The organism is Corynebacterium sp. NPDC104732 (assembly GCF_055583565.1).
Window position 1 is genome coordinate 1 of the sequence record NZ_JBVJNS010000010.1, and the last position, 55,526, is coordinate 55,526.

Sequence of the window (55,526 nt, forward strand, 5' to 3'; positions counted from 1 at the left end):
CCTTCGAAAACGCCATCAACAATGATCCCACCAAGCCCAACTCGATAACCCCCAAGGCCGCTTAACTAACTGTCCACGATTTGCGGGCAACCCCAAAGGTGTTAAGCTGCACCAACGGTATTGTTTTGATAAGGAAACATTCAGGAGAGAAGAGGCATTGTTAACTGTGACTGTCTAGATGGTCACATGGGCTTAGCTTCCAACTTCCAAAGCGGGGTGTTAAGCTTCCTTTAAGCGATTCATGAGAAGATCAAAGCTAGCTGTGACCTCGCCCCAATGATTGCCTGTTTTCTGAAGGGCAATTGTGAGTGTGCCCTAGAAAACTTCCGGAGTGGCTCCCCAACCAACATGGAACTGGCCCCACCAAACGGGCGTTCCTACTTAGAACTGAAGAAAAGGACTCTTCCAAGTGAACAAGTTCTCTCGTACCGCCCGCTCGGTATCATTCGCCGCCATTGTCGGCCTCTCCCTGGGTATCTCAGCACCAGGTGCATTCGCGCAGGAGGAAGGCGATACTGCTACTGCTATTAATCCTGGCGAAACGAACGAAGGCGCTGGAGCCGGTAACATCGATTTCAGTAAGACTGGTGCAATCACCATCCACAAGCGAATCGGTGCGGAAAAAGACGAAAATAACACCGGCATGGATCTAGGAGAAGCGGCTCCAGGAAAAGCTATTGGTGATAATCGCGTCTCCTTTACTGTAAAAAAGGTTACGAATGCCGACCTGACCACCAATGAAGGTTTCGCTGCAGCTGCGAAGTTGACTCCGAAAGATGCTGAAGCTCAAGGTGAGGGCAAGACAGTTGTTGTAAAGGATGGCGTTGCTGAGTTCAAAGACCTCGAAATTGGTGTTTACCTGGTTGAGGAAAAAGTAACCGAGCAGGTTGAGGCGGGTGGTTCTACCCTGATTCCAGCTAAGCCGTTCTTGGTATTCGTACCGACAACCGGCCCAGAAGGTAACGCATGGAACTACCACGTACATGTGTACCCGAAGAACTCCGAGTCGAAGACCGAAAAGAAGGTCGAAGACGCTGACAAGAACACCCAGGACGCATTCAGCTACACGATCACTGCGGATGCCCCGAACTTCAATAAGGAACGGAAGCAACTAACGAAGTTCGAGTTCAAGGACAAGCTGGATAGTCGCCTTGAGTTCGTTGGGGTGACAGAAGTAAAGGCTGGCGACAAAACCCTTTCCGAAGATGATTACGAAATCACCGAACCTTCTCCAGAAAACGAGAACACCCTCACTGTTTCCCTCAGTGAACAGGGGCGAGACAAGGTGGAATCCGGCGCTAAGATGTCCCTGAAGTTCGAGGTCAAGCGTAAGAATGTTGGCGAGACTGTCGAACTCAAGAACCAGGCAGATGTCATCTTCAATAACCCGAGCACCGGTGATGACGTTGAACAGAAGACCAACGAAGTTATCACTTACCACGGCAAGCTGAAGGTCGTGAAGACGGACAAAGATAAGAACGAGACCCTAAAGGGTGCGGAGTTCGAGCTGTACCGTTGTGATGCTGGGGCGGAATCGGTAAGCGATGAAAACAAAATCACTATCGGTGAAACGAACAAGTGGACCACTGGTGAAGACGGAACCTTAACCATTGATGGTCTTCACGTTACCGATGTTGAGAACCACGATGCTCCGATTGAGAAGCACTACTGCTTGCTTGAGACCAAGGCTCCTGCTGGTTACAAGAAGAACAACAAGCCAATCTCCTTCACTATGACTCGTGAGGACATTCAGAAGGTAGAAGGCGAGGGCGACGACAAGATTACTTTGGTCAAGGAAGTTGTCAACCTTCGTGAGGACACCCCGCAGCTGCCACTGACCGGTGGTGCTGGTGTTGGCATCCTGGCCGCGATCGGTGCAGCAATCGTCGCAGCTGGTGCTTGGTTCGCACGCCGCGGAGCTAAGAACTAAATCCGAGTACGTACTCGGTGAGTCTGGTGGAGAAACCTCCAGGCTGTGAAGCAGGGTGCGCGCAGCGTACCCTGCTTTACTTTCTGTTAAATGAAGCAAATGTGACAACTTTGGGAGCTACCCAGTGGACAATTCTCCGGTGCAGGTGATTGAGGATTCGCCGGCCGATCAGGACAAGAAGAAAAGCCTGGTGTTGCCAGCGCTACTCGTCGTTCTTGGCATGCTCGTCATGCTTTATCCTGTCGTGTCCACTGCGTGGAACAACTATGGCACGTCCAAGGCAGCGGCTGAGTACGCGAAGCTGGAGACTTCCGTTCCGCAAGAGGTGAAGGATACCCAGTGGGATCGGGCGCACGCTTACAACGAGGAGCGCAGCACTGGCCCGATTTTGGACCCGTGGCTGAACCAGATCCGTGGGAACAACCCGGAGTACGCTGCGTATCTGGAACAGCTCAACGCCACTGATGTGATGGCCCGTTTTATTTTCCCAAAGATCAAGGCTGATCTGCCCGTCTACCATGGCACCGATGATGACACCCTGCAGAAAGGCTTGGGCCACCTGTTTGGTTCGGATTTGCCGGTCGGTGGCGAAGGAACTCACGCGATTCTTACTGGTCACACGGGGCTGTCGAACGTGACCATGTTTGATCACTTGAAGGACGCTAAGGAAGGCGACGTCTTCTATGTCCAGGTGTCTGGTCACAAGCTCAAGTATGAGGTGGACCAGATCAGGGTGGTGCTGCCGCATGAAACTGATGGGCTGCGGCCGGAGGCTGGCAAAGACCTCATTACGTTGATCACCTGTACCCCGTACGGCATCAACAGTCACCGCTTGTTGGTGCGTGGGCATCAGGTCCCGTTGGAGCCGTCGGAAAGCGCGGTGTTTGACCAAAGTCACGGTGCTGGTTGGCAGTGGTGGATGTATGCCCTGGTGGCAGCCGTTTTGGCGATCGCATTGGTGTTTGCGTGGTGGCTGTGGCGGCAGCGCCACCCGCAGCCTGTCGGTCGGCACGCACGCAGAGAAAATCAAGAAAATGAAGAACCTCAATGGTGGGAGAACGACAATGACTAACCGGCACACGGTCCGACTGCGCGCAGTAGTCGCCGCAACCATCGCTCTCACCTGCTTCGGTGGCGCGTCGTTAAGCGCAGGGCTTGCCGACGCCGTCCCCGTAGCCGGACTCACCACCGGCGAGCGTGCAGTCGGGACCGACATCCTGCGTATCCAACTCACCCAAGGCAACCCGGCCGACAACGGCAAGCCAGTCAGTGGGCTGATCCAGGGCGTCACTATTCACCTCAACCGGCTGGCAGGGATCGACCCTAACAGCCCCGAAGACATGCTCCGTGTGGAGAAAGCAGCTCTTGACGAAGTCAAAACCTGGCCCACAGACTCACACTTCTCCCTGGTCACCGACGCGAACGGCATTGTGCAATTCGAAGGACTGCCACGGGGTATCTACCTAGTCACGTCAACTTCTCCAAGCGATGAATACCGCGAAATCAACCCGTTTTTGGTGGCCGTGCCATTCCACACCGTCCAGCACAACTCCACGCCAGTCGCAGGAGTTATCGTGGTGAAGTCACACAAACCAGGGAACCCACCAACCTTCCCGCCTGTTGTTCCGCCAGTTGTTCCGCCAGTTGTGCCGCCATCCGAACCACCTGCTACTCCGCCAACCCGTCCCGGCCAACCCCAAGAAGTACCAAGTAAAACAACATCACCCAAAGAGCCACTGGCAATGACAGGAGCTCAAATTACGGGACTAGTTGCTCTTGCATCAGTACTGCTGTCAACCGGGTTTGTACTCATCGCGCTTAGCCGCAAGAAACGCACCACAGGAGCTCAATGACGGTTCACGGGAAAACATCCAAGTTTCACAAAAACCCAATTTAAAACAATTCTGCTGTTAGAAAAGGAATAGATATTAGAATGTGGGATTTTGCCTCGTCTAGAGGGATCCGTGGTTTTTCTATAGCGCTGGCACTTTTCCTAACAATCGCTTTAAGCATCTCCCTCACCGGTGCTATGGCGCAGACAAACACAACGATTACCGTTCAACCAACCTCCGTTAACTATGAGGCTAGGTACAATCGAATCGCTTTTGATTTTAGTGCTGGCCAAAATATGGAGATCACCAAAATTACGGTGGTGAACAGTGGTAGCGCGACGTTCTCTAGTCCCAATCGTTTCAGTGAATTCTCGGTAAATCGGCAAATTACTTCACCTACCCCATTTACCTCTGCTGGCCGTAGCTTAACCAGCAACTTTACGCAGCCACTAAAAGTAACGGCAACAGACACATTGACCTTAAAATGGGCTGTCACCGGAGGTATTCCCAACGCGGGAAACCTAAAGGTGACTATAGAAGGAAAAATTACAGAAAACCTCAAACCGCAGTCCTGGGCAGGCAATGACACAAACGGAGCGTTTTTACTCACGGCAACTCAGGGTAACTCGCCGACTCTCACCTTCACTCGCACCATCGATACTGATGGCACTTTGGCAGGCTATATTGAGGCAACCAGCCAATTCCAAAATGGCTACGACGTAGAAGGTGGAAAGCAATCAGTGCTTAAAATCTACGACCCGCAAGGACATGTCCTGGTCACTGTTCAAAATGTCCCGGGAAGCCAAGAGGTGCAACCAATATCGGGCGTAGATCAGCCATCAAATAACTGGGGTGGTGTACGGTTCAAGCTGCCAAGCGAAATCAAGGTGCCAGCCGGTTCACGTATTGAAGCTACTGTCCCGTACGGTTTCCGCAACAGTACTGTGACGAGCCCAGACATCAAGTCACCTACTGGCCCGGGCAAGTTTACGATCAACTTTCAAAAGGCCAGCAACTTTCAGAAACCAAATCAAAGCGGTTACTTCTGTCTAGCACTCGTTGGCGATGGTCCAGTATCTGGTTTCAAACTTGCACCTAATAGTGATGAACAACGGAAAATTACTGGAATTAAAGGAGTCGTCTTAGTAGCCGACGGAGGAAGTGGTGCTCAAACGAGCGTTCCTGGGCCATTTAAGATCGACTATTCTCCCGAGGACCAAACCGGTTCGGCCTATGTTCGGTTCCCGCAAGCGATGACAGCCGATCAAGACACTGCCATGTGTGTGGTCTTGTCCTTTGATGCCAATGTTGACATGACCCAAAACGTGGGTGATCATTTCACCTTTGCCGCAGAACGGAACCTATTTCCTGGAGAAACCCCACGTGTAATGGATCCTGACCAGGGTTGGGATACCCCGACCGTTGCTAATCCGAAGCCGGTCCCGCGCTGCGGACAAAACATCGCCATTGTCATGGATGCGTCAAACTCTGTGATCGTGAAACAAGGCGTGGACGCAATGTCAGATGCTGCCTCGAACATAGTGAAGGCCCTGACTGGCACGGCAACGTCTATTGGTGTCTACAACTTCGGTTCAAACGGAACCCGGTTTGAAGACGCGAAGCTTCCTAGTACCTCGATCCAGGATGAAGAAGGCGCAAATAAAGTTCTCACTGCCATTGGAAAATACAACTCAAACATGAAGCTTCCGGGGTCCTACACCAGTGTGGGCCAAGGAGCAACAAACTGGGAAGGCGCGTTGAAGAACATTGAGGACTTCAACAAGCAGAATCCCACTTCGAAATACGATGTCGTCTACTTCCTGACAGACGGTTACCCAACTTTCAGTGATTCCACGCCTCGCGGAGGGGCTGAAGACGCCTCCGCAGGTATGGTGCATGTTTCGGATGTGAAATATGCGAAGCAGGCAGCTGATCGTGTTAAGCAGCAAGGTACGCGTATCCAACCAGTGCTGATTAATGTTCGAAAGGATTTCACGGAACCTATCGCGAAGGACTCGACGGCAGTCTTTAAAGAGAAAAGCACATACAAGGCGGCTATCGAGGCTTACCGTCAGGCTTACGGCAGCGTGCCTGCACACCTCTTCCTACCTTGGGCCCAATCCCAAGAGAATACTTTCGTGCGTGATGTGCTTAACAGACAAGATGCGGATATTTACACTGTCGGGGACAGGACACTGTTAGGTCAGGGGTTCGGTGACCCACTCGCTTCAAAACGTGATCCGCAACCTCAACCGGATAACACCCGAGTAGTTCTGAATGAGCGAGACTGGTCCACTTGGGCTGTTGGCGAACGGGGTCCACTTCAGATGGGCGATGTTATTGCAGCTAACGGAGATTCGATTCTGGCAACAACATTTGGAGACCTCAAGCGTGTGTTAGCCGAGGTTGCGCTAGCATCCTGCGCTGGCACGGTTACTCTGATGAAGAGTGTGATTGATGCTGAGGAAAACCCAGTACCTTCGGAAACACTCGCGGGTTGGGAATTTAAGGCCCATACGCCGGGAGGCAACTTCCTGGTTGCCCAAGATGATTCCCGAACCAATGAGACCTCGGATATCACGGACGAATCCGGTTCCGTGACTTTCCACATAGAAACTGATAACCCTAAAGCTAATCCAGAGATCCAAATCACTGAGTCAAAGCGCAACGGTTACAGCTTGTTCCGGCAAACCTCTGCTAGTAAAGCAGCCAATGCCCGATGCTCAATCAACTACCTTGATGGCCAACCTGCGCAAGAGATTGAGGTGAACGACGTCGGCGATGAGGGGAACCAGGACTTCCAGGTTTCGGTAAAACCAGGGGCAGTTGTAATCTGCAAGGTCGTCAACCAGAAGGAACCAGAAAACGGTTTCTTCCGCGTCGATAAGGTGGATATGGATGGAAAACCCCTGGACGATGCGCGATTTGAGGTATGGCAAGCGAGTGGCTCAGGAACCGAACGCCAAGGAACGGGCCCTGTGTGGAAGACAGGAGATGAATCTAAAATTAAATTGGCTCCTGGCAAATACCTGTTGATAGAAACACAGGCTCCACGCGGTTACTCACTACTCCCAGAAGCAATCCAGTTCGAAATTGTCGGAGAGAACGGTCAGCAGATCATCAAACTGCCCAATGCTGGCAACGCGGTTTTCGTGCTTAATTCTGGGCCTGATGAGAGCGTGTCCCAGGGATTTGGCACCTATATGCAGGTGGCGGATGTGCAAATGGGTACCCTTCCCAAGACCGGTGGCGGTGGAATTGCACTGTGGGTAGTGCTGGGGTCGCTCTTGGTGAGGGCGGGATGGCTCTCAGTGGGGCGTCGTGAAGCGAAAGCACTACACTAACAACCTATGTCCGTAACTCAACGTGGGGCGGTGGCCACTGTAATTTTCGCGGCGGTGACCGCCCTTCGCCTTGCCGTCGTCGCCTGGCTTGCCGACGCCAAAAACCAAACCCTTAGCAGCGTCCTCACCCGGTGGGATGCCATCCACTACATCAGCATCGCCCGCGGCGGCTATTTCGAGGACATGGACCCCACCTCCCTCGGCGGCTACCAAGCGCGACTCGCGTTCTTCCCCCTCTTCCCCTACCTGCTGAGGGCAGTGCACGAGGCTACGAGGCTGGACTACCTACCAGCAGCCCTAGTGATCAACTCCCTGGCGGGGGTGGCGATGGTGGCGGCGGTCATGGCGATCGCGAAGCACATGGGGGCCGGGACATGGGGCCAGGTGGCCGGGGGAGTGCTCATCGCCGGCGCCCCGATGGGGCTTACCTACAACATGCCCTACACCGAGGCCCTGTTTTCCGCGCTAGCTTTTTGGGCGCTGTACTTCATGCTGCAACAACGATGGGGCCTGGTCGGAGTCTTGGTGTTCTTCACCTGCCTCACCCGCATCACCGGCATAGACCTTTGGATAGTATTCCTCCTGGTAGTGCTGGTTCACGGGCGGCGAAACTGGCGCGCATGGACCGCCCTGGCACTCTCCCCACTCGGGCTGGTGGCCTACCTCATCTTCGTCGGCAAACACACCGCAGACCTGGGCGGCTACTTCGGGATACAACAAAAAGGCTGGGGCTCCGCCTTCGACTATGGCGCCGCAAGCCTAGAATTCCTCAGCTGGTGCTTCAACCGCAGCAGCGACTCCTGGCTCCTCATAGTTGGGCTCATCATGCTCGGCACCATATTGCTGTTAGCCCTAAGTTTTGGGAAACTCCCCTGGCCCATCTGGCTCTTCGCCCTAGGAATAGCTCTCAACATCCTGCTCTCCGACGGCACCATCACCTCACGGCCACGCCTACTCCTACCAGTAGTGATCTGCCTTCTACCAGCAGCAACGGTCCTCTCGAAACTGCTGGAACAGTGGAAAATGGCCCTGCTGGGGGTTACCTGGGTAGTCCTCGGCTCCATCATCTCAGCCCACCCGCTCATAGCCACGGGGTGGGCTATTTAAGGGGCTGGGGTTTTGGGGGGTGTTTTTGTGAAACCCAAAACTCAACCCCTATCCCACATCCCTCCGGGAGAGCATGACGGTGGAGACGATCATGAACACGAGGGCGAGGAACATCCAGAGCCATTCCAGGTCTGTTGCTTGGAATTTTTCGCCGAGGACGAGGTATCCGAGGGAGAAGGCGACGACGGGTTCGGTGCTTTTCATTGCGGGTAGGGAGTTCCTTAAAGCGCCTGCGTTGAAAGAAGACTGTTGCACGATTGTGCCGATGGTGGAGGCGATGATGAGGGCGTAGAGCTCCCAGTTGGTTAGTAGTCCTAGGAATCCGTGGAGGACGAAGATGTCGGCGACTGCTTTAGAGAAGACCCCGACGTAGCCAAAGATGGCGCCGGTGACGATGCCGAGGATGAGGGCTTTTTCGCGGCGGATTTGCCTGGCGGCGTAGCGGTCCATGGCGAAGAGGATCGCGAAGCCTACTCCGAGGGGGATGAACCAGCGTTCGAGTGGCGGGTGGGTGATTCCGGGGAGGGGGCGTCCCAGGAGGACAAGCACGCTGACTGCGATGGTGAGCACTGAGGCCCAGGTCATTTCCGAGATTGTGATGCGTCGGCCGTCGTAACGCGCGGAGAGCGGGAGAGTGAACATGAGGGACATGACCAGGATGGGCTGGACGATGAGGAGGGGGCCGAATCCTAGGGCGACGACTTGGAGGAGGTAGGCGATGATGGCCGTCGACATTCCTGCCCACCACAGGGGTCGTTTCATTGCGGAGAGGATGGCGGCGTTGCCTCCTGTGGGGGCCGCTTCGGCGATGCGGTGGCGCACAACGGTTCCCCACGCGATGGTGAGGGCCGATGCGAGCGCGAACAGCACCGCCAAAACGTAAGAATGCACGTGTCTAGGGTACCGGAACACCCCCGCCCACCCCGGTGCAATAAAACTTAACATGGGTAAGTATACCTTAATGTTAGGTTGGCGGTAATATGGTTGCAGCGAAAAAGAAAGGTGGCGACGAATGGCACTCATCGTGCAAAAGTATGGTGGCTCTTCGCTGGAGTCCGCGGAACGGATCCGGGCGGTGGCGGAACGGATTGTCGCTACCAAGAAGGCTGGCAATGATGTGGTTGTGGTGTGCTCAGCAATGGGTGATACCACCGATGACCTGCTAGATCTTGCGGCTCAGGTGAATCCAGTTCCTCCGGCGCGCGAGATGGACATGTTGCTGACCGCCGGGGAGCGCATCTCTAACGCGCTCGTGGCGATGGCTATTGAGTCCTTCGGTGCGAAGGCACAGTCCTTCACCGGTTCCCAGGCCGGCGTGATCACGACCGAGCGTCACGGTAATGCGCGCATCGTGGATGTCACCCCCGGTCGTGTTCAGGAGGCTCTAGATGAGGGCAAAATCTGCCTCGTCGCCGGTTTTCAGGGGGTCAACCGCGAGTCTAAGGACGTGACCACCCTGGGGCGTGGCGGTTCCGATACCACTGCGGTGGCGCTGGCTGCTGCGCTGGGGGCCGACGTCTGCGAGATCTACTCCGACGTCGATGGCGTGTACACCGCTGACCCCCGCATCGTTCCTAACGCCCAGAAGCTGAAGCAGCTCAGCTTCGAGGAAATGCTGGAGCTGGCCGCTGTTGGCTCCAAGATTCTTGTTCTGCGCAGTGTTGAGTACGCCCGAGCATTTGGCGTACCGATGCGCGTTCGTTCGTCGTACAGCAATGACCCCGGCACTCTCATCGCCGGATCTATGGAGGATATCCCAGTGGAAGAAGCAATCCTGACCGGCGTCGCCACCGACAACTCTGAGGCGAAGATCACCGTCCTCGGCATCCCTGACTCCCCAGGGGCTGCCGCCACCGTGTTCCGCGCTATCGCGGATGCAGAAATCAACATCGACATGGTGCTGCAAAACGTCTCCTCCCTCGAGGACGGCAAGACCGACATCACCTTCACCTGCCCACGCGCCGACGGACCCCGCGCCATGGAAATCCTCAAGGCCCTGCAGGTGAAAGAAGGCTGGGAGAACGTGCTTTACGACGACCAGGTCGGCAAAATCTCCCTCGTCGGCGCGGGCATGAAGTCCCACCCTGGCGTCACAGCCACGTTCTGTGAGGCCCTCCGCGACAAAGGCATCAACATGGAGCTGATCTCCACCTCCGAGATCCGCATCTCTGTACTCACCCGCGAATCCGAACTCCCAGAAGCCGCCCGCGCCCTCCACGACGCCTTCGAGCTTGGCGGCGAAGAAGAAGCAACCGTCTACGCAGGTACCGGTAGATAACAACGTTGAATTTAGGGCTCCAATTGACCAAAAACTACCCCTGTTCTGGTCAATCGGAACCACAAATTCGACCACCCCTAGAAAGGATCTCTCATGACTACTGTCGCCGTTGTTGGCGCTACCGGCCAGGTTGGTCGCGTGATGCGCACTCTTCTCGAAGAGCGTAATTTCCCAGCCGACGAGGTGCGTTTTTTCGCGTCCGCTCGTTCGGCCGGCTCCACCCTCCCGTTCCGCGGGAAAGACATCACTGTTGAGGATCTCGCGCTGGTGACTGAGGAGTCCCTTAAGGGAATCGATATTGCCCTGTTCTCCGCGGGTGGCTCTACGTCGAAGCAGTACGCGCCGATTTTCGCGGCTGCGGGTGCGACGGTTGTGGACAATTCCTCCGCGTGGCGCAAGGACGACGAGGTTCCGCTCGTCGTGTCCGAGGTGAATCCGGAGGCTGCGCGCGAGTCGAAGAAGGGCATTATCGCGAACCCGAACTGCACCACCATGGCTGCGATGCCGGTGCTCAAGCCGCTGCACGATCGCGCTGGGCTCGTTCGCCTGCACGTCTCCAGCTACCAGGCCGTGTCCGGCTCCGGTGTTGCCGGCGTTTCTGCTTTGGCCGAGCAGGTTTCCTCCCTGGCTGATCCGACTGTGCTGGCTCACGATGGTTCCCAGTTGGCACCGGCCGACTTTGGTCCCTACGTCGCGCCGATTGCGTTCAACGCGCTGCCATTCGCTGGCGCGCTTGTCGACGACGGTTCCCTCGAAACCGATGAAGAGCAGAAGCTGCGCAACGAATCCCGCAAGATCCTGGGAATCCCAGAGCTGAAGGTGGCGGGCACCTGCGTCCGTATCCCGGTATTCACCGGACACACCCTCACCATCCACGCTGAGTTCTCCTCCCCAATCACCGTGGAGGAAGCCAAGGCGCTGCTGGCTGACGCGCCGGGCGTTGAGCTTGTCGACGTCCCAACGCCGCTCCTGGCCGCAGGCAAGGACCCATCTTTTGTTGGTCGCATCCGCCAGGATCAGTCGGTGGATGATAACCGTGGCCTCGTGCTCGTGGTCTCAGGCGACAACCTCCGCAAGGGTGCCGCCCTCAATACCATTCAGATTGCTGAGCTGCTGGTGTAAAGAAATAGCCCCTCAAAAGAGGGGCATTTCTTATGCTTCCTTGGCTTTCGCAGCCGGCTCAGATGCCGCCACCATATCGGCGCGGGCACGCGCCACACGGGAGCGAATAGTGCCAACCCGAACGCCCGCGATCTTCGCAGCCTCTTCATAGGTGTAGCCGAGCACCTGGGTCAAGATGAGGGCTTCCCGACGATCGGGATCTAGGGCGTCGATAAGCATGCGTGCGTCGACCCACTCCGCCCAACTCGACGGCGCCGCTGCGTCCTCAAGCTGCGCCGCCGACTTGCGCGGGCGCGCCATATCATGCCGAATATTGTCCACCCACACGCGACGCGCGAGCGACAATAGCCACGTCTTTGCGCTGCTCCGCGCCGAAAACCGGGGGAGCGCGCCGATCACGCGGAGGTACGTTTCCTGGGTCAGGTCATCCGCAATATCGCGGCCCCCGAGGTGCGCGAGCAGCCGCCACACGTCACCCTGCGTGAGCTGGATAAACTCGGTCAGGGCACGCTTATCCCCACGCCCGGCCTTCAAGGCAAGGCGCGTGACGTAATCGTCATCATGCGGCGGAATGAAGCTCATGAACACCTACATTACCAGGTACACTGGGGCACCCCGACACAGAAAAGGAGCAACAATGTCTGAAGCTTTGTACACCGCAACCGTAACCTCCACCGGCGGAGGCCGCGACGGCCGCGTTAGCGGTGACTTCGAATCCGATATCCGACCACCAGCTGCCCTCGGCGGCAGTGGCGACGCACCAAACCCAGAAACCCTCTTCGCCGCAGCTTGGGCAGCCTGCTTCAACGGCGCCCTGCAAAAGATCATGAAGGACTCCGGAGTCTCCGTTTCCGAGCATGAACCATCCGTCACCGCCTCCGTCACCCTGAACAAAGTCTCCGACGGATTCCGACTCTCCGGCGCCATCAAAGTGTCCTTCGCAGGTGGCTCCTTCGACGGCGACGCCGAACTCGTAGCCAAAGCACACGAATTCTGCCCATACTCCCGCGCAGTACGCGGCGACTTCGACGCAACAGCCGAACTGGTCTAGCTGGGCCTAGCTGGTTTAGCTTGCCTAAACCAGCTTTGGGGTTGGGGTTTGAATTCTGGGGTTTGCCCGGAAACCCGGGTTATGCTTCCCGGGGATCACAGGTTTTAGCAAGGGCCCAAACTGCCTCAGCTATCCCATAAACCCTGGGAAGCCTAGTTAAACCAAGTCCTAAAGATCCTCCACGGCGTCGTGCACGGAGCGACCCATGTAGAAGGAGGACACGGCTGCTACGACCCAGAGCCCGAAGATGGACAGGAGAGCCCTGATTAGGTTGTGCCAGTCAAAGGGGTCGGATAGCAGCTTGGCCAGGATCAATAGTGGCAGTGCGATGCCCACGGTGGGGCCCATCAAGTTAATCCTGGTCAGGGCGTCGGGTGCGCGCCAGAGCGCGATGACGGTGCCGAGGATCAGGATGCAGGCTATAGATACCAGAACGTAGCTCATCGGCGGCCTTTCGACAGGATGCGGGCGACGGACACCGTGGACAGGAGGCCGAGCAATCCGGCTAGCAGGGCGACCTCGTAAACGATTGAGGTGTCGTTAGCCATGGTCCATACGATGTACATGGCGACCATGATGAAGAACACCATGTCGGCTACGACGGCGCGGGTGGCGTCATCATGAGTGAAGAGAATGAGGGCCAGCGCGCCCAGCAGGCACGCGCCCAACACGAACACGAAAATAATCATCAGTTCTCCTCATCCGAGGTGGTGTAGGGGCCGTAGTTGGTGTCGGAATGTCCAGCTACGAAGGTAGAGTGCAGTGGGTTTCCAGCCCCTTGGCCTGGTGCGCCTTTGTCGATGGAAGCGACGGAAGGCACCAGGCGCTCCTCCATATCAGCGAGGCCGGCCAAAACCTCACCCGGGTCGGCGCCATACACAGCGTGGACGAGCAACCTGTCGCCACGGATTCCCAAGGACAGTGTTCCTGGGGTGATGGTGATGCAGCTGGAGAACCAGAAAATATCCCGGTCTGAGGTGATTCGCAGCGGGTAGGACACGATAACCGGCTTGAACCCAGTGGAACCCGAAAACGCGGAACGGACAATGACCAGGCCACCGACAATGATCTGTCCGATCAGCCAAGGGATGAACTTAAACAGATGCATTGACTACTCCAATCGGATCAGTGGTGCCGAACACCGCGGATACGTAGGACGGGACGTCGAGGAGGGCCTGTGCTGCGGTGTCGATGGCGTCGGTAAGCGGGGCGGCGGCGAAGAACATCCCCACCGACACCACCATCAGCGACAGCCCCGGCAGCAACTTCGCCCAGGTCACGCCCAACGACGCGCTATACCGCCCCATCGGTTTACCCCAGAACACCTTGCGCCAGACACGCAGCATCGACAGCAGGGCACCGATCGACGCCACAATCACCACCGAAATGACCAGCCAGGAGCGCATATCGCCAGGCTCCGCAGCTGCGAAAACGATGCCGACCTTACCCCACATGCCGGAAAACGGGGGAAAACCGACAACCGAGAACGCGCCCGCAGCCCACACCGTGGACGCAATTGGGTCGCGGCGCGCCAAGCCGTAGAGCTTCGACAAGGTTCCCGTGCCGTACGTTTCCTCAATCGCGCCGCTGGTAAGGACCAGCGAGCCCACCGTGATCATGTGATGCAGTGCGTACAGTATGCCCGCAGCCAGCGCGGCTTCGGTGCCGAAGGCGAGCATCACCAAGATGAACGGCATGCCGTTGACCATCTGGTAAGCCAGCACCCGGCGGATGGTGCGCTCGCCCAGACCAGCGAAACCGCCGATCAACATGGACACGCACATCACGGCAATGATGAACCAGGACCAGCGCTCGTCAGCGTCGAACACCACCACATACAGCCGGTACAGGACAAACACCGCCACCTTGGTGTGCAAACCGGAGAACAGGCCCATTACCGCAGAGCTAGTAGCCGGGTAGGTGCGCGGCAACCACGTATGCAGCGGGACCACACCGGCCTTCACCGCTAGCGCAATCACCACAACACCCATCGCCACTACCAGTGGCCCGTGGTCCGCAGCGCCCGCGAGCGCCGCATAATTCACCGTGCCGGACACGGCGTACACCAAGCCCGCACCAATCAGCAGCAGGGTAGAAGCGAACAAGTTAGACAGCACAAAGGTCCGGCCGGCAGCCAAACGAGACCGGGTGCCGGTCATCGCCATCAAACCGTAGGACGGCAGCAGCATAACCTCGATGAATACGAAGAGGTTGAACAGGTCAGCGGTCAGCAACGCGCCGTTCACGCCCGCGATCAGCATGAGGGTGAGCGCAGGGTAGAAACGGGCGGTGATCTCGCCAGAGACGAACGCGAACCAGTTAGCCGTCAGCGCCACCACAGAGGTAGTAATCACAAACAAGGCTGTGAACTGATCGGCGGCAAAAGCGATGGACACGCCACCGGGATAGAGGCCCACATTGTGCCCGATCGTGCCTTGCGTAAATAGCCACACACCTGCCGGAATCCCTAAAAAAGGCACCACGAGGAACAGCAGGGATCGGAGCCACCGCCACGGCGCGATGACCGCGAGTGCTGCGGCGGTCAACGGGACGGCAACGAAAAGCGGCAAGATCATGATTCCTCCAGTGCCTTGTTGCGCTCGATACGTGGGCTGTTGGCGGGCAGTGGGCGGACGTTGCGGGCGGCAGTGATAAGCAGCGCCGCTTCCGGCTCATTCGCATGCTTTGACGCGGTGTCGTCGCTGCGGCCCAGGGCAGCCAGGGCCAGCATGAACGTGGTGGTGGCCATGGAAATCACGATCGCCGTCAGGACGAACGCCTGCGGCAGCGGGTCAGCCGCCACGTCAAGAGGGGTGCTGGAGAACGGTTCGCCACGCCACTTGGAAATACCCAGCGCCAGCAGCGTCAGGTTCGCACTATGGCTGATCAAGGACATTCCCAGCACGATTCGGAACATGCCGCGCTGCAACACCAGATACGTGCCACCAGCAGCAAGAACAGCAATGGTCAAGGTGATGATCATCGGACCTCCTCCTTGTAGGACAGTGGCATGTTGTGTGGTGGTAGCGGGGAGTCTTCCGGGCGCTCATACGGTAGCGAATCCGCACCGGGTCGGTCGTAGCCGCCAAGCGCGTTAATACCCAGGGACACCATGCCCAGCACTGCAAGGAACACGCCACCGTCGAAAATCATCGAGCTGGTGACATGCTCGCCGAGGATATGGCCATGAATGGCGTACAGGAACGAACCGTGCGTCAGCCCCAAGTAGCCGGAGAAGAGCGCCATCAGCATGCCGGACCCAGTGAGTAGGAAAGGCACCTGCTTACCGACGACCGGTTCATCTTTACCCTTGGCCAGATAAGAGAGCATGAACGCCGAAGCCGCCACCAGCGCGGCAATGAAGCCACCACCAGGGGTGTTGTGGCCCCTCATGAAGATCAGCACTGCCAGCACGAGCAGGATCGGCGTCACAATCCGGCGCAAGTGCTGCAATGGGAGTGCGTTGCGGGCGGCGTCGTAAAGCGCCGGCAAATGGTCGGTGCGGGAGCGCGGCACCGAGGCAACCACCGCGGCGATGACCACGCCCGCCATACCGAGGACGGACAGCTCGCCCAGCGTATCTAGGGCACGGAACTCGACCAGGATCGTATTGACTACGTTCGCGCCACCGGTGATGCCCGGTGCCTCGCGCAGGTACCACATCGCCAGCTCAGGGCGCTCATGGCGAGCCACCAGCGTCCAGATACCGAAGAACACCGTGACGCCCACCGCGATCGCGATGGCCCCCGACCAGTACTTCCGGCCCGGCTTCACTGGGGCGAACCCACGTGGCTGATGGCGCAGCACCAGCATGATCATCACGATCACCAGTAGCTCCACCATGAACTGCGTGAGCGCCACATCCGGGGCACCCAAGGTAAGGATCTGGAACGTCACGCCCACGCCAACCGCGGACAGCAGCAGCGCCGCGGTGAGACGGGAACGAGTGCGGGCCAACCCAATCACGGACGGCACCACAATCGCCAAGGTCATGAGATCAGTCCAACGATCCGTGCCAGCAACCCGTGGCGCCAGGCCCGCGCCATCCATATTCGACGCCCACGCGGCAAGCGCCAACACAACCACCGTCACTGCCGGCCACGCCAGGTGACGTGCTGGGCTGAAGGAGTTTGCGATCTCAGCAAAAACTCGGCCAACGCGCTTCAAACCGCCGGTCGCGCGATCCAATGCCAGCGCACCCGTGAACGGCAGCAGCTGTGTGCCAGAAATCGGGGCCAGCAGCTTCTTGCGGCCGAGCACACCCAGCACACCCAGCACCAACACGGCCGCAGAAATCAGCAGTGGAACGTTCACCCCGTGCCACAGCGCCAAGTGCGAGTGGTGTTCCATCCCCACCGCGTGGAGGGCTTCGTCTACCGGGCTATCGAGCACACTGATGGCAAAAACCAGCGGTACCGACAACAGCGCCGGAAGCGCAGCCGGCAACCACAACGCCACCGGAGCTTCCTTCACCTCATCCATTGGACGTGGACCATCCACGAAAGCACCGAATACGATGCGGGCGGAATAGGTGAAGGTGAGCAGCGCAGCGATAGCGGCGAAGAACAACATCACCGGATAATCCGCGAACGCGGTGAGCATGCCCTCCTTGGACACGAAACCGAGCAGCGGAGGCACAGACGCCATCGACGCCGCAGCGATCACCACGGAAGCGAACGTAAACGGAAGTTTCTTCACCAGCGGGCCCAACCGGCGAATGTCGCGGGTGCCCGTCTGGTGGTCGATCACACCGATCAGCATGAACAAGGAGGACTTGAACATTGCGTGCGCAAGCGTGTGCACCAGGGCCGCAGCCAGCGCAAACGGTGTGCCCACACCGATCGTGGCCACCAGCCACCCCAAGTGGGACACCGTGGAATAGGCCGTGAGCTGCTTCAGATCCGTCTTCTGGATCGCAAACAGCGCGGCCATGATCGCCGTCGTCATGCCTGTGGCCATCAGCAGGTACTGCCACACCGCCACATCGTGGAAAATCCCCGAGAAGCGAATCAGCAGATACACACCGGCCTTCACCACCGCGGCAGCGTGCAGGAACGCAGACACTGGGGTAGCGGCAGCCATCGCCTCCGGCAGCCAGAAATGGAAGGGTAGCTGCGCGGCCTTCGTAAACGCAGACACGGCGATGAGCATCGCCATGAGCTCCGTCAGGTAATGATCGTCCCACATGTCGCTCGCCAGAATCTCGGTGAGGTTCGTGGTTCCGGACTGCGTCACCATGATCGCGATGGCAGCCAGCAGCGTGAGCCCACCGATGAACGTCAAGATCAACGTGCGCATGGCGCCGGCCTGGCCACCCGAACCCGAACGGGCGATGAGCAGGAACGATGCAATCGAGACCAGCTCCCAGCCCACGAAGAGCAGGATCACGTCGTCGGCAAGCACCAGCAGCAACACCGCCAGCATGAACGACGACATAATCAGGTAGAAGCTCTGGTTGCCTTTACGTTTAGGCAGGTAAGCGGCTGAATATATAAAGACGACCGCGCCGATCAGCAGGGCGAGCATCGCGAAGAAAAAGGACAGGCCATCAGCTTTGATAGCGAAAGAGGCCCCGAGCGCCCACGGCACTCGGAATCCGGATGGATGCTGTGCTAGCACCACCGCCGCCGCAATGAACAACGCAGCCAGGGGCCAACCTGCCTGCCTATCCACTACGCGTACCAGCAGCGGTGATGCCACAACGGCTGCCCCGGCAATCAGCAAAACGAGGAGCAGGGTCACGTGAGAATCACACCTTGCTTGAGGTTGTCGTCGGTCATCGTCTTCGGCCTGGTGAGGCCCAGTGCACTCACTCCATGGGTAATGAAGTAAGCAACATTAGAAAATCTTACCAGGTGGAACAACCCGGCCTTTCGGTGCGCCTACCTGCTGATTGGCCGGTTGTTTTCTACCCTTATCGCATGAGTCTCCTTCGTCGCCTTTTGCTGACCCTACTATTGCTGCTCCCTCTGATCGGAGGGGCAGTGTACGCTGCAGTCGCAAAAATAGAACCAGCAGCAACTTGGTCAGCCGAACCAGCCGCCGCGCCGGGCGCCACCGACCTCGTCCCGGCACGTCGCGCAGCAGGTGAAGCGGCGTCCCAAGCCGGTTTGCTCAAAGGCGCCACGGGTGAACTGACTAAGGGCAGTGGCCAGCTTGCCGACGGCGTGGGCCAACTCCACGAGGGCTCTACCGCAGCCCTCACCGGAGCCAACGAACTTTCCGCGGGACTAGTGAAACTGCAAGCAGGTACCGGCCAACTTGGCGACGGCGCAGTGAAAGTCGCCGACGGCGTAGCCCAAGCGGTCGATCAAGTGCAAAGCTTGGCGCTGCTCCAGACCCAAATCATTGCCGAAATCGACAAAGCCGACGCCGAACTGGCCCCACGCTGGGACCCGCAGTCCAAGGAGCTCCGCAACCGTCTCGGCGAATTCCGCAAACAAGTCGACGGCTTCAAGCTCGATGGCGCCATGGTCGACCAGCTGGCAGCGCTGCGCTCAGGCTCCCGCGAGATTGCGAACCAGCTTGCGGTCCCCGGAAACAGCTACCACGACGGCATTTACACCGCTACGAAAGGCTCCAAAGAACTCGCTGCTGGCCTCGCGGAACTAGATAAAGGCCTGGCTGAAGCTTCCACCGGTGCCGGCGGCCTTCGCGATGGTGCAACCAAAATTGACGGCATGGCCACCAACAACAAAGAAAAAATCGGTTCGGTGCAGCGGGCACTCCCCGCCGACCCAGAACCGACGGCTACAGTCGTTCCATTGCTCGTCCCGCTCCTCGGGTTCCTCATCGCCGCTGTAGTGATGGTCGGAGCATCCTTCTCTAATCGCTGGCGCTGGCTGCTCGCCGTTGTGCTGGGCGCGGTATTAGTGCTGGTCCTGGGAACCTCCCTCACCCCATTGGTCGGCGCCGGACTGGTCGGCATCGTCATCCTGGCAGGTCTTACCGCGGCACTGTTCAGCAACGCGCTCGTCCGACTCTTCGGAACGCGAGGCCGCTACGCCGGATACGGATTCCTCCTCATCCAAGCGGGCATCGTCGGCTGGGTATGGAAACAAGCATCTGGTGCTTCCGTATCCAGCGTGTGGAATGTGCTCGCCCACCTCATGCCAATGCACTACGCAACCGCATCCCTCTCCGCACTAGGAAACAGCGGCTCGCACCTCATCCTCGGTGTCTCCTGCGCAGTGTTGGCCGCTATAGCTGCCCTCTCCGGCCTCGTGCTCAAGGTGGTGCCAGTACGTGAACCATGACCACGGCTACACCGCAGTTAAAGATGCATATCTGGCCAGGCTCCGACGCGTCGAAGGCCAGATCCGCGGCATCCACCGCATGGTCGAAGAAGACGAATACTGCATCGACATCCTCACCCAAATCTCCGCAGCAAATAGCGCCCTAGAAAACGTGGCGTTGGGACTCCTTGGTGATCACATCAAACACTGCGTGGTCGGGGCAGCCCGCGCAGGGGACCCTTCCGAAAAAATCGCCGAAGTAGAAGCCGCGATCAAGCGGATGGTGAAGTAGGGGGTGCTGGCGGCTTCGTTGGCCCCGACATTACCCTCTTGAAGTTCGGGGTCTTCGGGGTGTTTTTGGGGCATTGTCGGGGGCGTAATGTCGGAGACTTTGGTTCCGGCTGCATCACCTTGTCTCAATTGCCTCACCAGCCTCAGTAATCCCGGCTCCGTGTATGAATTGGGCTTGCCACTGTTGGCCCCGACATTACCCTCCCGAAGTTCGGGGTATTCGGGGTGTTTTTGGGGCATTGTCGGGGGCGTAATGTCGGGGACTTTGGTTCCGGCTGGGCATAATGTCGGGGCCGAGGGCTTCCCTACATCCCACAGGCCAAAACCGCCCCTCCACTCCCAGGAATCGCAAGCCCTGCCCAAGCAAAAAACCACCTGTCACCAGGTGGTTTTTAGTGTCGGGATAACAGGATTTGAACCTGCGACCCCGTCGTCCCGAACGACGTGCGCTACCAAACTGCGCTATATCCCGTTGCCCATTTAGGTTACGCCTGATAGACGCAATCCCAAAACTGGGAGCTAATTGGCCTTTCCACGAGGTGAATCAGGGTGGCGGAAGGTCGGCAGAAGATGCGGAATGGCACGTAGGGTGAGGTGCCGAGGCCGTTGGTGACGTGCATCCACATTTTCCCGAAGCGGTGTAGCCCGTTGGCGCGAGTTCGGTCGATGCCGCAGTTGGTCACGATTGCCCGTTCGAAGGGCAGGCACAGCTGTCCACCGTGGGTGTGGCCGGAGAGGGAGAGGTCGTAGCCGTCGGCTTCGAATTGTGTGAGTACGCGTGGTTCGGGGGAGTGGGTGAGTGCGATTGTTAGGTCGGCGTCGGGGTTGGGGGAGCCGGCTACGAGGGAGTAGTTGTCCAGGTTGTGGTGGGGGTCGTCGACACCTGCGGCTGCGATGCGTACCTTACCGACCTTGAATTCGTGGCGTTGGTGGGTGGCATCGCGCCAGCCGTGCTCGAGGAACGCTGCGCGCATCCCTTCCCAGGGAAGGGCCTGGTCGCTGACTTTGCGTTTCTTGCCCAGGAGGTAACCGATGGGGTTGACGGGGCGTGGCCCGAAGTAGTCGTTGGTGCCAAAGACAAACAGCCCGGGCTTGGAGAGCAGTGGGCCCAGAGCGCGGAGTACTGCGGGGACGGCGTCGGCGGAGCTGAGGTTGTCACCGGTGTTGACCACGAGGTCGGGGTTTAAGGCGGATAGCGCTGCGACCCATTGCTGTTTCCTGCTGTGGGCGGGCAGCATGTGGAGGTCGGAGATGTGCAGGATGGTGAACTCTCCGCCGTCGAGAAAACCTGGTTCGAATACCTCGAGTGTTTCGTGCTTGAGCCGGAAGCGTGAGAGCTCCGAATACCCCCAGGCCATGGTCGTGAGGCCGGCACCGAACAAGGAAAGCAAGATTTTCTTCACGCATGCCATGCTACCGGTGCGTATGCTGAAACTCATGAAACAGCAGATTAGAGATGATCTCAAAACAGCGATGAAGGCCAAGGAAAAGCAGCGCACCAATACGCTTCGCATGCTGCTTTCGGCGATTCTGATGGAGGAAGTTAGCGGCTCCAAGCATGAGGCTACTGACGAGGACATCTTGAAGTTGATTGCCCGTGAAATCAAGAAGCGCAAGGAGTCTGCCGAGGTCTACGCCCAGAACGGGCGTCAGGAGCTGGCGGACAGTGAGCTCGCCGAGGCCGCGATCCTAGCCGAGTACCAGCCGAAGCAGCTCACGGACGCGGAGCTGGACGCCCTGGTCAAGGACATGATCGCCGGCCTGGAGAACCCGAACATGGGGTCCGCGATGCAGGCAGCGACGAAGGCGGCAGCGGGGCGCGTCGATGGCAAGCGCTTATCGACGGCTGTCCGCGCAGCCCTATAGCCCGTTTTGTCGCAGGAAGTTATTCACCAAGTCTTCCAATGATGGTGGCTGGGCTGGTCCCTCAGGTCGGCCTGGCCGTTCATCACTGCCTCGACCCCGTTCTGGGGCCGGTGGAACATATTGGGAACCGTCGGAAATCAGCAGTGTCACGGGAGGTTTTGCGTCGCGGGTGTTCCCCAGTTTCACGTTAATGACGCGGTTTTTTCTGTTCGACGGTCCGCTGACCATTTCGATGGTCACTGTGTAGCCCTGAGATTGCAGGAGTTGCTGCGCAGTCGTGGCGTCTTTGCCATTCACCTGATCGAGGATTGCCTGCGTCTTGCCCTTCACCAGGGTTGGATCCACCTGTGGGAGCGTGCCAGCTGCGGCGCCCGGAGTGTTTGTCGCGATAGCCATCCACGTATTCGCAGGTTCCATGCCACCGAAAAGCGTTCCTTCGCCACACTGCCGGACTGGGCCGGTGCACAGTGGCGTGGTTTGCGTGCCGTCGTTATAGATGTACGGCGCGGCAGCGAAGTTCGAGTTGAATCCCATGAAGGCAGCTGACTGGTGCGATTCGGTAGTACCGGTCTTGCCAGCAGTCGGTGCACTCCAGCCCCAATTCCCAGCCGCTGGTGCTGCGGTGCCGTTCTTGATGTCGTCGCTCAACGCGTTGGCGAGGGCGTGTGCAACGGCCGGTTCCACTGCCTGCTCACAAGGCTTTTTCTTCAACTGGACTGGTTGGCCGGTGCGGTCGGTGACAGATTCGATGGGGCTCGGTTCGCACCACATGCCTTCGGACGCGAGGGTTGCGGCCACGTTTGATAGCTGGAGGGGGTTCACGGCCGTGGGGCCAAGCGTGAAGGATCCCAGGTTGTGGTCGGTGAAGTATTGCGCGATGGAGGATTGGCCATCGAAGCTGCCGGCGTCCTGGTAGTCGCGCAGTCCAAGCTTCACCGCCATATTAACGGTGTCCTTAACCCCTACTTGCTCAATGAGCTTGACAAACGTGGTGTTGGGTGACTGTGCCAACGCCTGCTTGAGGGACATTTTTGGTTTGTAGGCACCTGTGTTTTCTACGCAGTACTTCCCCGGTGGGCAATTCTGGGCTCCACCGGAACCCATTCCCGAGATTTCGACGCGCTTAGGGACGTCGAGTTCAGTTTCGATGCCCATGCCTTGCTGAATGGCTGCTGCTGCGGTGAAAATCTTGAACACCGAGCCAGCGCCATTGCCGAGCCGTACTGAGGTCTGTGGCAGCACTGTTTGGCTGGCTTCCGCGTCGAGACCGTACTCGCGGGAGGAGGCCATCGCCAAGATTCGGCGGGTGTCTTGACCCGGCTCCACCACGTTGACCACTTCGGCGACGCCGACGGCTTTGGGATCGGTGTGGTCCGCGACCGCCTTGCGGGCTGCGTCCTGCACCGCTGGATCGAGGGTGGTCTTTACCGTTAGGCCGTCCCGAGCTAGCTGCTCTGGAGACACCCCGTTTCCTTCCAGGTACTTGAGTGCATAGTCGCAGAAGAATCCCCGATCCCCGGCAGCGATACAGCCGTTGGGGAGCTGGTTTGGCGATTCCAAAATGCCAAGTGGCTCAGCCTTGAACTGGCCTGCTTGTTCTGCGGTGATGTCGCCAGAGAGAGCCATGGCGTCCAGAACCTGGTTGCGGCGCTGCGTCATTCCTTCCGGGTTGACGTACGGGTTCAGCGCGGAGGAGGACTGCAAAATTCCGGCGAGCAATGCCGATTCCGGGATGGAAAGCTCTAGGGCTGGCTTGCCAAAGTACGTCTGCGCGGCTGCCTCGATCCCGAAAGCGCCGTTGCCGTAGGGGACGATATTCAGGTAACGGGTGAGGATTTCATCCTTGCCCAGGTGCTTTTCTAGGTCAGAAGCCATGCGCATCTCGCGGAGTTTGCGGGCATAGCTCGTTTCGGTAGCGGCAACCTGTTCGGCTTCGGTTTTGGCGTCGACAAGCAGCAAATAATTCTTCACGTACTGCTGGTTCAGCGTCGATGCGCCCTGTTCTACGGCGCCGGAGGTGAGGTTCGTGAGCATAGCGCGGGCAGTGCCGCGCCAGTCCACGCCATCGTGCTCGTAGAAGCGACGGTCCTCGATGGCGACGATCGCCTTCTTCATGTTGGGCGAAATCTGGTCGGACTTCACATCGAGCCGGTACTGGTCATAGATCCAAGCGATGGGCGTGCCGTTCACGTCAGTGATCGTGGAGACGCCGGGGGCAGTGCCGTCGGTAAGGTCGGCGAGGTTTGATTGCATCGTCGCGTTTGTCTGCGCGATGGCTACGCCGGACAGGCTGGCGACGGGGGCTAGGGCGGCTGCGCCGACCACGCCTCCTGCGATTATCGCCCCGAGAGCTTTGGCTAATGACTTCAAACTGGACACCTCTAATACCCTACGCAAAAACTCTTCGTGTGTAGACCCCCATTTGTGTGACACATTCGACAGTCTGTAAATTGTGTGAATACACTTACATACGTCACACAGACGTGTAGCAAGGAGGCCGAGAACATGACTGCATCGTTGGTAACTGAACAGCAGTTAATCGACCGAGGTGAATGGGTTACGTTGGCGAAATGTCGCGACGGCGACCCAGACGCATTGTTTGTGCGGGGTGCCGCACAACGTCGCGCCGCGGCAATTTGTCGCCACTGCCCAGTCATGTTGCAGTGCCGCGCCGACGCCCTGGATAACCGAGTCGAGTTCGGCGTGTGGGGTGGCCTCACTGAACGCCAGCGCCGTGCGCTGCTGCGCAAGAACCCACACATCACCAGTTGGGCAGAATATCTCGCCTCGGGCGGTGAACTGGTAGGAATATAGGCATGACTACTTGGGAATACGCCACCGTGCCGTTGCTGACGCACGCAACGAAGCAAATCCTTGACACCTGGGGTGAAGATGGCTGGGAGCTCGTCACTGTTTTGCCTGGCCCGAACCCAGAAAGCCATGTCGCCTACCTGAAGCGAGAGAAGCAATGATCTCCAAGAAATTGGCAGAAATGGGCATTGAGCTGCCTAGCGTTGCGACGCCCGTTGCCGCATACGTACCTGCAGTACAAGTAGGCAACCAGGTGTGGACGTCGGGGCAGCTGCCGTTTATCGACGGCTCCCTCCCCGCCACCGGAAAAGTAGGATGGGACGTCACTGCTGAAGCTGCGGAGGACTTGGCGCGGACTGCCACGCTCAACGCCCTCGCGGCAGTGGATGCCCTGGTGGGTATCGACAACGTGACCCGTGTACTGAAAGTGACGGGTTTTGTTGCCTCTGCGGAAGGGTTTAATGGGCAGCCGAGCGTCGTTAATGGCGCGTCAAATCTGCTCGGTGAGATTTTCGGCGATGCCGGTCAACACGCTCGTTCGGCGGTGGGAGTCTACGAACTGCCACTAGGATCACCCGTCGAGATCGAGATTGTGGTTGAAATCGCCAGCTAATCAAACGCCCTTTAGATCTGGAAAAGGATAAGCTAGTGGGTATGGAGCACCCTGCTTACAGTCAACTTCGTCCTGTTACTGAATCTACCGCCGTCGTGCTGTGCCCAAATCCAAGCTACAGCTCGCTCGAAGGTACTAATTCTTGGATTATCCGCGGACCGGAAGACAAAGTCAGCGTCGTGATCGATCCAGGCCCGGAGGATGAAGGCCACCTTAACGTTCTGCATCAAAAGGCCGCTGAGGTCGCCCTCATTCTGATCACCCACCGGCACCATGACCACGCGGACTCGATCGATCGCTTCCGGCAGCTTACTGGCGTGCCGGTTCGCAGTTTCGACGCGTCCTACAGCCGTGGCGCCGATGCGCTCAAGGACGGCGAGATCATCACTCTGCCAGGCCTGACGCCTCAGATTGAGGTCGTGCACACCCCTGGCCACACCAGCGACTCCGTTTGCTTCTTCATCTGGAGCGGGGAACCGGGTAAGTCCACCCTCGAAGGCATCGTCACTGGCGACACCATCGCGGGCCGACACACCACCATGATCTCCGAAACTGACGGTGAACTTGGCGCCTACCTCAAGACCCTCAGCATGCTGGAAGAACGTGGCGAAGGCGTCACCTTGCTTCCCGCCCACGGGCCAGAGCACGCGAACACTGCGGAACTTGCACGCAAGTATCTAGACCGTCGCGAGCAGCGCCTGCGGCAGGTCAAGGAAGCCCGGGCGAAGCTCGGGGAAGACGCAACCGTGGAGCAGTTGGTGGATGAGATCTACACCGACGTTGACCCCGTGCTGCGCAGCGCAGCCGCCCAGTCCACCCGCGTCACCGTGCGGTACCTGGACTCTCTGTAAGACATAAAAAATCTCCATACCGAACCAAACTCGGTATGGAGATTTTTCGCGTTCTAGCGGGCGCGCTTAGCCAGGTGCTCAGCGTCCGTGATCAGCACCGACTTGCCTTCCAAACGAATCCAACTACGTTGCGCGAACGTTGCCAGGGCCTTGTTTACGGTCTCGCGAGAAGCGCCGACCAGCTGGGCGATCTCTTCCTGAGTGAGGTCGTGGTTCACGCGGAGAGCGTTGCCCTCCTGGGTGCCGAAGCGGTTCGCCAGCTGCAGCAGAGTCTTCGCCACGCGGCCTGGGACATCGGTGAAGATCAGGTCTGCGAGGGACGCATTGGTGCGACGCAGACGGCGTGCCAGCACACGCAGCAGCTGCTCGGAGATCTCCGGGTACTGGGCAATCCAGGAGCGAAGCATCTCGGAGTTCATGGTGGCTGCCTGAACCTCGGTGACGCACACCGCGGAGGAGGTGCGTGGGCCTGGGTCGAAGATGGACAGTTCACCGAACATGTCGGATGGGCCCATGACGGTGAGGAGGTTCTCGCGGCCGTCGTTGGCATGGCGGGCCAGCTTCACCTTGCCGGCGGTGATGATGTAGAGGCGATCGCCTGGTTCGCCTTCTTCGAAGATGGTGGTGCCACGTGGGAACCGAACGGATTCAAGGTCGCGGATCAGGCTGTTAACTGCAATTGGATCTACGCCCTGGAAGATTCCAGCTCGTGACAGGATGTCCTGTACGCCTTCCAATTCACTTCTCCTTCTTGTGAAAGTCGTGTGCCTGGAAAAGATATGCGATGCAGCACACGCTGTAGCTCTGCTAAAACTCTACCTGTTCTTTGCCCGATTGTGCAGTTTTTTCTGTGACAAAAGCGACAATCCTGGGGAAATGTGAAAGTTTAGGCAGTTGGGTCGGTGGTTGGGGTGCTCGCTCGTGTCGAAAAAGTCTCAAATTTTTCCATCTGGATGGCAAAGACAGCGATGACGATTGGAGTAAAGACGGCATAGAGGACGCTCATGTCCTCCGACTATACTGCTCTTATGGCTGAATCACCGTTGGCCCGCAAACGTCGTGCCCGAAAAATTAACCGCATGCTGGCGGTTTGTTATCCCGAGGCGCGGGCCGAGCTCGATTTCACCAATCCGCTAGAGCTGCTGGTGGCCACAGTGCTATCCGCCCAAACCACGGACGTGAGAGTCAACCAAGTCACCCCAGCGCTATTCGCCACGTACCCCACCGCGGAGGCGTATGCGTCAGCGAACCTCACGGAACTTGAGGAGCTGATTCGTCCTACAGGTTTCTACCGCAACAAGGCGAAGGCGCTGATCAAGCTCGGGCAGCAGCTTTACGACGACCACGATGGCGAAGTCCCCAACCGACTCGAAGATCTAGTGAAACTGCCCGGGGTAGGGCGCAAAACCGCAAATGTGGTGTTAGGAAACGCCTTCGGCGTCCCTGGGCTTACGGTGGATACTCACTTCGGGCGGTTGGTGCGTCGCCTGGGGCTCACTGAGGAGACCGACCCTGTGGCCGTCGAAAAGCAGCTGCAAGAGCTCATTGAGCGGAAAGAATGGACGATGGTGTCCCACCGGCTCATTTTTCACGGTCGGCGGGTGTGCCATTCCCGGCGGGCTGCGTGTGGCGCCTGTTTTATCGCTAAGCTGTGCCCTAGCTTTGGCAAGGCCGGTACCGCGGATTTTGTGACGGCAGAGCAGCTGGTGAAGGGGCCAGAACGCGAGCACTTGTTAGCGCTAGTGGAGGGAAACGTTGAGTAAAACAGGTGTCTGGACGATCGTTGCGAGCGCCCTCATCCTCATCTCCCTCGTCTTCCTCGTTCCTTCAATGCTGGGATCTCCCACGAAACACGAGGAGGAAGCCACACCCGTCGCTGCCCGCCCAGAATGCCCCGTGGATACTCTCGGCAAGGTCGAACTGCCCTGCCTCGGCGCGGATTCCCACTCCGCCCAGGGCGCCCCGACCGTAGTCAACGTGTGGGCCTGGTGGTGCGGGCCGTGCCGCCAGGAGCTACCGCTGTTCGACGCCCTCGCCGAGAGCCACCCGGAGTGGAACGTCGTTGGCGTCCATGCGGACACTAACGCAGCCAATGGTGCTGCGTTGCTCAACGAACTCGGAGTGCAACTGCCCAGCTTCCAAGACGACCACAACACCTTCGCCGGGACCTACGGCCTCCCTGGAGTGGTACCCATCACCGTGGTAATGGATAAAAACCAGCAGATCGTTCAAACCTTCCCCGCTGTGTTCGCCTCGAAAGCGGAGCTAGAAACCGCGGTGAAAGAAGCACTGAGCCGATGACGGGGTACGATCTCGCCGGGATGAACACCACCCTTCGGCCAGAGGAATCCCCGGCCTGGCTGCAGACACTGGTGAGCCGAGCTACCGAAGGGAACCTGATCTCCGGGTTCGAACAACCGGCGCCAGCGCACCAGCGACGCTCTGCGGTACTGATGTTGTACTCCGGGACGTCGTTAAGCGACGCCAGCGTGCTGCTTACCCACCGCACGCCCACCATGCGCTCCCACTCCGGGCAGGTGGCGTTTCCCGGCGGGCGCGTCGACCCTGAAGACACCAGCCCCGTGGACACCGCGCTGCGTGAGGCGTGGGAAGAAACCGGACTCGATAGGCGCACTGTCACCCCACTCGCGCAGCTAGGGGAACTGGCCATCCGCGCCACCGGAAACCCCGTGGTGCCCGTGCTCGGATACTGGCAGGAACCAAAAGAACTCACCGTAGTGAGCCCGGAAGAAAACGACGACATTTTCCGCGCGCCCATCTCCGAGCTGGTCAACCCCGCAAACCGCTTCATCGTGCGGATGGGAAACTGGCAAGGACCAGCGTTTTGGCACCGCGGCTACGTCGTGTGGGGATTCACCGCAGGGGTGCTGGCCGCCACCATCCGCGCCGCCGGGTGGGAAGAACCCTGGAACCCCATGGGCATTGACCTCGCCACTGCGCTCCGCGGCTCCCGCAATGGTGAGCAGCGGTAACCAGCGTAAGATGAAACCTCGACCAAGCGTAGCCACCTAATCCAGGAGACCCGTGTCTGCATACAGTGACAACCCCGGCATGATCGTCGACATCGTTCTGGGGATTATATTGATTGCCGTCCTCTTTGGCGGGTGGCGTCAAGGTGCCTTCTCATCCGTGCTGTCGACCGCCGGCGTGCTATCCGGCCTATTCGGCGGCGCTTTCCTCGCCCCTTGGGTGATGAGCTACACAGAAAGCACCGCCTTCCGGTTTCTCCTCGCCATCAGTACCGTGCTGCTCCTCATCGGAATCGGCAGCATGCTCGGCAGCTACGTGGGAAGCAACCTCCGACAAAACATCCGAACCAAATTCTCGCAGCGCCTCGACTCCGCCATCGGATCACTGTTCCAGGTGGCAGCTACGCTCCTCGTGCTGTGGCTCATCGCCATCCCACTCACCACCGCTGGCCCGAGCAACCTCGCCAAAGGACTACGGGCATCCCAAGTGTTGCACTACGTCGACCGAGTGATGCCCGCCCCAATGCGATCTCTCCCCAACCAGATCGCAGCCATGCTCAACGAATCCGGCCTGCCACCACTGCTGTCGCCATTCCAAGAACAAAACAGCGTCCAAGTGCTGGCACCACTGATCGAAGTCGAGCACCCGGAAGTTGTAGAAAACCTGCGCCCATCGGTCGTACACGTCACCGGACAAGCCGAAAAATGTCGCCATCTGCTGTCCGGCTCCGGCTTTGTTTTCGACGACGACTACGTCCTCACCAACGCCCACGTCGTCGCCGGAACTGAATCCGTGAAACTCGACACCATGCTGGGAGTTCGAGAAGCCACCGTGGTGCTGTACAACCCCGATGTTGACGTCGCTGTCATCCACGTGCCAGACCTGGGGATTTCCCCTATGGAATGGGCCGACGAGCCAGCCGCGCCGGGCGACGACGCCATTGTGATCGGCTACCCCGGTTCCGGGCCGTTCAAGGCCACCACCGCACGCATCAAGGAAAAAATCACCATCAATGGCCCAGACATCTACGCCACCACACGTCTGGATCGCGAAGCGTACACATTGCGTGGAACCGTGCGACAAGGCAACTCTGGTGGGCCACTGACCGACTCATATGGCGCCCTCCTGGGCATGATCTTTGGCGCAGCCGCAGACAATACAGACACGGGTTACGCCCTCACGAAGGACGAAGTGTTGGAAACCATCGGTGACTACACGCAGCTCACCGCCCCGGTGGATACCCAGGAGTGCGTGCTTAAATAACGCTGCTGCTGATCTGCTCCGCGCATTCAGCCGGGCGTAGCAGCTGCGGGAAGTCATCGAGATAAATTGTTGGCTGGGTCAGCGCCGTCGTCCATCCGGTCGGGAGGTAAGCACCCGCAATCCGAGCATGCTTCACCCGTGGGGCATGGGTGCCAGGCAGCTGGTAGGACAGCACGCGCAGCTCAGTCGTGCGCTGTACCTCACCGGTCTCAGTCTTCGGAAGGGACATGCGAGCAACCAGGTCTGGGAACCGGCTCGCCAGCAACGCCCATGCGGACTTAGCAGCGCTGCTTCGGGCGACCGGATCAATCAACACCAGGGAGCGGACCCGCTGCGGATAATTTGCTGCTAGCACGGTCGCGATCCGGGCAGCGGTGCCCGAGGCAACGATCGTGGCGCGGCCGTGTCCCAACGCGCGAATCATGCCGGACACATCGCCCACAGCGTGGCGCAGCGAATACCCCGATGGGGGCTTATCCGACTGAGCGAACCCCCGAGCCGACATAGCCCCAACATGCAGTGACTTACTCAGCGGCTCAATGATGAACTGGTAATCAAACCAGCCCCCCAAGCAGTCATGCAACAACAAAACGAGCGGTGCCTGCGGATTGCCCGCGGTCGCACAATGCAACCGGGTGCCTCGCGTATGCACCAGCTCGTGGGAAAAAGGACCGGGGATCGAAAGATCCCCGGGCGTTAGTGGTGGCATGTGGTTTAGGAGTACATGCCGTGGTTCTTGGCTTCCAGCTTCTTCTGGGCCTGGCCAGGAACCAGATTCTTCATTTCTTGCACAGACTCGATGGTCTTTTCTGGCTTCTTGATCTGCTTGACCTTCTTCAAACCGACAAACGCGAAAATACCCGCGAGTACCAGCATCAGCAGGAAGACGATCAAGTAGGCTGCCCAGCCGTCAAGCCACAGCTTCAGCAGTTCTGCAAGGAAGAAGAAAAAGAAGAAAGAGCTGTACAGTGCGATGGTTCCCGCCGCACCAAACAGGCCACCACCGATAGCGCCTTTCTTAGCGGAGACCGCCAGCTCCGCCTTAGCCAGTTCTACCTCGGCCCGGAACAAGCTGGACATCTGAGCAGTGGCGTCGCTTACCAGATCACCGATGGAGCCCTGGCCTGCAGCGCGGGTATCGACGTCGGAAAGAGGGATCGCATTCACCCGTGGGGCGAAGCTGTCGTCTCCTGCGGTGTAGAGCCCCTTGGCATTGCTCACGGTAATCCTCCAAATTTGTGTGTCATAGTCTTTGTTGTCAATCGTGCCACGAAATTTGCTCTGGTGCGAACGACTCGCCTTTTATCCTGCGTACAGTAGTGCCCATGTCGCTAGTGTCCCCCGAATTATTCACCGCAGCTACAGAGACGATCGCTGCGGTGCACCGTCGACCTGTGAGCCTGCGTCGCTCCGCCGTCACCTCCTCGGAGGCGGTGCTGCGGGGCGCTCGCCTTTCTGCGCTTATCGACGCCATCCCCGCCGAAACCGCGATTGACGTGGCGTCTGTCCTTGCCCCCGATGCGGTTGAGGGCACCGCCCGCACGTTTCTTCGCGCGCCCCTGCAGGTGTTGGCGCGCATGGATGTGCTGGCCGGAGGTGATGGGAAACCTACCGACAATGTCGTGGCGCTGCAGCAGTTGGCACAGGTGATTGTCACAGGGCATGAGTTTTTGCCAGGTGTTGTGCACGGGGTGGTGCTGGGGTGTCAGCCTTTTGGGGCGCGATCAGGGGTGATCGCGCGGGCTGCAAGCCGTCTCGCGGCCGTGGCAACCGGCTTTGATCCACGAGGTCTGACTGTGCCTGAGGTGTACCTACACCGGCACGCACGTGCCTATCAGGAGCTGGATTTCCTCAGCGACCCGAAACAGTTCTGCGACTTCCAGCTGCGTGCCTTCATCGCCGGCGCCACGGAGGCAGAATCCATCGCGCGCCAAGCCTAGGAGTTCTTGTTATTCCGATAAAGCCACACGCCCGCTGCTGTCACGGCAGCGATGGTGGCGACCACCCCTGTGCCGATCGATACTTCCTTGGTGGAGGGAACCGTAAAGAGCGGGACTGGGTTCTTAAACGTCTTGATTTCCCAATCGTTGGCAAGCGCCGCGCGCCGCAATGGCCGATCCGGATTCACTGCAACGGCATTTCCTACCGCCTCCAGCATGGGGATATCGGTGGCGGAATCCGAGTAGGCAAAACTCCGGTCCAGGTCGTAGCCGTTTTCTTCGGCCAAACGGCGGATTTCCTCGGCCTTCGCTGGGCCTTTAGCGTAAAACAGCACCTCACCAGTCAGAACACCATCTTTGGTGGCAAGCTCGGTGGCCACGATCTGGGTCACCCCAAGCTCTTTCGCAATCGGCACCACGAGCTCGGTAGCCGAAGCGGAAATGATGATGACATCATGCCCTAAGTTCTGGTGGAACCGAATCAGATCCCGCGCCTCCTGATAGATCGCAGGAGAAACCACATTTTTCATCGTCTCTTCCGCGATCTGCCGGACTTGTTCCACTTCCCACCCAGCGATCATGGAGGTTAGCTGATCTCGCGTGTTGTCCATTTGCTCGCTGGTGTGACCAGCGAGAATGTACGTTGCCTGGGCCAAGCTCATCTGCAGTGCTGCGCGGGGTGAAATGAGCCCACTGCTCATGAACTCTCGACCGAAGGCGTAGGCCGAGCTCGTAGCAATAATGGTCTTATCCAGGTCAAAAAACGCAGCGACGCGGGGTGTTTGCAGCTCTGCGCCGTGCGTGGTTTCGGAAGAACGACCAAGAGAACTCACGGCTTCCAAGTGTAACCAGAAAGTCTGCCCGGTGGGGCATTGTGTTAAAGACAGTGATGTGTATAATCAACAGTGCAAGGCCCCGATATACTGTGTGGCCAGCCCCGGCACAACCCCCCCTGTTGTCGGGTAAGAAAATATAGACGGCCCGCGCACCCCCCCCGAAGCGCGGGCCGTCCCTTTTTTCTTGTGTGGGGCGCGTTCTGGGGGTTTCATGGGCGGCTCTGGTTTTCCTGCTAAAACCTGGGAAGCATTCCCCGGGTCGTGGGCTGAAATTAGCGAAATAGCAGGTGTGAAGCTCAAAAAAGCGCCGAAACCCGGGGAATGCTTCCCGGGTTTTGCGGGTTACGTGCCGAGTACTTTTGTCTTTCTACGTTATCCACAGTTTTTGTTGAAACGTGCGCGAAAAGTGGGGTTATCCACAGGTAGAGCCAGTGGGGTATTGGCGGAACGCGCACCGGGATGGATGCTGTGGGCATGAATTCCAGCATTGTTGTTGCAGTGACAGATCCCGCCGTGCACCCGGAAGTGGTGCAAATTGTGGCGGCTACCGGCCAAAAGATTATTGATGTGCGCAGCCCCCAGGAGGTGAGGCGGGCGGCGAGCCGGTGTAGCGCTGTAGTGGTGGATAGACAGATGGCCAGTGAACTCGGTGGTCGGGTGAGGCATTCTCGGGTGGTGCTCGTGGAGCGTGACCCTGGGCCGGTGGATTGGCAGTGCGCTGTTGAGGTGGGGGCCGCGCATGGGTTCGTCGTGCCGGCGCAGGCTCCTGAGCTGCTGAAAGTGTTGGGGGAGCGTGGGGCGTCGCAGCGCGCGACGCGGAACAGCGTGGGGGTGCTGGGCGCGGTTGGCGGCAGCGGGGCGAGCGTATTGGCCGCCGCGTTGGCGCGGGCACAGGGGGAGGGGGCAGTGCTTATCGACGCCGACCCGCACTCCGGAGGCCTCGACCTGTTACTCGGGATGGAGCAGCAGGTGGGTGCCCGGTGGAATGACGTGAACTTAGAGAAGGGGGCCGTGGCGGCCGAGGACTTGTGGGGCGCACTGCCCACCTCGCAAGGGCTAGGGGTGCTGACGCATTCGCGGAGCAAGGGGGCGTTGCCTAGCTGTAGTGCCGCCGGGGTGTGTTCGGCGCTGGAGACATTGGCAGGTTTTCCAGTGGTGGTGGATCTGTCTGTTCGGCTTCCGGGTTTTGGGGATGTGCTCAGCGCGGTGAGTTCGGTGGTGCTCGTGATTCCTGCGGAGCTGCGTGCGGTAGCGGCGGCGTCTTCGTTAGCCACGGCGTATCCGGAGGTGGATTTCCTGGGGGTGGTGCGGTATCGGGGCTGGTCAGGGATGGATCGTGGCGAAGTGGGAGACCTGTCGGGGATTCGCGTGGTGGCTGAGGTGCCGTCGGTCCCGGGCCTGGCGAAGCAGTTGGAAACCAAGGGACTGGTCCGCGTGCCACGCGGGCTGTCAGGCGCGGTGCGTGCGCTCAACCATGAGCTGTAGGGGGAAGTCGTGGATGTCATTGACAGAGTGCAGCTGAAGATTGCTGCGGAGTATGGGGCGCTAGCAGCAGCTCCCCCGGACTATGTGGCCGCGCTGATCCGCGAGGAAGCAGGGGTGATTAGCGACGTTGAACTGCTGGGGCTGCTACGCCAGCTGCGCCAGGAGTCCTCTGGGGCCGGTGCGTTGGACAGCCTTTTGGCGCTGCCAGGAGTTACGGATGTGTTGGTCAACGGCCCAGGTCAGGTGTGGTTCGACCGGGGCGACGGACTCGAGCGGGCCGAGTTGAGCTTCGCCTCCGAGGAACAGGTAAGGCAACTGGCCACCCGACTTGCGGTGGCCTGCGGGCGCAGGCTTGACGACGCCCAGCCCTTCGCCGACGGCCGGCTACGGCGTGATGACGGCACCAGCATCCGCGTGCACGCGATCATTCCGCCTCTGAGTGACTCGGGGACCTGCATCTCACTACGCGTGCTGCGGCAAGCTGCAATGACCTTGGATCGCATGGTGGAGCTAGGGTGCATCGACGACTACGGCAGGCAGCTGCTGGGAACGATCGTGTCCGAACGAGGTTCGTTCCTGGTCGCCGGGGGAACCGGCACAGGCAAGACGACGATGCTGTCGGCGCTGCTGGGTGAGGTATCGGCTGAGGAGCGGATCGTCTGCATCGAGGACACCGCAGAGCTACGACCTGCGCATCCGCACGTGGTGTCACTTGTGTCCCGCAGTAAAAATGTGGAAGGCGTCGGCGTATTTACCATGGCGGATTTGCTGAAACAGGCGCTGCGCATGAGGCCCGACCGTATCGTGCTCGGGGAAATCCGTGGCGCGGAAGTAGTGGACCTGCTCGCAGCCTTGAATACGGGGCACGACGGTGGTGCTGGAACGGTCCACGCCAACTCGGTATCTGAAGTCCCAGCGCGCTTGGAAGCGCTGGCAATGCTCGGGGGACTCGACGGTCCGGCCCTGCACACCCAGCTAGCGGCAGCCGTGCGCTACGTGATCATGATGAAGCGCACCCGCCACGGCCGCATCGTCGAAGAGGTCGCTGAGCTGCGTAAACAACACTTGGAACTGGAAACAATTTGGCGAACCCCTAATGGTTTAGAGCCGACTAAAGGGGAGCCCATCTAATGATTAACTCGTTGTTCGCGATCGGTACAGCGTTGCTACTCTCCTCACCATCGCCAGCCTTGAGAATGTCATACCGCCCACGGAAAACGAAGCTTTTGCTCATTCCCATCGTGGTTCTCGGTGGATTTGTGATAATGCACGGACCCGGCGTGGTGGCCTCATTGGCCATGGTGCTCGCTGTGGCAGTGCGGAAGGTGTGGGAGGGGCGTCGGCAAGCTGCGCGTGAGCAGGCCGCGACCGACACCGCGAGTTTGCTCGGTGCGATGGCCGCCGACCTTGAGGCCGGCGCAACTACCCACGAAGCCATCGCCCACGCAGCCACCGAGGTAGCAGAACCACTGCAGGGTGTGTGTGCCATCGCGGCTCATCGCAGCGCGGCTGGGATGTCGCCGGCTGGTGCGTTTCTCGAAGCCCCCGCAGTGTACACAGAGCTCCGGTCAGCGGCCCGGTTGTGGCTCATCGCAGAAACCAAAGGCATTGCCCTCTCGAACCTCCTGGTGCACGTTCAAGAACGCATTGATGCTCACCTGCGCCACGCGCGCGCCACCGATGCCGCGCTCCAAGGGCCGAAGGCGACGGCGGTTATTTTGGCGCTCCTGCCACTCGGTGGGATCGCGATGGGGAGCGGTATGGGAGCAAACCCCATCCCGTTCCTCACCACCACCGCCCTGGGGCAAGTGCTGCTCGTTGTCGGGACAGCCCTCGCCTGCGCAGGATTCCTGTGGGTGGACGTGATCGTCGCCCGTGCCAGCAACCCGAGGGCAGTCACATGATGGGATTATGTTTCGTCGCCGCAGCAATGTGGCTCAGCACGGAGCGTTCCGTGGTCAACAGGATCGTAGAGCAGCATCAACTCACCAGGCGACCTCGCGATGGTCCCATCACCAATCTCGATGTCGCAGCGGATATTGAGCTGTTCGCAGCGTGCCTGCGCTCCGGTGTCACCCAAGCGGTGGCAGCCGACGCGGTATCGCAGGTGAGCCGCTCAGCCTCCGCAGAATGGGCCAGTGTAGCAGCACTACTCAGTATCGGTGTACCTGCAGCAACGGCCTGGCATCCCCTCGCAGGGATACCGGAACTCAGCGAGCTCATCCGGCAGAGCACCTTCTCGCAACACACCGGAAGCTCACTGGCGGCGCTGTGCGAACGAAGCGCACAAGACATCAGGTCACGCAGCGCCGATGCAGCAACCGCAGCAGCACAACGCGCAGGGGTGGTCATCGCCATTCCGCTGACAGTGTGCTTCCTGCCCGCGTTCCTCATCCTGGGGCTCGTCCCCATCATCATCAACCTTGCAACCAGCATCATTAACAATTAGGAGAACACAATGCTCGCACTACTCAACGAAAAAATCCGTGACGACGAGGGTATGTCGACAATCGAGTACGCCATGGGCTCGCTCGCGGCCGCTGCGCTGGCCGCCGTGCTGTTCACGGTGGTCAACGGCGACCAAGTTGTCAACGCAATCACCAACATTATTACCAGTGCGCTGTCTAAGTCACCGAGCTAGCCTGCACAACGACGACGGGTCCGTGACCATCGAAGCAGCCTTCGGGGTCGCGAGCCTGGTCATTGTTGCTGGACTGATCGTCACCGCCATGACCACCTTCGCCTGGTACATCTCGGCTGTGGACATGGCGGGGGCGGCAGCCAGGGCACATGCGCTCGGCGTCTCGTACCAGCCGCCTCGCGGCACCGTCACGTACCGCGATGACGGGGTGTGGGCGACCGCAACCATCGCCATACCCACCCCGCTCACCACAGTCACAGCATCCGCCACCTACCCACTGGAGCTTGTTCATGCGCCTGGATAACGACGACGGTTCCCTCACCATTGGGGCCGCCGGAACCATTGCAGCGCTGCTCGCGCTCGCGCTCATCGCAGCTGCCGCCGTCCGCACCGTCAGCAACACTCACCGGGCGCAGGTCAGCGCAGAGCTATCTGCAGTGGCAGGAGCGATGGCGCTCGCCACCAGTTCGGTACCGCCTTGCGAGAAAGCTCGCGACACAGCACAGCGTAACGGTGCAACCATCACCGATTGCACCATCAACGATGCAGACGTGCTGGTCACGGCGGACATTAGCGGGCAACGGGCCACAGCCAGAGCAGGCCTACTCTAATCCGACACCAATGACACCAACGCCCCCAGCAACGCGATCGCGCCAGCCTTATCAAGCGGCTGGTTGCAATTGCCGCACTTGGGCGACTGAATGCAGGAAGGACATCCACTCTCACAACTACAGGAACGAACCGTCTGAAAGGTCGCGGTGATCCACTCACCAAAGCGTCGGAAGCCGTGATCCGCAAAACCAGCGCCACCGGGGTGACCATCGTAAACGAACACCGTAGGCAGGCCCGTGTCAGGGTGTTGTGCGGTGGACACCCCGCCAATGTCCCACCGATCACACGTCGCGAGCAGGGGCAACATCCCAATCGCGGCGTGCTCAGCAGCGTGCAACGCGCCGGGAATGTCTGCCGCCGCAATGCCCATCGCGGACAGCGCCAGTGGATCAACGGTGTACGCCACCGCCCGGGTAGCAAGAAGCTGCTGGGGCATGTCGAGGGCCACGGAATCGAGCACTGTGCCGTCGGGAAGCTTGGTGATATACGACGTCACCTGAGTGGTGACCTCAACATCAACGGCGGCAACCCACACGCCACCGCCCAGGTCACGCAGCTCACCAGGGCCAGGATTACCCACGATGCGGATGTCCGTCGTGCTCCGGGCAAACGTGGACCAATCGGGCGCATCCGGACGCGCCAGCGCGATGCCGTCGTCCAGGTCGAGCTCGTCAATCACAAATGTCTCCCCCTGGTGCATATACACCGCGCCGGGGTGCACCTGCGATGGTGCCCGCTCCGCATCAATCGTTCCCAGCAGTCGGCCCGTGGTCGACTCCACAATCACCACTTCCCGGGAAGACCCGCCACGCAATCCCACCGCGGCATGTGCAGTATCCGGGGTCAGCTCTGCCTGCCCAGAGTCCACCGCGAACCAGCCATGCGAGCGGCGCCGTAGCAACCCCTCCCTGGCGAGCTGTTCAGCCACGCCACGCGCCTGCCACTGATCCAACACCTCATCACTCAAGGCCTTCTCCACCGCAGCGCAGTACACATGACCGCGCAGGACATAAGGGTTCGTCGGGTCAAACACAATCCGCTCGATTGGCCGCCCTAGCAGCGCTTCTGGGTGGTGAATCAAGTAGTTGTCCATCGGTTCATCCCGCGCTACAAAGACCACCAACGAACCCTGCCCCCGGCGCCCCGCACGGCCGGCTTGCTGCCAAAACGACGCAATCGTCCCCGGGAATCCCGCGGTGACCACGGCATCTAACCCGCCGATGTCGATACCCAGTTCCAGGGCGTTCGTGGTGGCTACGCCGAGGAGGGTACCGTCGTCGAGAAGCTGCTCCAGCCTGCGGCGGTCCTCCGGCAGATAGCCCGCGCGGTACGACGCCACCCGCTGCGCGAACTCCGGACGGCCCATCAGCGTCAGCTCCTCAGCCGTGCGCAGCGCCACCACTTCGGCCCCGCGACGCGAACGCACAAACGTCAGCGTCCTCGCACCTTCGCTAATTGCGCTGGCCATGATGCCTGCAGCCTCAGTCGTCGCAGCGCGACGCACCGGGGCGCCGTGCTCGCCGGCTGCGCCTTCCACGAAGCCCGGCTCCCACAACATCACAGTTCGGGCGCCGGTTGGGGCGCCATCCTCCGTCACCGCCAGCACAGGGCTACCTATCAGATTCGTGGCATGCTCGGCGGGGTCAGTGGCGGTCGCCGACGCCAACACAAAAACCGGGTCGCTGCCGTACAACGCGGCAATGCGTCGCAGGCGACGGATCACCAGCGCAACATGGGCGCCGAACACTCCGCGGTAGGAGTGGCACTCATCAATCACCACAAACTTCAGCTTGCGGAGGAATCGACCCCACCGGGCATGATGCGCAAGCAGGGACGTGTGCACCATGTCGGGATTGCTGAAAATGAAGCGAGCCTGGTCACGAATGCCGGCGCGGGCATCGCTGGGGGTATCGCCGTCATAAGGGGCAGGGGTGATGTGTGCGAGATCTGGAACAGCTCGTGTCAAGCGCAGCACGTTTGTGAGCTGATCACTGCCGAGCGCCTTTGTGGGGGTGAGGTATAGGGCGCAGGCGGTGGGGTCCTGCTGCAGCATGGTGAGGATGGGAAGCAAATAGCACAAAGACTTACCACTCGACGTGCCCGTGGCCACCACCGTGGACGTCCCGTGATACACCGCATCCGCCGTTGCCGCCTGGTGGGAAAACAACTGGCGTATCCCCTCATCCTCCAGGTGCTGTCGCAGTGGCGGGTACACCCAATCCGGCCACGGCGCGTACTGCGCAGGCTTCGGCGGGATGGTTTCCAGGTGAGTGCAGGTGGAGTTAGGGTAGCGACGCTGCACAAACTCGGCGATCTCCGTGCCTATCGTGGCGTGGTTGGGCATGCGTTTTCCTTTGGTTGCTGAAAATATTTGTCCCCGTGACCTGTGCTTTTGGTTAAAAGCTAAGTTTAGGGCTATCGCTTTGCCAAGTTTCGTGACACACTGGGAAGCGGTCGCAGCTTTTCCACGCGCAGTGTTTCCAGCGCTCGCACAGGATTTTGTTTATTGCGAGCGCTCAGTTCACTTCTTTGCGAGCGAATGAGAGTTCACAACGACCCGGCACTCCCATCAGAATGCGGGAATGCTGCTTCGCTTTCAAAGAAATAAGGTTTTTGTTATGGCACAGGGAACTGTGAAGTGGTTCAACGCTGAAAAGGGCTTCGGCTTCATCGCTCCAGCTGACGGATCCGCAGACGTATTTGTTCACTACTCCGAGATTCAGGGCAACGGCTTCCGCACTCTCGAGGAAAACCAGCAGGTTGAGTTCGAGATTGGCGAAGGCGCTAAGGGCCCACAAGCTCAGAACGTGGTGGCTCTGTAAGAGTTTTTCACGCTGCGACCCGGCTTCCTCACCGCAGGAAAGCCGGGTTTTGCTTTGTCCACAAGTGGGCAATTCCTCACACTTTTCTGCAAAAAACTAGACCAGTGCGTAGTAGCGCAATATATAACTGTGTACGGTAGTGAACTAATGCACCGTTGAAATGACAGAAAGTTGGCATAGTGGCAGAGTCAAATGCTGGCGTAAAACGCTTAGTGATTGTGGAGTCGGCGACCAAGGCGAAGAAGATCCAGCCGTATCTCGGTAAGGACTACATCGTCGAGGCGTCCGTGGGCCACATCCGTGACCTGCCACGAGGAGCCGCCGACGTGCCCGCCAAATACAAGAAAGAGCCGTGGGCTCGGCTTGGCGTGGACACAGATCACGGTTTTTCGCCGCTGTACGTGGTGAGCGCGGACAAGAAAAAGAAGGTCTCTGACCTGAAAGCGAAGCTCAAGGAAGTAGACGAGCTTTACCTCGCCACCGACCCCGACCGTGAGGGCGAAGCGATCGCGTGGCACCTGCTGGAGGTGCTGAAGCCGAAGGTGCCGGTCAAGCGCATGGTGTTCAACGAGATCACCAAGCCTGCGATCCTGGCCGCAGCAGAAAACACCCGCGACCTGGACCACAACCTGGTGGACGCGCAGGAAACTCGTCGCATCCTCGATCGCCTCTACGGCTACGAGGTATCCCCTGTGCTGTGGAAGAAAGTGATGCCACGCCTGTCTGCGGGGCGCGTGCAGTCGGTGGCTACTCGCGTCATCGTGGAGCGCGAGCGGGAGCGCATGGCGTTCGTGTCCGCAAACTATTGGGATCTCACTGCGCAGCTCAAGACCGACCAGCCAGCCAGCGCGGAAAACCCTAACGAATTCGCTGCGCGGCTCACCGCCGTCGATAAGCGGCGCGTGGCGCAAGGCCGGGACTTTAACGACCGCGGCGAGCTCAAGGGCAAGGACGTCATCGTCATTGACCAGGCGAAAGCCACGCAGCTTGCCGACGCCCTGAGCGGCACGACTATGACCGTAGCCAGCGTCGAGGAAAAGCCGTACACCCGACGGCCCTACGCCCCATTTATGACCTCGACGCTGCAGCAGGAAGCCGGACGCAAACTGCACTACACCTCCGAGCGCACCATGCGTATCGCGCAGCGCCTGTACGAAAACGGTCATATCACCTACATGCGTACGGACTCCACTACGCTCAGCGAGTCCGGCATTCAAGCAGCACGCCAGCAGGCACGCGAACTCTACGGTGATAAGTTCGTGGCTGACGCGCCGCGCCAGTACACCCGCAAGGTGAAGAACTCGCAGGAAGCCCACGAAGCGATCCGCCCGGCCGGCGAAACCTTCGCCACCCCAGGCCAGCTTCATGCACAACTGGACGCCGAAGAGTTCAAGCTCTATGAGCTCATTTGGCAGCGCACCGTCGCCTCCCAGATGGCTGACGCGCGTGGCACCTCCATGAAGGTGACCATCGCCGGCACCGCCACCTCCGGCGAGGACGTGGAATTCGCCGCTACCGGTCGCACCATCACTTTCCCCGGCTTCCTCAAGGCCTACGTGGAAACCTCGCAGCTCGAAGACGGCCGTAACGTGGCAGACAACGCTGAAAAGCGCCTGCCACAGCTGTCCAAGGGCGATGCACTCGCCGCGCAGCAGGTCGACGCCGAAGGTCACTCCACCAACCCGCCAGCCCGCTACACCGAAGCGTCCCTAGTGAAGAAGATGGAAGACCTCGGTATTGGACGCCCATCCACCTACGCGTCCATCATCAAGACCATCCAGGACCGCGGTTACGTTTTCTCCCGCGGCAATGCGCTGGTCCCGTCGTGGGTAGCGTTTGCCGTGGTCGGGCTGCTGGAGCAGAATTTCAGCTCCCTAGTGGACTACGACTTCACCTCCTCCATGGAAGATGAACTCGACGAGATCGCTGCCGGTAATGAAAACCGCACCGAGTGGTTGAACAGCTTCTACTTCGGTAACGCGGAAGTGGGCGACAAGACCGCAGACAGCGTGGCACGCCTCGGCGGGCTGAAAGCTCTGGTGGGCGACAACCTCGAAAACATTGACGCGCGCGAAGTGAACTCGCTCCGCCTATTTGTCGACGAGGAAGGTCGCGATATCGTGGTGCGCGTCGGCCGCTACGGCCCATACCTCGAGCGCATCGTGGGGCAGCTGCCCGACGGCACCCCGGAATATCAGCGCGCCAACCTGCCGGAATCCACCACCCCAGACGAGCTGTCCCTAGACGCCGCTGAAAAGCTCTTCGCCATTCCACAAGGTGGTCGCGAGCTCGGCGTCAACCCAACTAACGGTCGCATGATCGTAGCCAAGGACGGTCGCTACGGGCCTTATGTCACTGAGCTGGTTACCGAGGAGGAAAAAGCTTCCGTCGGCGCCCACGCTGAAGAAATCGTCGCCGAGGAACGCGCTGCCGAAGACGCGCAGCGCAAAGCCGAAGGCAAACGCGCAAAGAACTGGGAAACCAAAACTGCGGCCAACCAAAAGGAAAAGCGCATCAATCAGATCATCGAGGAAACCCTCAAACCAGGGACCGCCTCGCTGTTTCCCTCCATGGAACCCGCCACAGTCACCCTCGAGGACGCACTGCGGCTGCTGTCTCTCCCACGTGAAGTGGGTGTGGACCCAACCGACGGCGAAATGATCACTGCCCAGAACGGCCGCTACGGCCCGTACCTTAAGAAGGGCAGCGACTCTCGCTCCCTGGCCAACGAAGAACAAATCTTCACTGTGACCCTGGATGAAGCGCGGCGAATCTACTCCGAACCAAAGCGTCGCGGCCGTAGCGCCACCGCCGTAGCGCCACTCAAGGTACTCGGCGATAACGACGTCTCCGGCAAACCAATGCAGGTCAAGGACGGCCGCTTCGGTCCATACGTCACCGACGGCACCACCAATGCCTCCCTGCGCAAGGGCGACAACCCTGAAACCCTTACCGACGCGCGCGCCAACGAGCTGCTGTCCGAACGTAGAGCCAAGGAAGCCGCCGAAGGTGGCGCGCCGAAGAAGACGACCCGCAAGAAGGCAACCAAGAAGGCAACCAAGAAAGCTGCTAAGAAAACCGTGAAGCAGACCACGAAGCGTGTGGTGAAGGCACGGCGGTAGGTTGTCTGGGGCGCCCAGGCGGGCCAGAGTTCGGCAGCGTCTCCGCAGGTAGGGGCTGCGGAGATGAAGCTGGTATGGTGCGAATAGGGAATCTCTATCGATTGTCGATGGGCTTGTGACTGTTGGTGACACACGACGAAACCCCATTCGTGCCGTAGCAGGAATGGGGTTTGCTATATGGATCAGCTATGAAACGGCTTTCCGAGTCTCGGTTGCTTCAAACGAAGCAGGCACCGAAATGTTGGACATGAGGAGATCGTGGTGCGACCCGAGGTGGGTGTATAGCTCGTCGCGAAGCAAGCTCTTCTTGCGGGTGACCGCGGTGTAGATCTGGTAGCCGAACACGGCGACGTTGGCCACGAGCGCGATGAAGGACACGAGGAATAGTGCCTTCGGGTCGTGGGAAGCCTCGACAGAGAACTGCGAGGAGGTGACGAAGCTCGGCACGGCCATGGTGAACATCATCCAGAACGCGAGGGTGTGGGCGCGGTGCTGCAGCCAAGCACCCTTCTTGATGAAGAACGCCGGAATTGTGCAGGAAATCAGCAACGCGGCGCCCGCGTAGAAGGAATGATCACCAACGCAGTTGTAGACGTATGCGAAGTTCCACAGGTCGTATGCGATGATCCAGAACCACAGCATGTCAGGCCAAATCATGTCCTTAGACGGATCGCGGGAGATGATGATACCGGTCCAACCGCAGATCGTGATGAGGTTTAGTAGGCCAGCGATGCCGTTCATGTAATTCCAGGAGCCGGAGACCATGAACACACCGTCGACCATGCCGTTTGCGTTCATCGCGCCGACCTGGAAGTCGCGGATGCAGGCCTCCAAGATGTTTAGACCGAGGATGAACGGTGGGAAGCACAGTGCCCACTTGTTTGCTGCGAGCCGTGGATGGTAGCGCAGCGCCATGAAGCCGAGGCAGCCGGCGAGGCGGAATAGACCTTGACCCAGTGGAACCAGGTGCCCGTCGATGAGCCAGCTCCTGCGGTGGTAGGCCAGACGAAGATGGTCAAAATGATTGGTAGCGCGATGAACAGTGCCCACCCGGCGTAGCGGGAGCGACGCGAGATTTCATTGAGGCCGATCAGGGCACCCAGCACCGCGAACCATGCGAGCCAGGAATACCAGGGGATGGTTGCGTATAAAAACATGACATTCTCCTTGTGAGTTGGGGCGCTCGCCTCGCAACCCATTCTTCAAGGAAAGCGCCTTGGTAGTTTCAAGCCTATTGGTCGATAAAACACCTGTACATAGACACTTTTGCAGTTGTGTAAAGTGGCAGTCATGGATGCCCGTGACGCGCTTTCGGACGCGTTGAAAAGCGAGCTGGAGACTGCTGAGCTCTCCCGCATCACCGTCGCACGCCTCGCGGCCCGCGCTGGTGTGACCCGCCAGGCGTTCTATTACCACTTCGACGATGTTTACGACGCTGCCGCGTGGCTCTTCCAAAACGAGGTTGCGCGCCACATCCTCGCACACGCACGTTACGACGCCTGGGCTGCCGGATTCGAGCAGCTCATGACTTACATGTACACGCATCGCACCCAGGTCCAGGCGATTTTGAAATCGCTCACGATGCCCAAAACCGAGGTGTTCTTCTTCCGGGCGCTGCGCAGAATGATGACTGCGATTGTCGCCGAGCTTGCCGATGGCTATAGCTTGCAGCCAGCTGACCGTGATTTCATCATCGATCACTACACCCTCGCAGTGGTCGGGCACCTCATGCACTGGATCGCCACCGGAATGCGTGACGACCCGGCGCAACTAGCACACCGGGTCGAATATGTAATGCGAGGACACGTTCTCGAATCGATCGAGCGCTACGCCCAGACCGACTAGTCCCACGAGACTACTGAGTTGCAGGTTTTAGAAGTTCGAAACCTGGTTGATGAGCATGAACGTCCAGTGGTACATCGAAATCAGTGCTGCGCGGAACGCGCTACCGAAACCTGCGCCGATAGCATCAATGATGTTGCTCGGGAACGGCTGGTTTTCGAGGCTCCACTGCATGTTGTTAGACACGTTCGCCTACTCTTCGGAGGATAGCTGGGCAGCCTCGGAGGAGTTTTGAGCAGTGTAGCCAACGTGAGCAGACGGGGCAGAGATGATCATCAATGCTGCGGTAACCGCAGAAGCGAACTTTTTCATCGGTAGTTCCAATCCTTGAGGTGACGGGGTTCACTTTAAGGATCGCGTGTCGAGCGTTAAACCGTTAGCGGTGATTGAGTGTGTTTATCTACTGGTTATGAATTGGTTACCGAATTACTGACTCGAAATGACCACAAATTCAACGGCCCTAAGAACGATCCGCCAGCGTCGGCCGGATCGGGCGGGCGAGCTGCGTGAGCTCACCGCGCCCCCGCAGCTCCACTGATTTGAGTACGGTCCAGCGGGCCTGCTCGGCTTCGTTGGCGCCCCGCAGCGTCGATACGGAGGTCAGCACTCTGCCGGGTGCGTCTTTGGCTAGCTCGGTTAGTCGTGCTGCCTGATTCACGGCGTCTCCGATGACGGTGTATTCGAAACGGTCGTGGCCACCAATGTGCCCGGCCACTACATGCCCGGAAGCCACACCGATACCGCAGGTGAGCTCCATGTCCTTGAGTTCCGAACGTAACTCACGGGCGGCGGCGAGTGCGAGGCCCGGGGCGTCGGCAAGCGGCAGTGGCGCGCCGAAGATCGCAAGCGCGGCGTCGCCCTGGAACTTGTTGATCACGCCCCTGTGCTTGTGGACGACGTCGACCACTTTTTCAAAAAACTCATTCAGCGCCGCGACGACCTCTTCTGGGGTGTGGTTCACCGCGAAGGTGGTGGAGCCGATGACGTCGACAAAGAGTACAGCCACGTTGCGATCCTCGCCGCCCAACGTTGGGCGTTCCTCCATGGCGCGCCGGGCAACTTCAGTGCCTACGTAGCGGCCGAAGAGATCTCGGACCCGCTGGCGTTCCCGAAGGCCGCGCATCATCTCGTTAAAGCCGGCTTGGAGGACGCCGATTTCGGAGCCGTCATAGATGTCCACAGCCACGTCGGTTTCGCCTCGACGCACCCGATTAATAGCGGTTTGGAGCTCATGAATGGGGTCCACCACGCTCATGATGACAAGTGTTTGGGCTGCGAACCCTGCCAGCAGAGAAATCACGCCAAGGGCCAAGATAGCGGGGAAAAGATCCGACGCGGTGTCCGTGAAATAGCCGTAATGGTGCCCCATTACCAGTAAACAGATGGCCAGCATTGGGACCGCGGCAGTGATCACCCACGTGACCCGCAGGCGCTGGGTCACTGGCGGCTCCAACGTGGAATCTTCAAAGCGTTGCGCCAGGGCTTGCGCCGCGATGGGGCGCACAATCCGTTCCGCCTCCAAATAGGTCAGCAACACCACGACGGAACCGCCCAGAGATGACACCAGCCCCAACACTAATGCCAGCTTGCCGTCGTGCTGCGCCGCCAGAGACGTCACCACAACAATGCCGATGAACCAGATAACAGCGCACAAAATTGCCTGGTAGACGGGGATGCGCATGACCAAGTTGCGCACCATATTCGGGTCGTGGTCCTCAGGGCTGTGTTGCCAGGCAAGTACCGGCCTGAACAGTAAAAACGTCAATATGGCCCCGATGAAGGAGCCCGCCACCAGGTACCCGATCCCCACTTCAGGCAGCTGGCTATCCAAAGACACGAATGCTTCTTTTTCCGGCATCGGGATGAGCCAGCGGAAAAACAGCATTGTGGCGATCGCGCCCAGCACGTTGGAAAGAAAAATGGTGGCAGCGTAGAGCGGCCAGGAGGTCCTCCAGAGCCACTTCACAATCTGCGCAAAACGAGTCATGCCCACTACTTTATCCGCCCTACACGATAGGGTGGGTGGGGTGAGCCAAAATTCTGTGTTTGACCGGCTGGCCGGGGCAGCCCATCTGCGTCGCACGCTTATCGACGCCGCCACCGCCGCACGCCACATCGCTGCCGGAACCGCGTCCCCGCAAGGCGCAGAAGCTGCCGCGATGACACACTCCTGGCTGTTCACTGGCCCTCCCGGCTCCGGGCGCTCCAACGCTGCCCGAGCCTTCGCTGCCGCCCTGATGTGCAGCTCACCGACCTCCGTCGGCTGTGGTGAATGCGAGAATTGCCGCGCTGTGCTTGCTGGTACCCACCCGGACTTGGTGCACATCGTGCCACAGGAGCTGTCGATCGGTGTTGACCTCATGCGTGACAAGGTCATTGGTCCTGCCATTTCCTCGCCCACGCACGCTCCCTGGCGCGTCATCATCATCGAGGACGCGGACCGCTTGTCCGACTCGGCGGCAAATGCGCTGCTGAAAACGGTGGAGGAGCCTGCCGCGCGGACCGTGATCATGCTGTGCGCACCGTCGACGGACCCGCAGGATTTCTCAGTTACGCTGCGCTCACGCTGCCGGCACGTGTATGTTCCCACTCCAGCGCTGGAGGACGTCACCCGGATTCTGCTGGCTGAGGGGGGTGTTTCCGAGGATGCGGCCCGGCTCGCTGCCGCCGCGACATCCGGACACATCGGCCGGGCGCGGCACCTTGCGCACTCGGAAGCGGCTCAAAAGCGCCGGGCTCAAGTCCTGCACCTGGCCGAACTGATCTACCACAAAGAAGCCGCATTTCAGGAGGTAGGCGATTTGGTGAAAGCGGTAGAGGCCGAAGTGAAGGCAGACCTTGCGCCCAAAGAAGAGGCGGAAATAGAAAAGGTCCGTAATTCCTTCGGCGCCGGGGTAAAAGGCAAGGGGGCGAGCCGGCTGACTAAAGGCATGGAGACCGAGGTCAAGGCGTTGGAGGCCGTCCACAAGAACCGCCGGAAGCGCGCCGAACGTGACGCCTACGACCTCGCCCTCATTGATCTTGCCGGGCTCTACCGGGATGCGCTCGTCCGCGACGCCGGCATCCAGCTCACCCATCCGGACTTTGATGGGCTGTCCAGCGACCTCGCCTCCCGTAATGATGCGGCAGCTCTTACAGACTGCCTCGACGCCATCAACGCCTGCCGGGAATCGTTTGGGCACAACGTGCGCCCAGTGGTGGCGCTCTCCGGGCTCGTAGGCCGGCTCCGGAAGGCCTGTAAAGTGCAATGACCAGCGGTTTTCATTCTTTATTCCGCGTGCGCTAAACTAGTCCCTCGATGCTTATTGTGCATCGGCGCCGCCTTAGCTCAGTCGGTAGAGCATTTCACTCGTAATGAAAAGGTCGCGAGTTCGATTCTCGCAGGCGGCTCCAATTAGACAGCAGGTCACCAGTGATGGTGGCCTGCTGTTGTTTGTTCGCTGGCAAAAGCACTAGGGTGAAACCATGCGTGCATTAGTTACCGGCGGTGCCGGCTTCATTGGTTCTCATTTGACGGATCTTCTGATTGAGAAGGGCCACGATGTTGTTGTGGTCGATAACCTATCCCGTGGCAATGTGAGGAACCTGGAGGCTGCGCAGGCCACCGGCAAATGCCTGTTTGTTGAGGCGGACATCCTGGAACTGGACTTTGACAAGTTCTTGGGCGAGCATCGCCCGGAAGTGATTTTCCACCTGGCTGCGCAGATTGATGTGCGGGAATCGGTGAAGGATCCGGTGCACGACGCCACTACCAATATCATTTCCACGATCCGCATTGCGGAAGCCGCTCGGAGGAACAGCGTCCGCAAGATCGTGTTCACCTCTTCCGGTGGTTCGATTTATGGCACGCCGGAGACGTTCCCGGTGGACGAGTCGTTCCCGATTGATCCGCATTCGCCTTATGCGGCGTCGAAAAGCGCTGGCGAAATCTACCTGAACACGTTCCGTCACCTGTATGGGCTGGAGTGCGCGCATATTGCTCCGGCGAATGTGTACGGTCCGCGGCAGGATCCGCACGGCGAGGCCGGTGTGGTGGCGATTTTCTCGCAGCGGCTACTGGCGGGCGAGCCGACCAAGGTGTTCGGTGACGGTGGCAACACCCGCGACTACGTCTACGTTGGTGACGTGGTGCGGGCGTTCTACCTGGCTGCGGGTTCCAAGGGGGGCGGCATGCGGTTCAATATCGGAACCTCTGTGGAGACGAGCGACCGGGAGCTGCACACGCTGGTGGCGCAGGCTGCGGGCGCGCCGGATGACCCGGAGTTTGCCCCGGCACGGCTTGGCGACGTCCCTCGTTCCGCCCTCGCTTATTCCCGCGCGCGTGAGGTGCTCGGATGGGAGCCTGAAGTGTCCATTGAAGAGGGCGTTCGCCGTACGGTGGACTACTTCAGGGGATAGCGCCGCCTGAGTTTCCTGCCCGCTGCTTTCTTTGCTGCGGGGGAATTATTTTCTGCCTCACCCGCGTGGTCTGCAAAGCGACACCCGCGGTGGTCTTTTCGCATGTGGGGCCCGGATCTGTCGTCCCGGTTCCTGCGGTGGTGCTTGCGACACATCAGGGCGATGTTGTCCAGCGCAGTTTCCTGGCACTGGGACCACGGGATGACATGGTGGCCGTCGCAGCGCCCGGCGACCTCGTCGCAGCCGGGGTACTGGCAGACGAGTTGCTCCGCTAAAAGGGCGACCCGCTGGGCGAAGGTGACGCTTCTGTTGCCGGTGACCAGCTGAACAACCGCGCCGTGATGGTTGTGTACGGCGATATAGTCAGTGATGTTATCGTTACCGAGCGCCAGGATTTCCAGCAGGTTGAGCTCGAAATGGGTGTTGGTGGGGAACCGGTTGGCCAGGTCGAGTTCGTCATCTTCCGTGATGGAGACAACGAGGCTGGCGTGCCCGGTGTTGTTGACACGGTTGCTGCTAGCCCAGCGGACGACTTCCGCGAAAGCGTCATGTTGGCGTTGCCGCACGGTGCGGAGGTCGCCGTCGGCTCTTGGGGTGGTGCTGAAAGCTTGGTTCATGAGTGCTTCCAGGAGGGCACCGGTTTCCGGCGTGGTGTATCCGGAGAACTTGGCGCCACCATGTTCATCGGGCTTGCCGAGTGTGAACCGGCGTTGCACGCGCGCCTGGAGGGGATCTTTGGCCAGGCGCTGGTTTTCCTGCACAACCTGGTCGCGGGTAAAGCGCCAGGTTTGCTCAGGTGACGTGGGGCGGTTGTAGCCCTGAACTTCTGTGGAAGCTGCGTCGTAGATTTCATCTCGCCGGTTCGACGCTGGCGACAGGCTGGTGAGGGCGCGCAAGATTTCGTCTTGGTGGTCGGCGTCGACGCCGTCGTCCCACCGCGAATCGGCACGCCGGAGGAGCGTCTTAGCATGCCGTGGATGAACCCCGGCCCTGCCGAGGCCTTCTAGATCGAGATGGCTGGCGAGCGAGGTCTCCAAACGGGCGACGGCCTCTCGGATTTGCACCAAATCAGCGACAGCCCACTCGACTTCGAAAGGGTTAGTGACGTCAATGACGTGTCCTTCGCCCCGAATTATTGTTAATGCTGCTTGCAGTTCTTGCATGGTTCACCCCCTGTGACCTGCTCATTTAATTTACTGACTACAGCATAACAACCGAGGAGGACACGCCAACTCAAAATGTAGCACACATGTTCGAAAAAGGGTGTAGTTCTGCCTTCCAACGCAGTTATCGGAAAGCGCTACTTAACCGTGGCAGCCAGCTGCTCATTCAGGGCAGATTCAAACACTTCCCACGGCTGGGCGCCAGAGACAAACTTAGTGCCGATCAAAAACGCTGGGGTGCCAGAAATACCGATCCCGCCGCCGTACTTCTTGGCCTGCTCGATGGCCTGGTCATACTTGTCCGAAGTGGCGTCTGCCTTGAATTTGTCCATATCAGGAACGCCGGCAGCCTGGGCAAAGCGCTCAAAGTCGGCCTGACCGAAACCAGGGTGCCCGTTTTGCTTCGCAGACTCGGCGAATAACGCAGACTTGAATTCGTGGAACTTGTTCTGCTCGGCAGCGGCGCGCCCAGCCCGGGCAGCAGCGTCGGCATCCGGCCCGTTGATAGGCAGGTCATTCCACTCGATGCGGACGAGGCCCTTCTCCACGTAATCAGTGAGGATGCGCCCCTCGGTTTGGGTGGAGTAGCGAGCGCAGAATGGGCACTCAAAATCGGAAAACTCGGAGATCACTACAGGGGCGTCGAGGGCACCGATAGCGAAAGGATCCTCCGGGTTGCGGCGGTGGATCTTTTCAATGTCTGCTTGGGACTTGATCTCCCCGCTGGGGCCTTGGATCAGCGCGTTATAGGTGCCGTCGGCAAGCGGCTTGGCGGTGCGGTCACCGGTGCCGGCCTGCACCTTCGCCAGTTTCGCGTTGATGGCCGTGGCGGATGAGGGGTTTTCGGCGATGAACTGGGATGTCGCGGAGCGTTCGCCCAAGATGAAGCCACCGAGGCCAAACACCGAACCCAAAAGCACACCAATAACAACAAGCAGGGCAACACGCGTGCGGGACATTAGCTCAGTTCTTCTTCCGGCTTCACAGCATTCTTCAGCGCGATGGCGCGGGCAAGGCGCGCGTAGCGCAGCTCCTGCTCACGAAAGCGCACGTAGGAGGACAAGGTGGTGAACATGAATGCCACGACCAGGGCGTAGAGCAGCAGATCGGTGCCACGGGAAACGCCCACCCAGTTGGCCACCACGGTCAGATCATCGGGGCGGAGAACAGCCCAGATACAAGCCAAGATGAACAACAAAAAGCCCAGCTTCACGCCAGCCTTCGCACGTGCTTTACGACGGTTGCCCAGGAAATAGAGCACCAAAAACGCAGTCGCTAGCAGCAGCAGAATCTGAATCACAATGGTCATGGCAACTTCCTCGCAAGCAAACCGTCGGCGAGGATATTCACGCCGTTGATCAGGGACTGGCCCTTGGACATGGAGTACTCGGTGTACAGGATATCTACCGGCTCCTCGGCCACCCGCCACTTCTTTTCGTCCATGGTGGAGACGAACTCGGAGGCGTGGCTCATGCCGTTCATGCGCAGGTTCAGCTCATTAGCGACCCTTTTGTTGAAGGCTCGCAGGCCATTGTGGGCGTCGGTAAGCCCGAGGCGACGGGTGCGCGGCGAGAGGAACACGACGGTCTTGAGCACCACCCGCTTAATCCACGGCACCTGGTCATCCTCGGCGCGCGGGCGGCCGAACCGGGTTCCCACGACAATGTCGATCGGTTCAGTACGTAGCCGGTTCAGCATCTTCACCACGTCCTTCACCTGGTGCTGGCCGTCGGCATCGAAGGTGACAAAATACTCGGCGCCCGGCTGCATCCGCGCATACTCCACGCCAGTCTGGATCGCCGCACCCTGGCCGAGGTTCACGGGGTGGTTCACCAAGTGAGCACCTGCGGCGTGAATACGCGCGGCGGAGTCGTCGGCGGAACCGTCGTTGACGGCCACGATGTTAGGAAAGGTCTTGCGCGCGTTTTCGATGACGTCCTGAATCACAGAGCCCTCGTTGTAGCACGGAATAACCAGCCAAGTGTCAGTATTATCCATGATGGCTAGTAGCCTAACGCATCGCACTAGTCGCGGTGGAACAACCTGCCGTACGCTGCCCGTAAAGCTTGCGCGGGCAAGAGCCGATAGGCCGTGCGCGCCACCAGGTTAAACCACGAACGCGGCCGGGAAATCAGGCCATAGGACACCAAATTGCGCTGCATGTGACGCTCCGCCGCGAACATACCCTTGCCCGTGCGGCGCTCAAACACGTCGGCGCTGGAACGGAAATACGTCAGCGGTTGCTGCAGGTTATGGAGCTGCGCACCGCTGGCGAGCAGGCGAGCATACAGGTCGTAGTCCTCCATGTGGTGCACGTCGCGATAGCCACCCGCTGCCTTAGCGACGGCCGTCCGCATCATCACACTCGGATTATTGATAGGGGAATTAATCAGCGCATATTTTGCCAGTTCATCATGGGTTTCTGGCAAAGTGCGCACTCCGACAACGTTGGTGATGTCATCGTGGAACTCTGCCAGCGCGGTGCCCAACACGTCAATATCTGGGTGCGCGGCGAAAAACGCAAGTTGCTGCGCGAAGCGCTCCGGGTATGCGACATCGTCGGCGTCGAGACGCGCGATGAAATCGGTGTCAATGGTGCTGAGCCCTGCTTGAGACGCAGGCCCCGCCCCCTGGTTACGCGCCAACACGATCGTGCGGGCACCGTCATAGGAGGTGAGGAAGGCGTCGATAAGCGCCTGCAAATCGTCACCGATCGGCCCATCCTGTACGATCACCACCTCGTCCGCCGGGTGGGTTTGTAGCGTCAAGGAGTCGAGGGCTTCCCGCAGCTCGGCGGGCTTAATGCGGTGATAGACGGTGACAAGAACGGAGAGCGTCGGCATACCACGTATCCTAGTCGCGAACCAGCGCGGACACATGGACTAAAGCGCCCACGGCCGGGCCCAGCAACAGTGCCGTGCACACGTTCGTGGCCAGCGTAAAAGGGAGCAACAACATGGCAAAAGCCACCACGGTGGCCACGACCCACCCCAGCACGTAGCTGCGGTAACGCTCGATAGCGAGGGTCGCAGTACCGGTGATCATGAGCGCGCCAGTGCAGGCACTCGCCAGGGTGAGGATGGCTAGCACCACCCCCGGGACCGCGTAGTCCGGCCCCCACAGCGTTTCCATGATCCACGGACCAATCAGCCAAGCTAGGGCGCCACCGCTGACCCCAAGCGCAAACACTGCCGCTACGGGCTTCGCTAAGGCCTGCAGCACGTGCGCGCGACCCGCCACAAAGTTCACGATCAACGCTGACTGGAAGCGCTGCAGCGGCACCAAAATCGGGGCGCGCGTCAGCGTCACCGCGTACATGACTGCTGCCATCGTCACCCCAGCCACCGGGGTAGGATCCTGGGTCGCCTTAATGAACGTGGGAAAACCCGTAATGAGCAGCGCAGTTGCCCCGGTCGCCATCATGGCCGACAGCGTATTTCGGCGGAAGACCACTGGCGCACAGTCCGTCTGAGCGCGCACCGCATCCTTGGCCAGCGGGAAGATTATCAGCCAGCTCAGTGCGCCGATCACCGTGATGACCAGGAACATCGGAAGTCCCCAGCCTGCCCACCACGCGAGCAACACCAAGCCTAGGCGAATCCCAGAATCCAGGGTGAGCAGCGCCGCCAAAAGTGGCCACTTCTCAGTGCCACTGAGCAGACCGGACATCAACGCCTGGAAGACGTATGACATCAAGCCGAAGGCCAACAGTGCCACCGCCACGCCGGATGTCGTAGACAGCAGCATGAGCCAGAGCGGTGAAGAGATGATGGCGATGAAGCCTAGGACACTCGCGATCCCCGCTGCGGTACGCCACGGGTTAGCAACAACTAGCGGTAGTTGATCGTGTGAACGCGCACTGGAGACGGACCTGGTGGTTTCTTGCATGAGGCCGTCGATGAGCCCAGTGATGGCGAAGAATAGCCCCCAGAAGGCCATGAACTCTTCTACCTCGACGCGTGGCATGGCGTGCGGGGCGATGAAAATGATGGCGAAGCCGGACAGCGCTGCGAACACTGTCGCTAGGGACAGTGATTTCATCGGGCGCTCGGCTCCGGGAACACCGGCAGCTGCACCTCA

At 59.5% G+C, this 55,526-nt stretch carries 56 protein-coding genes, 2 tRNA genes and 1 pseudogene (1 of these 59 running past the window's edge); 33 read left to right on the forward strand and 26 right to left on the reverse strand.

Annotation, left to right across the window (positions count from 1 at the left end; all coding sequences use genetic code 11):
• Window positions 1–409 precede the first annotated feature (409 nt).
• The 5 genes from ACZ6ZO_RS08355 to ACZ6ZO_RS08375 all read left to right on the forward strand — a co-directional run bounded on the left by ACZ6ZO_RS08355 (window position 410) and on the right by ACZ6ZO_RS08375 (window position 8,213).
• Entirely contained in the window at window positions 410–1,930 is a 1,521-nt protein-coding gene (locus tag ACZ6ZO_RS08355) for a SpaH/EbpB family LPXTG-anchored major pilin (RefSeq protein ID WP_465291877.1), read from the forward strand.
• 124 nt (window positions 1,931–2,054) lie between these two features.
• Window positions 2,055–3,002: a class C sortase gene (locus ACZ6ZO_RS08360; RefSeq protein WP_407926287.1), complete on the forward strand. Its 948-nt coding sequence runs from the start codon at window positions 2,055–2,057 to the stop codon at window positions 3,000–3,002.
• Window positions 2,995–3,783, forward strand: a complete 789-nt coding sequence (locus ACZ6ZO_RS08365; RefSeq protein WP_182387127.1) for a prealbumin-like fold domain-containing protein — start codon at window positions 2,995–2,997, stop codon at window positions 3,781–3,783. The genes ACZ6ZO_RS08360 and ACZ6ZO_RS08365 overlap by 8 nt, the downstream gene beginning before the upstream one ends.
• Before the next feature lie 80 nt (window positions 3,784–3,863).
• Complete coding sequence (locus tag ACZ6ZO_RS08370) at window positions 3,864–7,106, forward strand: SpaA isopeptide-forming pilin-related protein (protein WP_465291879.1); 3,243 nt, start codon at window positions 3,864–3,866, stop codon at window positions 7,104–7,106.
• 6 nt (window positions 7,107–7,112) lie between these two features.
• On the forward strand, window positions 7,113–8,213 hold the full coding sequence (locus tag ACZ6ZO_RS08375) for a hypothetical protein (RefSeq protein WP_465291881.1): 1,101 nt from the start codon (window positions 7,113–7,115) through the stop codon (window positions 8,211–8,213).
• Between the two features lie 48 nt (window positions 8,214–8,261).
• On the opposite strand, the gene ACZ6ZO_RS08380 is transcribed toward ACZ6ZO_RS08375, so the two are convergent.
• A complete protein-coding gene (locus tag ACZ6ZO_RS08380) occupies window positions 8,262–9,104 on the reverse strand; it encodes a DMT family transporter (RefSeq protein ID WP_417925676.1) in 843 nt (280 codons plus the stop codon).
• 121 nt (window positions 9,105–9,225) lie between these two features.
• Here ACZ6ZO_RS08380 and ACZ6ZO_RS08385 point away from each other — a divergent pair, with 121 nt between their 5' ends.
• Window positions 9,226–10,491: an aspartate kinase gene (locus tag ACZ6ZO_RS08385; RefSeq protein ID WP_465291884.1), complete on the forward strand. Its 1,266-nt coding sequence runs from the start codon at window positions 9,226–9,228 to the stop codon at window positions 10,489–10,491.
• A gap of 93 nt (window positions 10,492–10,584) precedes the next feature.
• A complete protein-coding gene (locus tag ACZ6ZO_RS08390; protein WP_465291886.1) occupies window positions 10,585–11,613 on the forward strand; it encodes an aspartate-semialdehyde dehydrogenase in 1,029 nt (342 codons plus the stop codon).
• A 30-nt stretch (window positions 11,614–11,643) separates the two neighbouring features.
• Here the strand turns inward: ACZ6ZO_RS08390 and ACZ6ZO_RS08395 are convergent, their stop codons facing one another.
• Window positions 11,644–12,195, reverse strand: a complete 552-nt coding sequence (locus ACZ6ZO_RS08395; RefSeq protein ID WP_182387121.1) for an RNA polymerase sigma factor — start codon at window positions 12,193–12,195, stop codon at window positions 11,644–11,646.
• A gap of 55 nt (window positions 12,196–12,250) precedes the next feature.
• On the opposite strand from ACZ6ZO_RS08395, the gene ACZ6ZO_RS08400 reads away from it, so the two are divergent.
• Window positions 12,251–12,664, forward strand: coding sequence for an Ohr family peroxiredoxin (locus ACZ6ZO_RS08400; protein WP_182387120.1), 414 nt, complete (start codon window positions 12,251–12,253; stop codon window positions 12,662–12,664).
• Window positions 12,665–12,832: 168 nt separating this feature from the next.
• On the opposite strand, the gene ACZ6ZO_RS08405 is transcribed toward ACZ6ZO_RS08400, so the two are convergent.
• From ACZ6ZO_RS08405 to ACZ6ZO_RS08430, 6 genes are read right to left on the reverse strand one after another with little or no spacing between them, the layout of a single operon-like run.
• On the reverse strand, window positions 12,833–13,108 hold the full coding sequence (locus tag ACZ6ZO_RS08405) for a Na+/H+ antiporter subunit G (RefSeq protein WP_208768548.1): 276 nt from the start codon (window positions 13,106–13,108) through the stop codon (window positions 12,833–12,835).
• Window positions 13,105–13,353, reverse strand: coding sequence for a monovalent cation/H+ antiporter complex subunit F (locus tag ACZ6ZO_RS08410; protein WP_465291889.1), 249 nt, complete (start codon window positions 13,351–13,353; stop codon window positions 13,105–13,107). Before ACZ6ZO_RS08410 ends, ACZ6ZO_RS08405 begins: the two co-directional genes overlap by 4 nt.
• Entirely contained in the window at window positions 13,353–13,772 is a 420-nt protein-coding gene (locus tag ACZ6ZO_RS08415) for a monovalent cation/H+ antiporter subunit E (protein WP_465291891.1), read from the reverse strand. The genes ACZ6ZO_RS08410 and ACZ6ZO_RS08415 overlap by 1 nt, the downstream gene beginning before the upstream one ends.
• Entirely contained in the window at window positions 13,759–15,240 is a 1,482-nt protein-coding gene (locus tag ACZ6ZO_RS08420; protein WP_465291893.1) for a monovalent cation/H+ antiporter subunit D family protein, read from the reverse strand. The genes ACZ6ZO_RS08415 and ACZ6ZO_RS08420 overlap by 14 nt, the downstream gene beginning before the upstream one ends.
• On the reverse strand, window positions 15,237–15,647 hold the full coding sequence (locus ACZ6ZO_RS08425) for a cation:proton antiporter subunit C (protein WP_465291895.1): 411 nt from the start codon (window positions 15,645–15,647) through the stop codon (window positions 15,237–15,239). The genes ACZ6ZO_RS08420 and ACZ6ZO_RS08425 overlap by 4 nt, the downstream gene beginning before the upstream one ends.
• Complete coding sequence (locus ACZ6ZO_RS08430) at window positions 15,644–18,406, reverse strand: DUF4040 family protein (RefSeq protein WP_465291897.1); 2,763 nt, start codon at window positions 18,404–18,406, stop codon at window positions 15,644–15,646. The genes ACZ6ZO_RS08425 and ACZ6ZO_RS08430 overlap by 4 nt, the downstream gene beginning before the upstream one ends.
• A 179-nt stretch (window positions 18,407–18,585) precedes the next feature.
• On the opposite strand from ACZ6ZO_RS08430, the gene ACZ6ZO_RS08435 reads away from it, so the two are divergent.
• Together ACZ6ZO_RS08435 and ACZ6ZO_RS08440 are read left to right on the forward strand one after the other, a co-directional pair.
• Window positions 18,586–19,920, forward strand: coding sequence for a hypothetical protein (locus ACZ6ZO_RS08435; protein WP_465291899.1), 1,335 nt, complete (start codon window positions 18,586–18,588; stop codon window positions 19,918–19,920).
• Window positions 19,871–20,191, forward strand: coding sequence for a metal-sensitive transcriptional regulator (locus tag ACZ6ZO_RS08440; protein WP_417924957.1), 321 nt, complete (start codon window positions 19,871–19,873; stop codon window positions 20,189–20,191). The genes ACZ6ZO_RS08435 and ACZ6ZO_RS08440 overlap by 50 nt, the downstream gene beginning before the upstream one ends.
• 397 nt (window positions 20,192–20,588) lie before the next feature.
• Here the strand turns inward: ACZ6ZO_RS08440 and ACZ6ZO_RS08445 are convergent.
• A tRNA-Pro gene (locus tag ACZ6ZO_RS08445) sits at window positions 20,589–20,662 on the reverse strand.
• Window positions 20,663–20,675: 13 nt separating this feature from the next.
• Window positions 20,676–21,602, reverse strand: a complete 927-nt coding sequence (locus tag ACZ6ZO_RS08450; RefSeq protein ID WP_465291956.1) for a metallophosphoesterase — start codon at window positions 21,600–21,602, stop codon at window positions 20,676–20,678.
• A 16-nt stretch (window positions 21,603–21,618) separates the two neighbouring features.
• On the opposite strand from ACZ6ZO_RS08450, the gene ACZ6ZO_RS08455 reads away from it, so the two are divergent.
• Window positions 21,619–22,056, forward strand: coding sequence for a GatB/YqeY domain-containing protein (locus tag ACZ6ZO_RS08455; RefSeq protein ID WP_465291958.1), 438 nt, complete (start codon window positions 21,619–21,621; stop codon window positions 22,054–22,056).
• Here ACZ6ZO_RS08455 and ACZ6ZO_RS08460 read toward each other — a convergent pair.
• Window positions 22,051–24,435, reverse strand: a complete 2,385-nt coding sequence (locus tag ACZ6ZO_RS08460; protein ID WP_465291901.1) for a transglycosylase domain-containing protein — start codon at window positions 24,433–24,435, stop codon at window positions 22,051–22,053. The two genes, ACZ6ZO_RS08455 and ACZ6ZO_RS08460, sit on opposite strands and share 6 nt — an antisense overlap.
• Before the next feature lie 126 nt (window positions 24,436–24,561).
• Between ACZ6ZO_RS08460 and ACZ6ZO_RS08465 the strand changes: the two genes are divergently transcribed.
• From ACZ6ZO_RS08465 to ACZ6ZO_RS08480, 4 genes are read left to right on the forward strand one after another with little or no spacing between them, the layout of a single operon-like run.
• The gene (locus tag ACZ6ZO_RS08465) at window positions 24,562–24,870 is read left to right on the forward strand and encodes a WhiB family transcriptional regulator (RefSeq protein WP_465291903.1); all 309 of its coding nucleotides are present in this window, start codon (window positions 24,562–24,564) and stop codon (window positions 24,868–24,870) included.
• A 2-nt stretch (window positions 24,871–24,872) separates the two neighbouring features.
• The gene (locus tag ACZ6ZO_RS08470; protein WP_182387108.1) at window positions 24,873–25,028 is read left to right on the forward strand and encodes a DUF4177 domain-containing protein; all 156 of its coding nucleotides are present in this window, start codon (window positions 24,873–24,875) and stop codon (window positions 25,026–25,028) included.
• Window positions 25,025–25,480, forward strand: a complete 456-nt coding sequence (locus tag ACZ6ZO_RS08475; protein WP_465291905.1) for a RidA family protein — start codon at window positions 25,025–25,027, stop codon at window positions 25,478–25,480. Before ACZ6ZO_RS08470 ends, ACZ6ZO_RS08475 begins: the two co-directional genes overlap by 4 nt.
• 41 nt (window positions 25,481–25,521) lie before the next feature.
• A complete protein-coding gene (locus ACZ6ZO_RS08480; RefSeq protein ID WP_182387106.1) occupies window positions 25,522–26,331 on the forward strand; it encodes an MBL fold metallo-hydrolase in 810 nt (269 codons plus the stop codon).
• Window positions 26,332–26,384: 53 nt separating this feature from the next.
• Here ACZ6ZO_RS08480 and glxR read toward each other — a convergent pair whose 3' ends face one another.
• A complete protein-coding gene (gene glxR / locus ACZ6ZO_RS08485; protein WP_182387105.1) occupies window positions 26,385–27,068 on the reverse strand; it encodes a CRP-like cAMP-activated global transcriptional regulator GlxR in 684 nt (227 codons plus the stop codon).
• A gap of 291 nt (window positions 27,069–27,359) precedes the next feature.
• Here glxR and nth point away from each other — a divergent pair, with 291 nt between their 5' ends.
• The 4 genes from nth (at window position 27,360) to ACZ6ZO_RS08505 (ending at window position 30,585) form a co-directional block, all read left to right on the forward strand.
• Window positions 27,360–28,094, forward strand: a complete 735-nt coding sequence (gene nth / locus ACZ6ZO_RS08490) for an endonuclease III (protein WP_465291908.1) — start codon at window positions 27,360–27,362, stop codon at window positions 28,092–28,094.
• A 67-nt stretch (window positions 28,095–28,161) separates the two neighbouring features.
• Window positions 28,162–28,632: a TlpA family protein disulfide reductase gene (locus ACZ6ZO_RS08495; protein ID WP_465291960.1), complete on the forward strand. Its 471-nt coding sequence runs from the start codon at window positions 28,162–28,164 to the stop codon at window positions 28,630–28,632.
• Window positions 28,629–29,324 carry an NUDIX hydrolase gene (locus ACZ6ZO_RS08500; RefSeq protein WP_465291910.1) on the forward strand — a complete coding sequence of 232 codons (696 nt, stop codon included), beginning with the start codon at window positions 28,629–28,631 and terminating at the stop codon, window positions 29,322–29,324. The genes ACZ6ZO_RS08495 and ACZ6ZO_RS08500 overlap by 4 nt, the downstream gene beginning before the upstream one ends.
• A 79-nt stretch (window positions 29,325–29,403) precedes the next feature.
• Window positions 29,404–30,585: a MarP family serine protease gene (locus tag ACZ6ZO_RS08505; RefSeq protein WP_465291962.1), complete on the forward strand. Its 1,182-nt coding sequence runs from the start codon at window positions 29,404–29,406 to the stop codon at window positions 30,583–30,585.
• Here the strand turns inward: ACZ6ZO_RS08505 and ACZ6ZO_RS08510 are convergent.
• Both ACZ6ZO_RS08510 and ACZ6ZO_RS08515 read right to left on the reverse strand, forming a co-directional pair.
• Window positions 30,578–31,294: an alpha/beta fold hydrolase gene (locus tag ACZ6ZO_RS08510; protein WP_465291912.1), complete on the reverse strand. Its 717-nt coding sequence runs from the start codon at window positions 31,292–31,294 to the stop codon at window positions 30,578–30,580. The genes ACZ6ZO_RS08505 and ACZ6ZO_RS08510 overlap by 8 nt on opposite strands.
• Window positions 31,295–31,299: 5 nt before the next feature.
• Window positions 31,300–31,806, reverse strand: a complete 507-nt coding sequence (locus tag ACZ6ZO_RS08515) for a phage holin family protein (protein WP_465291914.1) — start codon at window positions 31,804–31,806, stop codon at window positions 31,300–31,302.
• Between the two features lie 104 nt (window positions 31,807–31,910).
• Here ACZ6ZO_RS08515 and ACZ6ZO_RS08520 point away from each other — a divergent pair, with 104 nt between their 5' ends.
• Window positions 31,911–32,525, forward strand: coding sequence for a hypothetical protein (locus ACZ6ZO_RS08520; protein ID WP_182387100.1), 615 nt, complete (start codon window positions 31,911–31,913; stop codon window positions 32,523–32,525).
• Here ACZ6ZO_RS08520 and ACZ6ZO_RS08525 read toward each other — a convergent pair.
• Window positions 32,522–33,358 carry an HAD family hydrolase gene (locus tag ACZ6ZO_RS08525; RefSeq protein WP_182387099.1) on the reverse strand — a complete coding sequence of 279 codons (837 nt, stop codon included), beginning with the start codon at window positions 33,356–33,358 and terminating at the stop codon, window positions 32,522–32,524. The genes ACZ6ZO_RS08520 and ACZ6ZO_RS08525 overlap by 4 nt on opposite strands.
• A gap of 477 nt (window positions 33,359–33,835) precedes the next feature.
• Here ACZ6ZO_RS08525 and ssd point away from each other — a divergent pair, with 477 nt between their 5' ends.
• The 7 genes from ssd (at window position 33,836) to ACZ6ZO_RS08560 (ending at window position 38,098) form a co-directional block, all read left to right on the forward strand.
• Entirely contained in the window at window positions 33,836–34,846 is a 1,011-nt protein-coding gene (gene ssd, locus ACZ6ZO_RS08530) for a septum site-determining protein Ssd (RefSeq protein ID WP_182387098.1), read from the forward strand.
• Window positions 34,847–34,855: 9 nt separating this feature from the next.
• On the forward strand, window positions 34,856–35,977 hold the full coding sequence (locus ACZ6ZO_RS08535) for a TadA family conjugal transfer-associated ATPase (RefSeq protein WP_465291917.1): 1,122 nt from the start codon (window positions 34,856–34,858) through the stop codon (window positions 35,975–35,977).
• A 134-nt stretch (window positions 35,978–36,111) separates the two neighbouring features.
• On the forward strand, window positions 36,112–36,750 hold the full coding sequence (locus tag ACZ6ZO_RS08540) for a type II secretion system F family protein (RefSeq protein WP_208768565.1): 639 nt from the start codon (window positions 36,112–36,114) through the stop codon (window positions 36,748–36,750).
• Window positions 36,747–37,295 carry a type II secretion system F family protein gene (locus ACZ6ZO_RS08545; protein ID WP_182387095.1) on the forward strand — a complete coding sequence of 183 codons (549 nt, stop codon included), beginning with the start codon at window positions 36,747–36,749 and terminating at the stop codon, window positions 37,293–37,295. The genes ACZ6ZO_RS08540 and ACZ6ZO_RS08545 overlap by 4 nt, the downstream gene beginning before the upstream one ends.
• A 9-nt stretch (window positions 37,296–37,304) precedes the next feature.
• Window positions 37,305–37,487, forward strand: coding sequence for a DUF4244 domain-containing protein (locus ACZ6ZO_RS08550; protein ID WP_182387094.1), 183 nt, complete (start codon window positions 37,305–37,307; stop codon window positions 37,485–37,487).
• A gap of 22 nt (window positions 37,488–37,509) precedes the next feature.
• Complete coding sequence (locus ACZ6ZO_RS08555) at window positions 37,510–37,791, forward strand: hypothetical protein (protein WP_244311046.1); 282 nt, start codon at window positions 37,510–37,512, stop codon at window positions 37,789–37,791.
• On the forward strand, window positions 37,778–38,098 hold the full coding sequence (locus tag ACZ6ZO_RS08560; protein WP_465291921.1) for an Rv3654c family TadE-like protein: 321 nt from the start codon (window positions 37,778–37,780) through the stop codon (window positions 38,096–38,098). The genes ACZ6ZO_RS08555 and ACZ6ZO_RS08560 overlap by 14 nt, the downstream gene beginning before the upstream one ends.
• Here ACZ6ZO_RS08560 and ACZ6ZO_RS08565 read toward each other — a convergent pair.
• Window positions 38,095–40,443, reverse strand: coding sequence for a DEAD/DEAH box helicase (locus ACZ6ZO_RS08565; RefSeq protein ID WP_465291923.1), 2,349 nt, complete (start codon window positions 40,441–40,443; stop codon window positions 38,095–38,097). The two genes, ACZ6ZO_RS08560 and ACZ6ZO_RS08565, sit on opposite strands and share 4 nt — an antisense overlap.
• Window positions 40,444–40,717: 274 nt before the next feature.
• Here ACZ6ZO_RS08565 and cspE point away from each other — a divergent pair, with 274 nt between their 5' ends.
• Window positions 40,718–40,921, forward strand: coding sequence for a transcription antiterminator/RNA stability regulator CspE (cspE, locus tag ACZ6ZO_RS08570; RefSeq protein ID WP_182387090.1), 204 nt, complete (start codon window positions 40,718–40,720; stop codon window positions 40,919–40,921).
• A 179-nt stretch (window positions 40,922–41,100) separates the two neighbouring features.
• The gene (gene topA / locus ACZ6ZO_RS08575) at window positions 41,101–44,043 is read left to right on the forward strand and encodes a type I DNA topoisomerase (protein ID WP_465291925.1); all 2,943 of its coding nucleotides are present in this window, start codon (window positions 41,101–41,103) and stop codon (window positions 44,041–44,043) included.
• A 186-nt stretch (window positions 44,044–44,229) separates the two neighbouring features.
• Here topA and ACZ6ZO_RS08580 read toward each other — a convergent pair.
• Window positions 44,230–45,242: pseudogene (locus ACZ6ZO_RS08580) on the reverse strand (DUF5692 family protein).
• A gap of 91 nt (window positions 45,243–45,333) precedes the next feature.
• On the opposite strand from ACZ6ZO_RS08580, the gene ACZ6ZO_RS08585 reads away from it, so the two are divergent.
• Entirely contained in the window at window positions 45,334–45,888 is a 555-nt protein-coding gene (locus ACZ6ZO_RS08585; RefSeq protein WP_182387087.1) for a TetR-like C-terminal domain-containing protein, read from the forward strand.
• A gap of 27 nt (window positions 45,889–45,915) precedes the next feature.
• Here the strand turns inward: ACZ6ZO_RS08585 and ACZ6ZO_RS08590 are convergent, their stop codons facing one another.
• Entirely contained in the window at window positions 45,916–46,071 is a 156-nt protein-coding gene (locus ACZ6ZO_RS08590) for a hypothetical protein (protein WP_182387086.1), read from the reverse strand.
• A 274-nt stretch (window positions 46,072–46,345) separates the two neighbouring features.
• A complete protein-coding gene (locus ACZ6ZO_RS08595) occupies window positions 46,346–47,872 on the reverse strand; it encodes an adenylate/guanylate cyclase domain-containing protein (protein WP_182387085.1) in 1,527 nt (508 codons plus the stop codon).
• 40 nt (window positions 47,873–47,912) lie between these two features.
• Here ACZ6ZO_RS08595 and ACZ6ZO_RS08600 point away from each other — a divergent pair, with 40 nt between their 5' ends.
• From ACZ6ZO_RS08600 to ACZ6ZO_RS08610, 3 genes are all read left to right on the forward strand, one after another.
• On the forward strand, window positions 47,913–49,136 hold the full coding sequence (locus ACZ6ZO_RS08600; protein WP_182387084.1) for a DNA polymerase III subunit delta': 1,224 nt from the start codon (window positions 47,913–47,915) through the stop codon (window positions 49,134–49,136).
• Between the two features lie 66 nt (window positions 49,137–49,202).
• Window positions 49,203–49,278 (forward strand) — tRNA-Thr (locus ACZ6ZO_RS08605).
• A 72-nt stretch (window positions 49,279–49,350) separates the two neighbouring features.
• Window positions 49,351–50,283 (forward strand): NAD-dependent epimerase/dehydratase family protein, encoded by a 933-nt coding sequence (locus ACZ6ZO_RS08610; RefSeq protein WP_208768589.1) that lies wholly within the window; start codon window positions 49,351–49,353, stop codon window positions 50,281–50,283.
• Here ACZ6ZO_RS08610 and ACZ6ZO_RS08615 read toward each other — a convergent pair.
• From ACZ6ZO_RS08615 to ACZ6ZO_RS08645, 7 genes are all read right to left on the reverse strand, one after another.
• The gene (locus ACZ6ZO_RS08615; RefSeq protein ID WP_465291929.1) at window positions 50,268–51,446 is read right to left on the reverse strand and encodes an HNH endonuclease signature motif containing protein; all 1,179 of its coding nucleotides are present in this window, start codon (window positions 51,444–51,446) and stop codon (window positions 50,268–50,270) included. The genes ACZ6ZO_RS08610 and ACZ6ZO_RS08615 overlap by 16 nt on opposite strands.
• 137 nt (window positions 51,447–51,583) lie before the next feature.
• The gene (locus ACZ6ZO_RS08620; protein WP_182387081.1) at window positions 51,584–52,405 is read right to left on the reverse strand and encodes a DsbA family protein; all 822 of its coding nucleotides are present in this window, start codon (window positions 52,403–52,405) and stop codon (window positions 51,584–51,586) included.
• On the reverse strand, window positions 52,405–52,755 hold the full coding sequence (locus ACZ6ZO_RS08625) for a DUF2304 domain-containing protein (protein WP_182387080.1): 351 nt from the start codon (window positions 52,753–52,755) through the stop codon (window positions 52,405–52,407). The genes ACZ6ZO_RS08620 and ACZ6ZO_RS08625 overlap by 1 nt, the downstream gene beginning before the upstream one ends.
• Window positions 52,752–53,444 carry a glycosyltransferase family 2 protein gene (locus tag ACZ6ZO_RS08630; protein WP_182387079.1) on the reverse strand — a complete coding sequence of 231 codons (693 nt, stop codon included), beginning with the start codon at window positions 53,442–53,444 and terminating at the stop codon, window positions 52,752–52,754. Before ACZ6ZO_RS08630 ends, ACZ6ZO_RS08625 begins: the two co-directional genes overlap by 4 nt.
• A gap of 26 nt (window positions 53,445–53,470) precedes the next feature.
• Window positions 53,471–54,289, reverse strand: coding sequence for a glycosyltransferase (locus ACZ6ZO_RS08635; protein ID WP_182387078.1), 819 nt, complete (start codon window positions 54,287–54,289; stop codon window positions 53,471–53,473).
• A gap of 10 nt (window positions 54,290–54,299) precedes the next feature.
• Window positions 54,300–55,487 (reverse strand): polysaccharide biosynthesis protein, encoded by a 1,188-nt coding sequence (locus ACZ6ZO_RS08640; protein ID WP_182387077.1) that lies wholly within the window; start codon window positions 55,485–55,487, stop codon window positions 54,300–54,302.
• Window positions 55,484–55,526, reverse strand: the 3' end of a protein-coding gene (locus ACZ6ZO_RS08645) for a M1 family metallopeptidase (RefSeq protein ID WP_465291933.1). Its footprint extends 1,307 nt past the window's final position; only the last 43 of its 1,350 coding nucleotides appear in the window; its start codon lies off the right edge, out of view; the stop codon is at window positions 55,484–55,486. Before ACZ6ZO_RS08645 ends, ACZ6ZO_RS08640 begins: the two co-directional genes overlap by 4 nt.

What these genes read in the sequence shown, in the direction of transcription:
- ACZ6ZO_RS08365 (WP_182387127.1), top strand. Translation starts at nt 2,995, where the DNA reads ATGACTAACCGGCACACGGTCCGACTGCGCGCAGTAGTCGCCGCAACC.
- ACZ6ZO_RS08550 (WP_182387094.1), top strand. Translation starts at nt 37,305, where the DNA reads ATGCTCGCACTACTCAACGAAAAAATCCGTGACGACGAGGGTATGTCG.
- ACZ6ZO_RS08545 (WP_182387095.1), top strand. Translation starts at nt 36,747, where the DNA reads ATGATGGGATTATGTTTCGTCGCCGCAGCAATGTGGCTCAGCACGGAG.
- ACZ6ZO_RS08505 (WP_465291962.1), top strand. Translation starts at nt 29,404, where the DNA reads ATGATCGTCGACATCGTTCTGGGGATTATATTGATTGCCGTCCTCTTT.
- ssd (WP_182387098.1), top strand. Translation starts at nt 33,836, where the DNA reads ATGAATTCCAGCATTGTTGTTGCAGTGACAGATCCCGCCGTGCACCCG.
- ACZ6ZO_RS08395 (WP_182387121.1), bottom strand. Translation starts at nt 12,195, where the DNA reads ATGAGCTTCATTCCGCCGCATGATGACGATTACGTCACGCGCCTTGCC.
- ACZ6ZO_RS08450 (WP_465291956.1), bottom strand. Translation starts at nt 21,602, where the DNA reads ATGGCATGCGTGAAGAAAATCTTGCTTTCCTTGTTCGGTGCCGGCCTC.
- ACZ6ZO_RS08540 (WP_208768565.1), top strand. Translation starts at nt 36,112, where the DNA reads ATGCACGGACCCGGCGTGGTGGCCTCATTGGCCATGGTGCTCGCTGTG.
- ACZ6ZO_RS08480 (WP_182387106.1), top strand. Translation starts at nt 25,522, where the DNA reads ATGGAGCACCCTGCTTACAGTCAACTTCGTCCTGTTACTGAATCTACC.
- ACZ6ZO_RS08470 (WP_182387108.1), top strand. Translation starts at nt 24,873, where the DNA reads ATGACTACTTGGGAATACGCCACCGTGCCGTTGCTGACGCACGCAACG.
- ACZ6ZO_RS08475 (WP_465291905.1), top strand. Translation starts at nt 25,025, where the DNA reads ATGATCTCCAAGAAATTGGCAGAAATGGGCATTGAGCTGCCTAGCGTT.
- ACZ6ZO_RS08415 (WP_465291891.1), bottom strand. Translation starts at nt 13,772, where the DNA reads ATGCATCTGTTTAAGTTCATCCCTTGGCTGATCGGACAGATCATTGTC.
- ACZ6ZO_RS08385 (WP_465291884.1), top strand. Translation starts at nt 9,226, where the DNA reads ATGGCACTCATCGTGCAAAAGTATGGTGGCTCTTCGCTGGAGTCCGCG.
- ACZ6ZO_RS08610 (WP_208768589.1), top strand. Translation starts at nt 49,351, where the DNA reads ATGCGTGCATTAGTTACCGGCGGTGCCGGCTTCATTGGTTCTCATTTG.
- ACZ6ZO_RS08495 (WP_465291960.1), top strand. Translation starts at nt 28,162, where the DNA reads ATGCTGGGATCTCCCACGAAACACGAGGAGGAAGCCACACCCGTCGCT.
- ACZ6ZO_RS08435 (WP_465291899.1), top strand. Translation starts at nt 18,586, where the DNA reads ATGAGTCTCCTTCGTCGCCTTTTGCTGACCCTACTATTGCTGCTCCCT.
- ACZ6ZO_RS08630 (WP_182387079.1), bottom strand. Translation starts at nt 53,444, where the DNA reads ATGGATAATACTGACACTTGGCTGGTTATTCCGTGCTACAACGAGGGC.
- ACZ6ZO_RS08400 (WP_182387120.1), top strand. Translation starts at nt 12,251, where the DNA reads ATGTCTGAAGCTTTGTACACCGCAACCGTAACCTCCACCGGCGGAGGC.
- ACZ6ZO_RS08500 (WP_465291910.1), top strand. Translation starts at nt 28,629, where the DNA reads ATGACGGGGTACGATCTCGCCGGGATGAACACCACCCTTCGGCCAGAG.
- ACZ6ZO_RS08520 (WP_182387100.1), top strand. Translation starts at nt 31,911, where the DNA reads ATGTCGCTAGTGTCCCCCGAATTATTCACCGCAGCTACAGAGACGATC.
- cspE (WP_182387090.1), top strand. Translation starts at nt 40,718, where the DNA reads ATGGCACAGGGAACTGTGAAGTGGTTCAACGCTGAAAAGGGCTTCGGC.
- ACZ6ZO_RS08595 (WP_182387085.1), bottom strand. Translation starts at nt 47,872, where the DNA reads ATGACTCGTTTTGCGCAGATTGTGAAGTGGCTCTGGAGGACCTCCTGG.
- ACZ6ZO_RS08560 (WP_465291921.1), top strand. Translation starts at nt 37,778, where the DNA reads ATGCGCCTGGATAACGACGACGGTTCCCTCACCATTGGGGCCGCCGGA.
- ACZ6ZO_RS08465 (WP_465291903.1), top strand. Translation starts at nt 24,562, where the DNA reads ATGACTGCATCGTTGGTAACTGAACAGCAGTTAATCGACCGAGGTGAA.
- ACZ6ZO_RS08585 (WP_182387087.1), top strand. Translation starts at nt 45,334, where the DNA reads ATGGATGCCCGTGACGCGCTTTCGGACGCGTTGAAAAGCGAGCTGGAG.
- ACZ6ZO_RS08375 (WP_465291881.1), top strand. Translation starts at nt 7,113, where the DNA reads ATGTCCGTAACTCAACGTGGGGCGGTGGCCACTGTAATTTTCGCGGCG.
- ACZ6ZO_RS08510 (WP_465291912.1), bottom strand. Translation starts at nt 31,294, where the DNA reads ATGCCACCACTAACGCCCGGGGATCTTTCGATCCCCGGTCCTTTTTCC.
- ACZ6ZO_RS08620 (WP_182387081.1), bottom strand. Translation starts at nt 52,405, where the DNA reads ATGTCCCGCACGCGTGTTGCCCTGCTTGTTGTTATTGGTGTGCTTTTG.
- ACZ6ZO_RS08420 (WP_465291893.1), bottom strand. Translation starts at nt 15,240, where the DNA reads ATGATCTTGCCGCTTTTCGTTGCCGTCCCGTTGACCGCCGCAGCACTC.
- ACZ6ZO_RS08635 (WP_182387078.1), bottom strand. Translation starts at nt 54,289, where the DNA reads ATGCCGACGCTCTCCGTTCTTGTCACCGTCTATCACCGCATTAAGCCC.
- ACZ6ZO_RS08625 (WP_182387080.1), bottom strand. Translation starts at nt 52,755, where the DNA reads ATGACCATTGTGATTCAGATTCTGCTGCTGCTAGCGACTGCGTTTTTG.
- nth (WP_465291908.1), top strand. Translation starts at nt 27,360, where the DNA reads ATGGCTGAATCACCGTTGGCCCGCAAACGTCGTGCCCGAAAAATTAAC.
- ACZ6ZO_RS08425 (WP_465291895.1), bottom strand. Translation starts at nt 15,647, where the DNA reads ATGATCATCACCTTGACCATTGCTGTTCTTGCTGCTGGTGGCACGTAT.
- ACZ6ZO_RS08615 (WP_465291929.1), bottom strand. Translation starts at nt 51,446, where the DNA reads ATGCAAGAACTGCAAGCAGCATTAACAATAATTCGGGGCGAAGGACAC.
- ACZ6ZO_RS08565 (WP_465291923.1), bottom strand. Translation starts at nt 40,443, where the DNA reads ATGCCCAACCACGCCACGATAGGCACGGAGATCGCCGAGTTTGTGCAG.
- ACZ6ZO_RS08370 (WP_465291879.1), top strand. Translation starts at nt 3,864, where the DNA reads ATGTGGGATTTTGCCTCGTCTAGAGGGATCCGTGGTTTTTCTATAGCG.
- ACZ6ZO_RS08390 (WP_465291886.1), top strand. Translation starts at nt 10,585, where the DNA reads ATGACTACTGTCGCCGTTGTTGGCGCTACCGGCCAGGTTGGTCGCGTG.
- ACZ6ZO_RS08640 (WP_182387077.1), bottom strand. Translation starts at nt 55,487, where the DNA reads ATGAAATCACTGTCCCTAGCGACAGTGTTCGCAGCGCTGTCCGGCTTC.
- ACZ6ZO_RS08405 (WP_208768548.1), bottom strand. Translation starts at nt 13,108, where the DNA reads ATGAGCTACGTTCTGGTATCTATAGCCTGCATCCTGATCCTCGGCACC.
- ACZ6ZO_RS08410 (WP_465291889.1), bottom strand. Translation starts at nt 13,353, where the DNA reads ATGATTATTTTCGTGTTCGTGTTGGGCGCGTGCCTGCTGGGCGCGCTG.